The following is a 56,626-nucleotide window of genomic DNA, read 5'->3' on the forward strand; positions in this document are numbered from 1 at the left end:
CCCGAGACGACGTCCTGCGCCTTGCCCGCATCGCGCTCCGCCTCCGTTTCGCCGACGCAGACAATGGCGGTCATTCCGGCGTCGAGCACCGCGTGTGCCTTTTCCTTCACCAGCGCATCCGTTTCCCCGTGGTTGGCACGGCGTTCGCTGTGACCGACGATGGTGAAAGTGGCGCCGGCGTCCTTGGCCATTGCCGCGGAAATGTCGCCCGTATGCGCCCCGCCATCGGCTGGATGGCAATCCTGCGCTCCGATAGCGATCAGTTCCGCTTCCTTGCGCGTTGCGTGAATCAGCGTGAAGGGCGGCGCGATGGCAACCTCCACCTTGATCAGCCGCTCCGCCGCGCGATCGATAGCGCGTGCTTCGGACAGCATGGCCCGCGTGCCGTGCATCTTCCAGTTCCCGACGATGTAAGGACGAGCGCTCATCGAATTTCCCGTAAATCAAACACCTTGGAACCGGTGGCAGTCATCGGCCAGGTGAAAAGAGCCCTGCCCGCTAAAGCCCGCCATGCCGCTTGTCAAAGCCGCTTTTGCTCATTGCGGGAAAGCCATCGCGCCCTGTTGCGGCAAGGTCGCAGGCGAGATAAAGCGCGGCCTCGTCGACGACCATACGGCCAATCGGCCAAGCCAGAATTGATCCAGAGCGCATGATCCACTTATTCCGCAATTTCTTCCAGTCAAAGCTGGGCATTCCCATCACTCTGGCTTTTCTCGGCCTGATCGCAATCGCCTTTGCCGCCGGGGATATGAGCAACAGCAGTGTTTTCGGCGGTGTCGCCGGTGGCGATCGCGTTGCCGTGGTAGGAGATCGGCGTATCTCCACGGCTGATCTCAATCAGAACGTCACCAGCGCCGTACAGGAAGCACGCCAGCAGAACCCGACGATCTCGATGGAAGCATTCGTGGCGCAGGGCGGTTTTGACGAAGTGCTCGATTCCATGATCAGCCGCGCGGCGATTGCCGAATTTGCGCGGATGCTGGGCCTTCGCGCCGGGTCTCGCCTGGTCGATAGCGAGATCGTCAATTCTCCAGGCTTCCGAGGCGTGAACGGCGAATTCGATCGCGAAGCATTTCTGCTGACGCTTCGCGAGCGCGGCTTGACGGAATCCACCGTGCGTGACGATATCGCGATGAGCCTTCTCGCGCGCCAGTTGGTGGTGCCCATCACTTTCGGCGCCGGCCTGCCGGAAAGCATGGCGAAGACATATGCTGAACAGCGCAACGATACGCGCAGCGGCACTGCGGCGGTGTTCCCGGCCTCCGCTTTCGCACCCGAAGGCGATCCCAGCACAGAGCAGCTGCAAAGCTACTATCAGGAAAACCGCGCGCGCTATATTCGGCCGGAGCGGCGCACGATCCGCTACGCCTCTTTCACGGCAGAGAATCTCGGAGATCTGCCACCTGTCACCGATGCGCAGATCGCCGCGCGGTACGAGGCGGACAGCGTCCTGTATCAAGCGACCGAGCGGCGAACGCTGACCCAGCTCGTGGTCCTGACCGAAGCGGCGGCGCAGGCGGTCATCAATGAAGTGAATGCGGGCACTTCGCTGGAAGCGTCCGCGCAATCCAAGCAGCTCGATACGACGACGATCGAGAGCGTGGAGCGGCCCGATTATGGCAGCACGGCTTCGCAAGCCGTGGCCCAGGCCGCATTCCGTGCCGGTGAGGGCGACCTGGCCGGACCGGTGCGCGGATCGCTCGGCTGGTATGTCGTGCGGGTGGACAATGTGGCGCAGATCCCTGCGCGCTCGCTGGCCGAGGCGCGCGATGAAATTCGCGAGACGCTGGAAGCCGAACGCCAGCAGGAGGCGCTGCAGGAATTGACCGAGCGTCTGGATGAGCAGTTCCAGCGCGGAAGATCTCTCACCGAAGCAGCCGAAGAGCTCGACATCGAAGTGTCGACCACGCCGCCACTGCTCGCCGATGGGCGCGTATACGGTCAGCCCGGTCAAGCGCCGCCGCAGCTTGCCCGCGTCGTGGATTTCGCATTCGACCTCGATGAACGCAGTGCCCAGATCACCGATCTGGTGCCGGGCCAGGTGTTCCTCATTTTCGACGTGGACGATATCGCGCCCAGCGCCGCCGCACCGCTTGCGGAGATACGCGAGCAAGTCGTCGCCCAGTGGCGCCGCGACCAGGGCATGCAGGCCGCCGGACGTGCAGCCGCGCGTGTGCTGGAACGCGTGGAGGGTGGCGCGTCCTTCGCGCAGGCCGTCGGGGCCGAAGACGTGTCTCTCCCCGCGCCGCGCCCGCTCAATCTCTCGCGTCAGGACCTCGCCCAGCAAGGCGAAGTCACGCGCGCGACCATCCTTTTCTTCTCCATGGCCGAAGGCACGACCAAGCGCGTCGAAGTGCCCGAAGCCGATCGCTGGTTCGTCGTTCAGCTGGACGAAATCGAAACGCGCGAGCTCGCTGCCGACAGTCCCGAGGTGCAGGGCGTGATAGCGCAATTCGGCCAGATCCTGGGCGAAGAATATGTCGCGCAATTCGTTGCTGCCGCTGAAAACTCGCTCGAGGTGGAGCGGAACGAAGACGGTATCGAGGCAGTGCGCCAGCAGCTGCTCGGCACCAATCGGCGCTAAGGACGCAGAGGCGCTGGGCGCTCCGGTCAACCATCGCGAGGAAGCCCTCGCTGCGCTGGAGGCAGAGCGTAACACGCTCGTCTGGCGGCGGGTGGTGGCGGACACCGAGACACCGGTCGGCGCAGCGCTCAAGCTGATGGAGGACGGACGCGGCGATTTCCTGCTCGAGTCCGTCGAAGGCGGCGAAGTTCGCGGACGCTATTCGCTGCTGGGCCTGGACCCTGATCTGCTATTTCGCGCTACGGGCGAGCGCGCCGAGGTCAACCGCACATGGCGTCACGACCGCGAGGCTTTCGAACCGCTCGAGGGCGATGCGCTGTCGCAACTGCGCGCGCTGGCGGAAAGCTGCCGCATCGACGTGCCGCCTACGCTGCCCCCTGCCCTCGCCTGTCTCGTCGGCTATTTCGGATATGAGACGATCGGGCTCGTCGAGAAACTTCCGCGCGCACTGCAAAGCGATCTCGCCGTGCCGGACATGCTCTTCGCCCGCCCGGCGCTGGTATTAATCTTCGACCGGCTGACCGACGGACTATATATCATCGCGCCGCTCTGGGCCGAGGGCGCGAACCCGGCATCGCAGATCGAACGCGCAAGCGAGCGCATCGACGAGGCGCTGCGCAAATTGGCTGAGCGCGTGCCGGACACGGCGCGGCTCGCCGATCTGCCGGAAGCGGACTTGTCGCCAGTACTTTCGGAAAGCGATTATCGCGACATGGTGCTGCGCGCGAAGGACTATATAACCGCCGGCGACATCTTCCAGGTTGTGCTGGCGCAGCGCTTCACCTGTCCTTTTCCCTTGCCGCCGTTCGCGCTTTACCGTGCACTGCGGCGAGTAAATCCCTCGCCCTTCCTTTATTTTCTCGACATGCCGGGCTTCGCGGTCGTCGGCTCTTCGCCGGAAATCCTCGTTCGCGTAAGGGACGGCGAGGTCACCATCCGTCCCATTGCCGGCACCCGCCCGCGCGGCCTTTCCGAGAGCGAGGATCGCGCCAACGAAGCCAGCCTGCTGGCCGATGCGAAGGAGCGCGCCGAGCACCTGATGCTGCTCGACCTCGGACGCAACGATGTCGGGCGCGTGGCCAGCGAAGGCAGCGTGGAGGTGACCGACAGCTTCACCATCGAACGCTACAGCCATGTCATGCACATCGTCAGCAATGTCGTGGGCCGGTTGGCAGGCGACAAGGACGCGCTAGACGCCATGTTTGCGGGCTTTCCCGCAGGCACGGTGAGCGGCGCGCCGAAAATCCGTGCTTGCGAGATCATCGCCGAGCTCGAACCCGAAACGCGCGGCGCCTATGCCGGCGGCGTCGGCTATTTCGCGCCCGATGGCTCGGTCGACAGCTGCATCGTCCTGCGCACGGCGGTGGTGAAGGACGGCGTGATGCACGTCCAGGCGGGCGCAGGCATTGTCGCCGATAGCGATCCCGAATACGAAGCCGCCGAATGCCGCCACAAGGCTGGTGCCTTGCTCGCCGCTGCACGTGAGGCGATCGGCCTCGCAAGTGAAGCGGAGTTTGGCCAGTGAGGCGGGCGCTAGCTCTTGTCGCGTGTCTCACCCTCACCGCATGCGAACTGCATTTCGAGGGCGAACAGCCGGAAGAGTTCGTCTCGATCTGTGAACCGGTGCTATTCGAGGATACGCCGCTCACCCACTGCACCGCCGATCCGGCAGAGCACACCGTTTCCACCGATCTTTCGCCGGAAGGTGAGGATGCGCCCTATCGTAGCTTGCGCGCATTCTCGCGGCAGCCGCACGAGAACGGCGTGGTCGTGCTGGCGATGAATGCAGGCATGTATGACGGCGAAGGACAGCCTGTCGGCTATTATGTCGAAGGCGGGCGGCGGCTCATGCCGCTCAATCAGAATGACGGACCCGGCAATTTTCATCTGTTGCCGAATGGCGTGTTCTTCGGAGAGCCGGAGGGGCCGTGGCGCGTGCTCGAAACCGAGGCGTTTGCCTATGCGGTCGAGGATCGTCCCGATTTTGCAACGCAGTCCGGGCCGATGCTGGTAATCGATGGAGAGCTTCATCCCGATTTAGATCCCGATGGCGACAGCCGTAAAATCCGCAACGGTGTTGGCGTGGACGCATCGGGCCGGGCGCATTTCCTCATCAGCGAGGCGCCGGTCAGCTTCGGCAAATTTGCTCGCTATTACCGGGATGTCCTCAATGTCGATAACGCTCTGTTCCTGGACGGTAGCGTGTCGCAAATATGGGATCCGGCGCGCGAAAGACTGGACGCAGGCCCGAAGATAGGTCCGCTATTGGTGGTCCGCATGAAGGACGATGAAAAATGACGCAGTACCGGACGCTCTATCCCGATATCGAGCCATTCGAGAGCGGCATGCTCGATGTCGGCGACGGGCATTCGCTTTACTGGGAGCGTGTCGGCACGAAGGGCGCGAAACCGGCGGTGATGCTGCATGGCGGCCCCGGCGGCGGCATCGCGCCGTCGCATCGCGGGCAATGGGACCCGGAAGCTTACGATGTCCTTCTGTTCGACCAGCGCGGTTGCGGCAAATCCACGCCCTTTGCGGAGCTTGCAGCCAACGACACCTGGAAAATCGTCGCCGATATGGAACGCCTCCGCCAGATGTGCGGCTTTGAAAGCTGGCAGGTGTTCGGCGGCAGCTGGGGCGCGACGCTCGCACTCGCTTATGCGCAGGAGCATCCGAACCGGGTCACTGAGCTGATCCTTCGCGGCGTATTCCTCGCACGGGCGAAGGAACGGGACTGGCTATACCATTACGGCGCCAGCGAGGTCATGGCAGAGGCGTGGGACGAATTTACCGCGATCATCCCCGAAGCCGAGCGCGGCGATCTGGTAGCAGCGTATCACAGACGTTTGACGGGGGATGACGAAGCGGCACGGCTGCAGGCGGCGGAGGCATGGTCGATCTGGGAAGGCCATGTCGCCACCCTGTTGCCAAAGCCCGATCTCCTCGAAGATTTCGCCGATCCCGCCAAGGCCGTCCCAATGGCACGTATCGCGGCGCAATTCTTCCTCGACGATTTCTACCTGGAGGAAGGCCAGCTTCTCGATAATGCGGACAGGCTGCGCGGCATTCCCGGCATCATCGTTCAGGGTCGCCACGATATCTGCACACCGCCAACCTCCGCCTGGGCGCTCAAACAGGTGTGGCCCGAAGCCGATCTGTGGATCGTCCACGATGCAGGCCACTCCGCCGGCGAGCCGGGCATTGTCGACGGGCTGGTCCGCGCCACCGATCACTTCGCCAAAAGGTCCGCTTGATCGCGCCGCCGAGTCTGACAAAGCACCGCCCATGATCCTCGTCATCGACAATTACGACAGCTTCACTTTCAACCTCGTCCACTACCTGATGGAGCTGGGCGCAAAGGTCGAGGTCGTGCGGAACGATGCGCTTTCGGCGTCGCAGGCGCTTGCGAAGGGCGCGAAGGGCATTCTCATTTCGCCCGGCCCCTGCACGCCGAACGAGGCCGGTGTTTCCCTCGATCTTGTGGCCGCCTGTGCCGACAGCGCGACGCCATTGCTCGGCGTTTGCTTGGGCCATCAGGCGATCGGCCAGCACTTCGGCGGAACCGTTGCCCGAGGCGGGCTGATGCATGGGAAGACGAGCCCGGTGGAGCATGACGGCACGGGCGTTTTCGTCGATCTGCCCTCCCCCTTTACCGCGACGCGCTATCACTCCTTGATCGTCGAGGACATTCCCGCGTGCCTGAAGGTCAACGCCACCAGCGAAACGCCGGGGCTGGATGGCAAGAGCGTCATGGGGTTCCGGCATGAGAGCCGGCCGATCCACGGCGTGCAATTCCATCCCGAGAGCATCGCTACCGAGCATGGCCACGCTCTGCTCGCCAATTTTCTCCGCATCTGCGGCATCGACGCGAAAGTCCCGGCATGAGCGACGTTCTTCCCCCAACCGACATTCCGCTGACCGAGAAGGATGCCGAGCGCGCCTTTGGCGACATGCTCGATGGCAAGCCCAGCGAGGAGGAAATCGCCCGTTTCCTTTCCGAATTGTCCGATCGCGGCGAACGAGCGGAGGAAATCGCCGGCGCCGCCTTCGCGATGCGCAAACGCTTGATCCCCATCGAAGCGCCGGAAAACGCCATCGACGTCTGCGGCACGGGTGGTGACGGGCACCACACGCTCAATGTCAGCACCGCCGTCTCGCTCGTCGTCGCGGCATGTGGTGTCCCGGTCGCAAAACACGGCAATCGCGCGGCGAGCAGCAAAGCGGGCGCGGCGGACACGCTGGAGGCGCTGGGCCTCGACATGGACGCGGTCGGACGCACCGCCGAGAAGACACTCGCCGAAATCGGCATCTGCTTTCTCTTCGCCAAGAACCATCACCCGGCGATGGCCCGCATCCAGCCCATCCGCCAGAAACTCGCCAAGCGCACGATCTTCAACCTGATGGGTCCGCTTTCGAACCCGGCGAAGGTGCGCCGCCAGCTCATCGGCATTGCGCGACCCGCTTACGTGCCGATCTATGCCGATGCGATGGCGCGGCTCGGCACGGAGCGCACGTTCATCGTATCTGGCGATGAGGGGCTGGACGAACTCAGCCTCGACGAGGGAAACGAAGTGGCCGACGTGCGGGGACGCGAAGTGCGCATGCGCCGCGTCGATGCCGGCGATGTCGGTCTGCCGCATGCGCCGGTCGAAGCGATCCGTGGGGACGATGCGGTTCACAATGCGAAAGCTCTCGAGGCGCTGCTGATGGGTGCGCCCGGCCCATATCGCGATGCGGTGCTGTTCAATGCTGCGGGCGCGCTGCTGGTGGCGGGCGAAGTCGATTGCTGGTCCGAAGGCGTCGAGGAAGCTGCCGAAGCCATCGACAAGGGCCTCGCCAAGGCGCTGCTCGAATGCTGGATAGCGGCTGCGAAGTGAACAAGCTGGAAGAAATCTGCGCCACCAAGCGCGAGGAAGTCCGCATCCGCAAGGGCGCAAAGACGCTAAACGATCTGGACCGCATTGCTGCCGATGCTTCCGCCCCCCGCGGTTTTCGCCGCGCGCTGGAGGAAAAGGCCGAAACCGGCTTCGCTCTCATTGCCGAAATCAAGAAAGCGAGCCCCAGTAAAGGCCTGATCCGGGCCGATTTCAGACCACGCCAGCACGCAATGGCCTATTCCGATGGCGGTGCAGCCTGCCTCTCCGTGCTGACGGACGCGCTGTATTTTCAAGGCCACGAAGATTACCTGATGGATGCGCGCGCCAGCTGCGGTTTGCCGGTGCTGCGCAAGGACTTCATGATCGATCCCTGGCAAATTGCCGAAAGCCGCGCCATCGGAGCCGACGCCATTCTCATCATTGTCGCCGCGCTAGACGATGCGCTGATGATCGAGATCGAGGCTGCTGCGATGGAACGCGGTATGGATGTGCTGGTCGAGGTGCATGACGAAGCCGAGCTGGAACGTGCTGCCAGGCACCTGAAATCGCGCCTGATCGGAGTGAACAATCGGGATCTGCGCACGTTCGAAACCGATCTCGCCACCACCGAACGTCTCGCCCCGCTGGTGCCGGTAGGAACATTGCTGGTCGGCGAAAGCGGCATCGATACCCATGCCGATTGCCAGCGGCTCGCCAAGGCCGGTGTGTGCACGTTCCTGGTGGGAGAAGGCCTAATGCGTCAGGACGATATCGAGGCCGCAACGCGCGCGCTGCTTCTCGGCTAGAGTTTTCTCACAACCTTTCGGCAATTGCTGCGTTCTTTCGATGCACGGCCAATCCCGGCCCGATCCAAGGAAGGGGAATGCGATGGGTATTTTCAGCAGCATCAAGAACGCCATTTTCGGCGACGACGACAAGGACGAAAAGAAGGCCGACGCGCCCAAGGCCGCGACTTCGGGCTTCAACCGCGAAACCAAGACCGTAAGCGAAGTCGATGTGGAACAGCGCCTCGACAACATGCCCGGTTCGGACAAGCTCAACTGGCGCACATCGATCGTCGACTTGATGAAACTGGTCGGCCTCGATCCCAGCTATCAGAACCGCAAGGAACTGGCACACGAACTGGGCGACAAGGATTATTCCGGCACCGCCGAAGAGAATATCTGGCTGCACAAGCAAGTCATGAACAAGCTGGCCGAACATGGCGGCCGCGTGCCGCCCAGCCTGCGGGACTGACGCGGGACTGTCCTACCATTCGGGCTTGTGGCAAGGGTTGGAAATGACCTTCGCGTTTGCCCCCCACGCAATGGAAAAGCGCCTCCCATGCCCCTTTGGCTCGGCGGGGCGCTTTTCTGTTTCAGGACACTGTCACACCTGTCACACCCTTGCAGAAAATGCATCACATGGCTGACCTCTCGCACCTCGATGCAAGCGGCGCGGCGCACATGGTCGATGTCGGCGGGAAGCCCGAAACGGCGCGCTCCGCGACGGCGACGGGCCGGATCGTGATGCTGGCCAACACGCGGGCCGCCCTGCGCGATGGCAGCGGCCCGAAGGGCGATGTGCTCAGCGTCGCCCGGATCGCAGGGATCATGGCGGCCAAGCGCACCGGGGAGCTCATCCCGCTCTGCCACCCCCTCGCGCTCGACGCTGTGAGCGTCGACTTCGCTTTCGAGGACGATGGCCTGCGTGTGACGTCCACAGCGTCCCTGACCGGTCGCACCGGTGTCGAAATGGAGGCGCTGACGGCAGCAACCGTCGCGCTGCTCACTGTCTACGACATGGCCAAGGCGTTGGAGAAGGGCATGGTGATCGAAGGTGTCCGCCTGCTCGCCAAGACCGGCGGCAAAAGCGGCGATTGGCACGCCGGGACGTGAGCCTGCTGCCTCTCGACGATGCACAGGCGCGGCTGCTGGACATGGCTGAACCGCTCAATTCCGAGAGCATGCCGGTAAGCGAGGCGAAGGGCCGCTATCTCGCAAAGCCGCTGGTGGCACAGCGGAGCCAGCCCGCCGCAGACCTCTCCGCCATGGATGGCTATGCAGTGGCCTCGGACGACCTTTCCGGTCCTTGGCGTGTGATCGGCGAAAGCAAGGGCGGCGCCCCCTTCACGGGATCGATCGCAGTTGGTGAGGCGGTTCGCATCTCGACCGGCGCACTCATCCCGGACGGCGGCGGAGCGGTGCTGATCCAGGAAGACGCCGAGCGCTACGATGACGACCTGCGCCTTTTGGATGACGGTAAGCCTACAGATCGCTACATCCGACGGGCAGGCTTCGACTTCGAAGATGGCGACATTCTGGTCGGCCCAGGCGAACGCCTTGGCCCCGCGCAAATCGCTTTGGCTACGGCGGCGGGGCATTCGCAGGTCGAAGTCGGCAAACTGCCGTCCCTTTGCGTAATCGATGCAGGCAACGAGCTCGTTGCCGATCCCGGCATGGCAGAGACGCACCAACTGCCCGCCAGTAACGGCGTCATGCTCGCCGCAATGAGCGCTCCCTTCGTCAGCCGGTGTGAGCGCATCGGGCCGGTCGCGGACCGTATGGACGCCCTGCTCGGAGCTTTCGCCATGGCTGAAAGCGCCGATGTCATCGTGACAAGCGGCGGAGCATCTGTTGGCGATCACGATCTCGTCCGACCCGCGCTGGAAGCGTGGGGCGCCGAGATCGACTTCCGGCGCGTGGCCATGCGCCCCGGCAAACCGCTGATGGTCGCGCAGAAGGGCTACCAGATCGTGCTCGGCCTGCCGGGAAATCCGGTGTCCGCTTACGTCACAGCGTTCCTGTTCCTTCTGCCGCTTCTGAGGCGCCTCGCCGGTGCCGGATCGCCGCTTCCGCACGCGCTTCACCTGCCCACCATCGTGCCGCTACCCGGCGGCGGAACGCGAACCGAGCTGTTGCGCGGTCGCATGGAGGCCGATGGCGTGCGCGCCTTCATGCAGCGCGACAGCAGCGCGCTCCGAACGCTCGCGCGCGCCAATGCCCTGATCCGCCGCGACGTAGATGCCGATGAAGCCATGCCTGGCGATATCATAACGGTATATCCGCTCCAATATGGCGGCAACGCTTGACTTGCGCGAATCTGTTTCATAATTGTTCCTTATTCGTTCCCGAAGTGGAACATTGCGGAAGGAACCGTTCCGATGCTCACGGCTAAGCAACACGAATTGCTGCTTTTCATCCATAGGCGGCTTGAGGAAACCGGCATCTCGCCCAGTTTCGAGGAAATGAAGGAAGCGCTCGACCTGCGCAGCAAGTCGGGCGTGCACCGTCTCATTTCAGCCCTGGAAGAGCGTGGTTTCATCCGCCGCCTCGCCAACCGCGCACGTGCACTCGAGGTTGTTAAGATGCCCGAAAGCGCGGTCGGGAACGATCCCGTTGCAAAGGCCACGACGCCGCCGGCGGGGCGTCCGGGTCCGGCGAACGATGTCGTCGAAATCCCCTTGCATGGTCGGATCGCCGCAGGCGTCCCCATTGAGGCGCTCGAGGACAGTCAGACGTTACCGGTGCCCGCAGCGTTGCTGGGATCGGGTGAGCATTATGCGCTGGAAGTCTCCGGCGATTCGATGATCGAAGCCGGCATTTTCGATGGCGACTTTGCCCTCGTGAAGAAGGCGGACACGGCCCGCGATGGCGACATCGTGGTCGCGCTCGTCAATGGCGAGGAAGCCACGCTGAAATACCTGTTTCACGATGGCGGGCAGATCCGGCTCGATCCGGCGAATGCCAGCTACGATCCGCAGGTCTACGCCGATAGTCAGGTAGAAGTTCAGGGCAAGCTGGCAGGATTGCTGCGCCGCTACCATTGATCTGAAACGCGCAGGGCGGCTGCGTCAATCGCGCCGCCCGCGCCACCAGCCATGGTCGCCCTCACGCTCCACGACTGTCGTGATCTTCGGCTCGTCGAGCACGATGGAAAGGCCGCCGGTCCGCTCCAGCATGCGTCTGTCCGCTTTCAGCCAGCGTGGCTCGCAGCTTCTTGGTAGCCATCGGTCCGACACGACGATGTCGGATCGCTCGCAAGCCGCCGCAAGCGCTCTCTCCGTAACGATATCGCGACTGCGGCTCATGAGGATGTGATATTCGCGTCCGCCTCGTTTCAGCGCTATGGTGCAGAAATCGCGGCTGCATCGGGCGCCGGGCCACTCGGTCATGGGAACAGGTTCGCCTTCCACGCCGGCGAGTTCCAGCAGATTGTCTTTAGTATAATTGCTGCGCGTGTCTCTCAGGACAAGCAGTCGCTCATCCTCTCCGGTCACGCCGACATGGCGTCCATCGCTGGAGATCAGTACGTCCGGGACAGGTGTGGCGAGCAGTAGCGCCGTAGCGAATGCCGCCGGTAGCAGTCCGAGCAGGCGCGCCGGCCCTCGCCATAGTGCTAGCCAAAGCCCGCCTGTGACAAAAAGCGCGATCGTGCCGAGCGTCATCTGCGGGAAAAGCTTGACCGCCCCAGGCTGCGCAGAGGTGAAATGCGCGATAGCGACGAGCGCATCGAGCGATTGGCCAGCCAGCCACCATGCCGGCATTCCGAGCCCGACGATGTCCAAGACAAGGGCAATTGCAATCAGCGGCATCGAAACGAAAGTAACAAGTGGAATCGCGATAACGTTCGCAAGCGCACCGTAAACGCCAGCCCGATGGAAATGGTAGAGCACGATCGGCATCAGCGCGATCTCGATGACGAAGCCCGTCACCAGCAACATCGTCGTCGCGCGCGCCATCCGCACCAGCCACGGCTCGTCGCGTGGCGCCATGAAGCGCTTGACCGGCGCCGCATTGCTCAGCGCCACGATGGCGATGACCGCGCTGAAACTCATTTGAAAACTGGGGCCGACCAGGCTTTCCGGCCAGACCAGCATGACCGCCATCGCGGCCACGGCCACCATCCGCATCGACAAAGGCTCACGACCCAAAGCCAAAGCAATCAATACCAGCACCGCGCCGATGCAACTGCGGACCGTTGGCACCTCCGCACCCGTCAGCAGCGTGTAGCCGATCCCCGCCAGCGCCGCGACACCCGCCGCCAGCACTGGCAGCCGCACGCGCAGCACCAGCCACGGCCAGAGCGCAAGCAGCTTTATAGCGAGCACGTATGCAGCCGCGATCACCGCGCTTACATGCAGCCCGCTGATCGACAGCAAATGGGTCAGGCCCGCATCGCGCATTGCGTCTTCGTCGGCTTCGCTGATGGCCCCGCGGTCTCCGCTGGCGAAGGCAGCGGCGATGTTGCCTGCCGAGCCATCGAGATTGGACCGAACATGCGCGGACAGGCGCCGCTGCAATTGCGCGATAAGACCCTCATCCCCCGCTCCGCTCGATAACACCTCGATTTCCCCCTGCACGCTGCCCGTCGCGGCAAGTCCATCGAACCACGCAGTACGAGCGAAATTGTAGCCGCCCGGAAGCATAGGGGGCGCGGGCGGCATCAGGCGAACCTGCGCGCGGACGACCGAGCCCTCGGCCATGTCCGACGTCGCGTTTTCCAAGGGGACGTTCACCCGGATCTTGTGCGCAGCGCCGGTTTCGGGATCACGTACCGCCATCACAAGGCGAACCCGGTCCTGCGACGGCTGCTCGATGCGCTCCAGTACCCGACCCTCGACCGTCTCGAAAACGGGCCGCTCGATCGCTTCTGCACCGACCAGGGACGAGCGTGCCCAGATCAACCCTATCCCGAATGCGAAAAGCAGCGAGACGACGGTGATCGCCATGACCAGCGCGGTTCTGTCCACGCGGCCTTTCCAGCGTGCATAGCTTCCCAGCGAAAGTAGCATGCCGAATGCGATGCCCGCTATCCAGGATGCCGCGTCCGGCAGGACGAACCACGCGCCGATACCGGATGCGAGCGCAACAGCCATCCACGGACCGCGATCGAACCCCGCGCGGCCGAGAAACGCCTCCGCCCCGTCCGCCATGCTGGACAAAGACATACGCTTTCGCCAAGGCGTCTGCCGCACCGCAGCATCGCCCTCGTCTTCCCCCAGCGGAACCAGTGGCGGCTGCCGCGTTGCCATGTTGATAGAGGACAGGAAACGGGCGCTTATGGCAAGTTCGGATGGCGGCAATGGCGGTGAAAAGCGGCAGGTGGTGACGCGCTTTGCGCCCAGCCCGACCGGTTTTCTGCACATCGGCAATGCTCGTACCGGCCTATTCAGCTGGCTGTACGCCCGGCACGAAGGCGGCAAGGCGCTGCTTCGTATCGAAGATACGGATAAGAAACGCTCTACCCAGGAAGCGATTGACGTCATTCTCGACGGGCTCGACTGGCTTGGCCTCGAGTTCGACGAGGAGCCTGTTTTCCAGAGCGAACGCGCGGAGCGTCACGCCGAGGTCGCCATGAAACTGGTGGAGGCGGGCAAGGCCTATAAATGCTTCGCGACGCCTGAAGAACTTGCGGAGATGCGCAATGCGCAGCGTGCCGCGAAGCAACCGATGCGCTATGACGGACGCTGGCGCGATCGCGATGCCTCGGAAGCGCCGGCCGACGCTCCCTTCACCGTGCGCATTAAGACCCCCGAGGGCGGCGAAACGGTGATCGAGGATGCGGTGCAAGGCCGCGTGAAGGTCGACAATCGCGAGATCGACGATTTCATCCTGCTGCGCGCCGACGGTACACCGACTTACATGCTCGCCGTCGTGGTGGACGACATGGACATGGGCTGCACGCACATCATCCGCGGCGACGACCATCTGAACAACGCCTTTCGCCAGATACAGGTCATCGATGCCATGCAGGGTATCGAAGATGGTTGGGACAGACCGACTTACGCGCATGTGCCACTCATCCACGGGAATGATGGTGCAAAGCTGTCGAAACGACACGGCGCCATGGGGGTCGATGCCTATCGCGATGAGCTCGGAATTCTGCCCGAAGCGCTCTTCAATTATCTGCTGCGCCTCGGATGGGGGCACGGCGACCAGGAAGAATTCAGCCGCGAGGAAGCCATCGCGCTTTTCGACATCGCGGATGTCGGCAAGGGACCGAGCCGTTTCGACATGAAGAAGCTGCTCAACATGAATGGGCATTATATCCGAGCGGCAGAAGATGAGCGGCTTGCGGCTCTTACGGTGAAGCGGATCGGCCCGGATGCGGACGAGGCGCTGTTGGCCGAAGCGATGCCGGTCTTGAAAACACGGGCGCGGGATTTGAACGAATTGGCCGATGGCGCGGCATTCCTCTTCAAGCAGCGCCCGCTGGAGATGACGGAAAAAGCTGCCGGATTGCTCGATGACGAGGCGCGAAGCCGCCTTTCGTCCATCTCGAACAGATTTGCGGCGGAAACAGACTGGACAATCGAGGCGCTGGAGGCCACTCTGAAGACCTATGCGGAGGAGTTGGACCTCGGTCTCGGCAAACTCGCGCAGCCGCTTCGCGCGGCGCTTACAGGGCAAACCACATCGCCCGGAATTTTCGACGTGCTCGTCCTCCTAGGCAGGGAGGAAAGCCTCGCGCGGATCGACGCGCAGGTGGCAGCCTGACGGCGGCCCGGGCGAACAGGACCATTTGAAGGAGACCCCTCTTGGCGGACAAGCAGGCAGATTTGGCAGTCGGCGGCGACAATTTCGATTTTCCGACGCTCGAAGGCAGCTGCGGGCCGGACGTCATCGACATCCGCAAGCTCTACGGCAAGACCGGGCGCTTTACCTTCGATCCCGGCTACAAATCGACCGCCAGCTGCGAAAGCGCGCTGACATTCATCGACGGTAATGAAGGCGTCCTGCTGCATCGCGGCTATCCGATTGGCCAGCTGGCAGAGCATTCCAGCTTCATGGAAGTCAGCTATCTGCTGCTGAATGGCGAGCTTCCCGGTCAGGATGAGCTCGACGACTTCACATTCACCATCACGCGCCACACGATGCTGCACGATCAGCTGCGCCAGTTCTATCAAGGCTTCCGCCGCGACGCGCATCCGATGGCGATCATGTGCGGCGTTGTCGGTGCCTTGAGCGCGTTCTATCACGACAGCACCGACATTTCCGATCCCGAGCATCGCAAGATCAGTTCGCACCGCCTGATTGCCAAGATGCCGACAATCGCCGCCTGGGCGTACAAATACGCTGTCGGCCAGCCTTTCATGCAGCCGCAGAACGATCTGAGCTACACGGGCAATTTTCTGCGCATGACGTTCGGCGTACCCGCCGAGGAATACGAGGTCATACCGGCTGTCGAGAAAGCGATGGACCGGATCTTCATCCTCCATGCCGATCACGAACAGAACGCATCGACATCCACCGTTCGGCTTGCCGGTTCATCTGGGGCGAACCCCTTCGCCTGCATCGCAGCCGGGATTGCCTGCCTTTGGGGTCCGGCGCATGGCGGTGCGAATGAAGCGGCCCTCAACATGCTGCGAGAGATCGGTACGCCCGACAAAATTCCGCATTACATCGAGCGCGCTAAGGACAAGAACGATCCGTTCCGCCTGATGGGTTTCGGCCACCGGGTGTACAAGAATTACGATCCGCGGGCGACGGTCATGCAGAAAACCGTGCGCGAGGTGTTCGATGCGCTTCAAGTCAAGGATCCGGTGTTCGAGACCGCTTTGCAACTGGAAGAGATCGCGCTGAACGATCCGTATTTCCAGGAAAAGAAGCTGTTCCCGAACGTCGATTTCTATTCCGGCATCATTCTTTCAGCGATCGGTTTCCCGACCACCATGTTCACCGCGCTTTTCGCCCTTGCCCGCACGGTTGGCTGGGTCGCGCAGTGGAACGAGATGATTTCCGATCCCGGCCAGGTGATCGGTCGCCCACGCCAGCTCTACACGGGCCCGACGCAGCGCGATTACGTGCCCGTCGACAAGCGCTAAGGCCCGTCAGGCGCTTGGATCGGACGGTAATTCGAGCGTGAAGCGGGCACCCTGCCCCTTCGCGCTCTCGACCGTCAGACTGCCGTCCATCGCTTCGGCCAATCGGCGCGAAATGTAGAGGCCCAGGCCCGAACCGCCGTCGCCCTGACGGCCCAGACGTTCGAATTTGGCGAATGCCCGCTTTTGCTCTTCCTCGCTCAAACCCTCGCCTTCATCGGCGACGGTAATGCGAGCCTTTCCATCGACCGTCCTAGCCGCGATCGTCACGGTCGCGCCTTCGGGCGAATATCGCACGGCATTGCCGACGAGGTTCAGCAGGACCTGCAATGTGCGGCGAAACTCTCCGATCGCAGGCGCGCTTGCGCCGTCAGCCGGTGAGACAAGCGTTATGCGCCGCTCTTTCGCTCGTACACCCAATATGCCGGCTGCGCGGCGAGCGACATCGGCCAGATCGATCTGGTCGGGCGCGGGGGCGAAGTCCTGATCGTCGACGACTTCCAGCGTGGTCAGATCGTCAATCAGCGCCAACAGATGCTCGCCCGCCGAAGCTATGTCTGCCGCGTAATTGCTATATTCATCGGCCAGCGGACCGGCCAGCTGAGTGCGGATCGTTTCGGCATTCGCGATGATCCGGCTTACCGGCTTGCGCAGGACAGGCGCGATTTCGCGGCCGATGCCGGCTAGCCGCTCACGCCTCATGCCGGGTTCGTTTCGTTGATGGGCAAGCGGACGATCCGGAACAAGATAGAGTTCGAATCCGGTGCGGCCTGCCGGAAGGGGCAGAAGCTGCGCCACCCAGTCGCGATCCGATCCTTCGACCTGAATTTTCGCGCCATCCAGCAAGCGCCAGTGTAGCGGTTGCCGCTGCGCATCTCCCTCTGGTCGAGCGAAATCCGTCCACGGCTTGCCTGCTCCCGCCATCATCGCCTCGCCGAGTGCATCCAAATCGGGCGCAACCCAGTCGACCGTGATCAGGGACTGGTCATTATCGAGCCGTGCCGTCAATCCAGCCAGGTGCCTGACGAGCGCGACACGCCCATCCCTGCCCGCATCTGCGACGTCGGAGTTGTCCAGCGCGTCCCATGCGCTGATATTGATGACCGTCCCCACTTTTCCCGGAACGACTTCGGCCCACGCGCTGATCTGTTCGAGAGTGTCCTGCGCCCTGATTGCTCGAGACATGCGCTTGCCACTGGCGCGAGCTCTCCTCACGAGATCGAGCAAGGCCGGGGTGACGATCGGACCTGGTATTTCTCCACCAGCCCGCTGGTGGAACGCGGCGAGCGGCTCCTCGGCCTCGATCAAGCGATCTTGCGCATCCGTTCGCGCCCGCGCCGTGATGAGCTTCCCCTCCGACACGGCGTTAGCCAGCCTCGCCGATGTTCATGTATGCACGATCCGGGTGAAGCAAGTTGAGCTGCTCCAATGCGTCGTCGCTCGAAAGACCAGCGCTCTCCAGCAGAGCCAACAATTGCGTAGTCTGGCTATCAGCCATGGCAAATAGCACTTCTTCTCGCGAGGTATCGGTCGCAATGGCGAGCGCCGAGGCGAAGAGCGATACACCGGCATTGCGGAGATCGAGATAGGCCAATGCCTCGGTGTCTAGGGTTTCGGCGATTTCGGCCAAGATTTGCAGACGCGAAAGCGGCACTGCATCATCTTCGTCAGCGGACTCATGGCCATCGCTCGCAACCAAGTCGTAGGGTACTTCGGCTATCGCAATCGTCATCGCCCGCTGCTCTCGAACAAATTGCCGTTGGGCCAGAAGAGCATCGCTGGCGGCCGCAGCGATGTTGTCGTCAGTCATTGCCGCCCGTTCCGTCAGAAGCGGCGGCGTTTCACTATCGATATGAGATCCCTCCCGAAGTCGCTCTATGAGCTGTCCTTCGAAGGCCATGGCATGCAGGAAATCGTGAAGTCCGGCTCTCCATTCCAGTTCCGAAGCTTCGCTGATAAGTGACGCCTTCATGCCCGCCACTCTGGCGACCAGTTCGTCATTGCATAAAGAGCGGTCCGGCATTGAGGCGAGGTCGCGCACGGCAGAACGCGACGCTGCCAGCGTGGTTACGCTCGCATTCGACGCATTGATGGCGTCATCGTGCAGTTGGTCTCCTGATGTGCGACGCTCGCTCATGCGGGGTTCTTACTCGATCAGCGTTAATTCGGCGTTATCCGCGTTTTATCGCGCCGACAGCCACATTCGCCAGAAGCGCACATGCGCCGACGGCGATGATGGACGTTTCGGGTGCAATAATTGTCGAGAGCAGAGCCAGGAAGCCAGCCATGACCCCGCGATCACGAAGCGGAGCGAATGGCTGCGGCAGGCGGTCACGGTCAAGCAGTAGCAAGCTCGCAGCGAGCACCAGAGGCGGAAAAAATGTGCGATGGGCGAGACTGTCAATGACAAGAACGCCTGTAACGAAAAGCGCGATATCGCTCAGATAGCGCAGCTTGGGAAGGCGCGCGATCTTCCCGAATGGGGCGACCGCAAGGCGCGACAGGGCGAGAAAGGCTTCACCCACCGGCACACCGAGAGCGATAAGCGCAAACGCCAAGATCGGCATTTCTAACCATGCCGCTGCGACGCCGCCAGCGGTGAGCAATCCGAAGAGCGTGCCGCTAATAAATCGACTTCCACGGCGCTGCACGAGCCAGACGCCAGCTTTGGCGATCAGTTCCCGGGCCAGCCAGCGAGATGGCATTGTCGGTACCGCCGCCGGCAAATGCGTGCGGAACCAAGTCCCCTCTCGTAGTCGCGCCATTTCTCCATCGGCAATGACCGACCAGCGCCCGTCATTGAGCAGATCGTCCGCCAGGCGCGCCTCAGGCAGACGCTGCTGCAAGGCGATGCGCAAGAGCGCCGCGTGCGGGGCCGCATCCTCTGGCAACGCCGTCAGGCGGCCAAGCGCATTGCCTGGGATGGTAAGAACTCCCGCCCAGGCGCGATCAAGATCAATGCGCTCGAAACCTCCGGCGACGCCCGGTCCGGCGGATAGGATAAGAACGCGCTGCCCTTCCGCCTGGATCAGTTCGAGCCCTTGCCGCGCCTCCGGAAGTAAGTCCGGCTGCAGCACCAGAAGAGTGTCTCCGCTGCCGATCGATCCGGCAAGCGCATGCGCGCTCGTAATCGACTGATATCGCAGACCATATCGTTCCGCCGCGTGGCGCAGGGCGATCGCAGTCGGGGAGCCGCCGCCGCCAAATGCGATAATCGCCTCGCAGCCAGCCTCACGCGCGAAGAGCAGCTGGCGTTCCGCGATAGTTTTACCTGCGATTTCAGGCACGCTGCCGTCTTCCAGCACATCCAAGATAATGAGCGCGGCCCGCAATGCGTCCTCCAGGCGAAACGTCTATGCCGCGACGGTAGAGCCGCGCCATCACCCTGCCAAGCGTGACGTTCAGCCTGTCGGAATGAAGCGATCACGCAAGTTTACGAGCTTGTGGAGAACAGCCGGGTCTCCGGGCGCGCCTTCGATCGCTTCTTCGGCGAGCTTCACAAGCTCTCCGATATGGAAGCTGGCTCCGAGCCCCTTCAGCCGCTCTGCCGCGACCTGCCAGTTCGCATCGCACCGGGCGCGGCTCAACAAATCGATTTGGTTGAGCAGACTATCGGTAAATGCGGCGCGCAAATCCGCCAGTATCGCCGGATCGTCTCCGGCGGCGGCGGACAGTGCCATCTCGAAATCACCCCTCGCATAAGCCATGGCGGTCTTCGTGGCGGACAACGCGTTAAGACGGGGTTTCATGGCGATGGGCCTGTGATAATGTCCTGCCATGACACGCCGTCGCAATTTCGTGCCCTCGCAGGACGAGGCCAACGAGCCCATCGAACCCACTTTCGGCCGCGATGACGAGCACGCGGAAGAGGGTCTGGAGGAGGAAACCCTCGTCGAGACCTTTGACGAGGACGAGGTCTTTTTTGAGGAGGAGGAGCCTGTCCGACGTAGGGCGGCGTGGTTTGTGCCGACCTTGGCGGTGCTCGCGATTTCCGCGTGGTCCGCATTTTTCCTCTGGGTGCATCACGGTGACATGCTGTCCGGCGCGTCTGCGCAGCAATGGAGCCAATGGATCGCGACATGGTCGATGCCCGCTCTGCTCGTCATTGGTCTTTGGCTTTTGGCGATGCGCACCAGTCGGCGCGAAGCATCGCGGTTCAATGACGTTGCCAGGATGCTCTCGATGGAATCGGCACAGCTCGAAACGCGCCTCAAGGTCGTAAACCGCGAACTGAGCCTTGCGCGCGATTTCATCGCTTCGCAATCGCGCGATCTGGAGTCGCTCGGCCGTGTGGCGGCGGAGCGACTTTCGACCAATGCCGATCGGCTGCACGAGCTTATCCGGGACAATGGCGAGCGGGTAGAGACGCTCGGCACGGTGAGCGACAATGCCGTTTCGAATATGGAGCATCTGCGCGACCAGCTGCCTGTTCTTTCGAGCGCGGCACGGGATATGAGCAATCAGATCGGCAATGCCGGGAATGTCGCTCACAGTCAGATCGAGGCCATGGTCGATGGTTTCGACAAGCTCAATCAGTTCGGCGAAGCGGGCGAACGACATGTCGAGCGCATCGGCCAGAAGGTCACCGCCACGCTCTCTGCCTTCGATGCACAGGTCAGCGCACTCGGCGAGAGCACGCAGGCGCGCTTTGGCAAATTGCTCGAAGTCAGCGAGCGGTTCCGGACCGAGCTGGTCGACTCGGAAGAGACGGCGCTTGCCGCAATACAGGAGCGTGCCGATCAGCTCGCCGACGCGTTGGCTGCGCGCGACGCCGCCCAGCGCGAAAGCGAAGATACGGCTCTGACCGCGATGCGCGAACGGCTCGCAGTTTTGACAAGCGAAGGCGAGCAATTGCTGGCCGATATGGGAGCGGGTCGAGAGGAAGCGGTTGCCGCTTGGGAAACAGCGGTTGCCGCCCTCCAAAGCCGAATGACCGACGCGATCGCAGAAATCGCGCGAGTGGACGAAAGCTCGCTCCACAGCGCTCGCACACGCCTTGCCGCTCTGTCGCAAGAAGCGGCGCAGGTCGATGATCGAATCGCCGGCAGTCTTGCCGCCTTCGATGCCGATATGGCACGCCGGCGTGAAGACGCGATTGCTGCACAGGATGAGGAGGTCGCCGCATTCGAACAGCGGCTTGCCGGGCTCGACGGACGCTTGATCGAGCGCCGCGAGAATTACGAATCCCTCGTCGCACAGCTGACCGAGCGTAGTGAAGGGCTTGCCCATCGTGTGTCCGCAATCGACGCAGACATTCAGCGCCTTGCTGCGCAGGGCACCACGACCCGCGAAGAGCTGGACGACACGGCGGCTGTGTTTAGCGAGCGACTGGAAAGAAGCCGAGCTTTGCTGGACGACAGTAGTTCGGCGATCGCCGGGCTTACGGACGATAGTGTGCGGCTTCTCGAAATTATCCGGTCAAGCGCGGATCACTCGCAGGGCGCCCTGTCGGACGCCGTCGGCCAGGCCGAAACACGCTTGCAGAGTTTCGGCGAGGAGTCGCGCAGGCTGCACGATCTGATCGAAACCGCCAGCTCCCATGGGCAGACACTCGCCGAGCATCTTACTGTCGCCCAGGAGCGTGGGGCGGCATCGATCGGCGTCCTGCAGTCGATGGAAGAGCACTTGCTGACTGTAGCTACCGAAAGCGATCGCTTGGCCGAACGCACCGGGCGGGAATTGCGTGAAGCGCTGGATGCGCTGAGCGGCGCCAATTCCGAGGCTCTGCAATCGTTGCGGGAGGATCAGCGCGAAGTGCTCGACGAGATTGCCGGGCGCATCGCGGAGCAAAGCCGCGAGCGGGTCGCCGATGCTATCCGTGTCAATGCAGCCGAAGCTATCGCCGAACTGGAAGAGGCTGTTGCGCAAACCGTGGAGCGTGGTCGCGAGACGACGACGGCATTGCGGGAAGAACTTGCCTCGGTGAATGATCTTGCCGGCAGCCTGGAGCAGCGCGTCGCCTATGCGCGGGAGCGAGCGGAAGAGCAGGTCGACAGCGATTTCACCAAGCGCATGGCATTGATTACCGAAGCGCTCAATTCATCTTCGATCGATATCGCCAAGGCGTTCGACACCGAGGTTTCCGATACGCAATGGGCAAATTACCTGCGCGGAGATCGCGGCATTTTCACGCGCCGTGCAGTCAGGCTGCTCAACCGGCAGGAGGCGCGCAGCGTCATCGAGGTCTACGGCGAGGACTTCGAATTTCGCGAGACGGTCAATCGCTACATCCACGATTTCGAGGCAATGCTTCGGGAAGTGCTCGCGACGCGCGACGGGAACGCCATCGCGGTAACGCTGCTTTCGAGTGACATGGGCAAGCTTTACGTGGCACTCGCGCAAGCCATCGACAGGCTTCGCAGTTAGCTGGTCGGCGTTTCGTAACCAGCCGGGGTGCCGAAGATATTGATATCGTCGACCGTGATCCAGCCCTGCACGTAATTCGCTATATACACGGCACATAGCACCGCCGCGACGAACGTGGCGCGGATAGCCACTCTTCCCGGCTTGAAATTGGCTGGTGCGCTATCGGCCTGACCCGGCACTTTTTTCGCGCCGACTTCGTCCGCGGTCTGAATGCCGAATGGCAGCAGCAGGAATGCGCTCATGACCCAGAACAGCGCATAGATTGCGATGACGGACGTGATCTCCATCGGCGTCTATGATGCTCCGCAGGTAATAACGCGCGTTTGCGGCTTTTTGCCCGACCAGCGGTGCGCAGCTCGACGAGCGGCCAGCCTGGCCGCCTCGTGGATCGCCTCAGGATCGTCCCGCCTGCCTTTCCGCAGCCGGACGAGCGCCTTCACGACATCGGCCTTCGCCTCTTCCACGAAGTCCGAATAGTCCTCGTCGAGCGGCAGGCCGATACCATCGATCTGCACGCCGCCTTCTCTATCGAGGATAACGATCAGCATGCCATCGCGCGACAACCGCCGCCGCATGGTGACCGCATCGCCATTCGCCGGAACGATGATATCCCCGTCGAGCACGAGGCGGCCCGTATGGATCTCGGCGAGCTTTTCCGGCGCGCCAGGCGCGAGGCGGATGATGTCGCCATTCTTCTGCACGACATTGTGCGCAATGCCATTCGCACTGCCGAGGCGAGCCTGTTCCTGCATGTGTCGCATCTCTCCATGCACTGGGACGAGTATCTCAGGCCGCAGCCAGCCATAGAGCGCCTCGAGCTCCGGCCGCCCGGGATGTCCAGAGACATGGATTTCGCTTTGACGATCGGTCACCATGACGACGCCCCGCTCGGACAACATGTTTTGCACACGCCCAATGGAGAGCTCGTTGCCCGGAATCTGGCGGCTGGAGAAAAGGACGACGTCGCCCTCATCAAGAGAGAGTGGGTGGTTGCCCTCGGCGATCCGACTGAGCGCCGCCCGAGGTTCACCCTGCCCTCCAGTAGCAAGGATCATCACATTGCCGCGCGGCAATTGCATCGCCGCATCCCAGTTCACCGTCGGCGGAAAGTCGGCGAGGTAGCCATTGGCCTTCGCAACTTCGATGATGCGGTCCAGTGAACGCCCGGCGACGCACAATTCGCGGCCTGTCTCGCGTGCAACATCGCCCAGCGTCTGCAATCGGGCGACGTTCGACGCAAAGGTGGTAACGAGCACGCGCTTGCCCGCGTGTTTCTGCACCTCTTCCAGCAGCCCGCGATGGACTGCACCCTCGCTACCCGAAGGTACCGGGTTGAAGACGTTCGTGGAGTCGCAAACAAGCGCCAGAACGCCCTCATCGCCGATCTCCGCCAGCTCCTCCTCGGTAGCAGGCTCGCCGATGATCGGCTCGTCATCCAGCTTCCAGTCCCCGGTGTGGAAAATCCGGCCGTGCGGCGTGTCGATGAGCAGCGCATTACCCTCGGCAATCGAGTGCGCGAGGGGGATATAGGTGACGTTGAAAGCGCCGATGTCGAAGCTGCCGTGATCCTCGTCGATCACATTCAATTCAATCCGGTCCGTCAAGCCTGCCTCATCCAACTTCCGCCGGATAAGGTCTGCGGTGAAGGGCGTGGCGTAGAGCGGTACATCCAGTTCTGCCGCGAAATAGGGGATCGCGCCGATATGATCCTCATGCGCGTGCGTCAGGACGATCGCCAGCAGATCGTCAGCGCGCTCCTCGATAAACTCGGGGTCGGCGAACATCAGTTCCGTTCCCGGATACTCATTGGCGCCGAAACTCATGCCGAGATCGACCATGAGCCATTTGCCCTGACAGCCATAGAGATTGACGTTCATGCCGATCTCCCCGCTGCCGCCAAGCGCGAGGAAAAGCAGTTCGTCCTGCGGGGTGTAATCCTTTTTCATGACGCTCCTGCGCGGTCTGCCAGCAATTGCAGGCCGCGGATGGTGAGATCGGCATCGACGATATCGAAGATGTCGGTTTTCTCGTCGAACAATATGGCCAGACCGCCGGTCGCGACGACTTTCACCGGACGGCCGATCTGCGATTTCATGCGGCCAATCAGCCCTTCCATCATGGCGACATAGCCCCAGAAGACGCCGATCAGCATCTGGTCTTCGGTATTACGCCCGATGACGCTTTCGGTTTCTGGCGCGGCGATTGCAATTCTCGGTAGCTTTGCGGTTTTGCCGACCAGGGCATCCAGCGAAAGATTGATGCCGGGCGCGATAATGCCGCCCTTATATGCGCCATTGTAATCAACCGCTTCGAATTTCGTCGCCGTTCCAAAATCCACGACGATCAGGTCTCCACCCCAAAACCGGTGCGCCGCAATGCAATTGAGCGCTCGGTCCGCGCCGAGCGTATTGGGTTGCTCTACATCGATCTCGAAGTCCCAGGCGGCGTCGCCCTGCCCGGCAATCAGCGGTTCGATGCCGAAATACTTGGTCGCAAGGACGGTGAGATTGTGATCCGCGCGCGGCACGACGCTAGCGAATATGATGCGACTAACGGCGCTTCTCTCGATCCCCTCGATGGCAAGCAGTTGGAGCAGCCATGTCGCATACTCATCCCCAGTTCGGCGACCATCCGTGGCAATACGCCAGCGCGCGCGGATGTCCGCTCCATCGAAAAGAGCGAAAACGACATTGGTATTGCCCACATCGATTGCCAGCAGCATTGATCAGTCCTCCTCGCTCTCACGCCAGCCAAGCATCACGTCGCCAGCGTGTAGCACACGTTCGGCGGACCCTTGCGGTGCAATCCGCAATGCGCCGGTATGGTCGATGCCACGATAATTGCCTGATAGTCTTTCGCCAGTCGGGTCGGTGACGCGCAGCTGGTCATCGTAACGATGGCTCCGCACCGCCCACTCCAGCAGCGTGTGCGATAATGGCTGCTGGCGCCATGCCGCCAGACGTGCGGCAAAGCGGTCTTCGAGAAGGTCGAGAACCGATTCCGGTCCGTTCGCAAATTTTCCGTTTTCGTACCCGATATGCGTTGTCTTGCGCCCGAGAATCTCAGGCGAGTACGACACGTTGATACCGATCCCGACGCACACGTGATTGCCTTGCCGCTCAAGCAGGACCCCGGCAATTTTCGCCTCCCGGACAAGTACGTCGTTGGGCCATTTCAACATTACAGATGTGCGCGGGAGCAGACTTCGTTCGACCGTATCGAACACGGCAAGCCCCGCGACGAAGGCCAGTGTCGATGCCACCGCGTCGCTTGGCTTGAGATGCACCGGCGTGCTGCAGTGAAGATTGCCCTGGATGCTTTCCCATTCGCGCGCCAGACGACCACGCCCTGCCGTCTGCCGCTCCGCCATCAGCCAGAAGCCTTCGGGCGGCGGGAAATCTCCTGCCAGTCGCGCAAGCAGGTCAGCGTTGGTGCTACCCGTCTCGGATACGACTTCGCGCAAACGCGCAGCCTAGACGGGCAGCATCATCGATGCCGCCGCGCGATCAGCGATGTCGTTTAGCCACGGCGTGAGCAGGTAACCTAGCGGTGACACCAGCACGCCGCAAACCAATAGCAGCGCCCAATGAGCTTTATCGCCCTCACCCTTCACGGTGTCGGCAGGCGCATCGAAGTACATGATCTTGACGATCTTGATGTAGTAGAACGCACCGATGACACTCGCAGCGATTCCAATGGCGGCGAGCGCCAGAAGGTCGGCCTGCACGGCAGCCTGAAATACAACGAACTTGCCGTAGAAGCCCCAGAGCGGTGGAATTCCGGCAAGGCTGAACATTAGAAACGCCAAAACCAACGCAAGAGCCGGGCGCGTGGTCGAAAGGCCAGCCAGGTCGGAAATGCTTTCGAGCTGCCGCCCTTCGGCATCCCGCATCAGCAGGACAGCAACAAAGCTGCCCACCGTCATCACCGTGTAGATCGCCAGATAGACCAGAAGCGCACTCGCGCCGGTCGGGGTCGCAGCGGCAAGGCCGATGAGTATGAAGCCGACATTGTTGATCGAGGAATAGGCGAGCAGGCGCTTTACGTTCTCCTGCCCGATCGCTCCCAACGCGCCAATTACGATGGAGAGCAGCGCGGCAGCAATCACCACCTGTCGCCATGCATCGACCTGCGTGCCGAAGGCTTCCATGCTCACCCGCGCCAGCAGCGCTACGGCCGCAACTTTGGGAGCACTTGCGAAGAACATGGTCACCGGCGTCGGCGCGCCTTGATAAACGTCCGGCGTCCACATGTGGAACGGCGCGGCGCTGATCTTGAAGGCGAGACCCGCCAGCACGAAGATCAAACCGAACAACATGCCGGTGTTCATGCCGCCCGCAACCGCGGTGGCTATCCCGGCGAAATCGGTCGTGCCGGTGAAGCCGTATGTCAGGCTCATGCCGAAGAGCAGGATACCCGATGCGAGCGCACCCAGGACGAAATATTTCAAACCGGCCTCGGCCGAGCGGTCGTCATCGCGCAACATCGCTGCCAGCACGTAAGCCGCCAGCGAATTGAGTTCGAGGCCCATATACAGCGTCAGCATGTCGCTGGCCGACACCATCACGCTCATGCCCAATGTCGCGAACAGGACGAGGACCGGAAATTCCGTCTTCAGCTTGCCTATGCGTTCAAAAAAGCCCGGGGCGACCATCAGCGTTGCGATAGCGCCGCCATAGATCATTAACTTCGCGAGGCTGGCGAAGGCATCGGCGCGGAACAGGCCGTTGAAGGCCAACGTGTCCGCGCCGCCTTCGCCGCGCCAGACGATGGGTGCCGCCATCACAAAGGCTGCACCAAGCGCAGTCGCGGTTGCGATGCTGGTGACACGCGCCCACTTGTCCCCGCCATATGCCGCCAAGAGGACGAGGGCGAGACCTACCGCCGTCAGCAGCAATTCGGGCGCGGTCAGGATGAAGTCGGTCGAGATATCCATCACTCGGCGTCCTTCGCCTGCGCCAGCGCAAGCTGCGCATCACTATCGGGAGCCGCTTCGGCGAGGCGCTGATCGAGCAGCGCGATGTCGGCACGCATGGGGGCGAGGAAGCTTTCGGGATAGACACCCATCCAAAGCACCGCAGCGGCGATCGGCCCAAGAAGCAGATATTCGCGCGCCGTCAGATCCGGCATCGCCGCCGCGTCTTCGTTGACCTGCGTTCCAAAGGCCACGCGGCGGTAGAGATAAAGCATGTAGGCAGCGCCCAGAATGATACCGGTGGTGCAGACAAAGGCGACCCAGCTATTGATCTGATAGATGCCAGCCAGTGCGAGGAATTCGCCGATGAAATTGCTCGTCCCCGGAAGGCCGATGCTGGCCATGGTGAACAGCAGGAACAGCGTGGCGTAAGCGGGCATGTTGATGCTCAGCCCGCCGTAGCGCGCGATTTCACGCGTATGCAGCCGATCGTAAATCACGCCGACGCAAAGGAACAGCGCGCCCGAGACCAACCCGTGCCCGAGCATGATCATCATCGCGCCTTCCAGCCCCTGCACATTGAAGGCGAACAGGCCGACGGTAACGATGGCCATGTGCGCAACCGAGGAATAGGCGATCAGCTTCTTCATGTCGTGCTGGACGAGGGCGATCAGGCTGGTGACGACCACCGCGACCATGGAGAGGCCCCAGACCAGCCAGACGAATTGCGCGCTCGCGTCGGGGAACATCGGCAGGCTGAAACGGATGAACCCGTACCCACCCAGCTTCAGCAGCACACCGGCGAGGATGACGGACCCGGCCGTCGGTGCCTGGACGTGCGCATCGGGCAACCATGTATGGACCGGCCACATCGGCATTTTCACCGCGAAGCTGGCGAAGAATGCGAGCCACAGCCAGGTCTGCGCCCCGGCCGCGAAGTCGAATTCCATCAGGTACGGGATGTACGTGGTCTGCGCCGCATTCGCCATCCACAGCATGGCGATCAGCATCAGCACGGAGCCAAGCAGCGTGTAGAGAAAGAACTTGTAACTCGCATAGATGCGATTGTCGCCGCCCCATACGCCGATGATCAGATACATCGGGATGAGTCCGGCTTCGAAGAAGATGTAGAACAGGAACAGGTCCTGAGCAGCGAAAACGCCGATCATCAGCACTTCCATGAGCAGGAAGGCGGCCATGTATTCACCGACGCGCTTGTTGATCGCACTCCAGCTCGCACCGATGCAGATCGGCATGAGGAACACGCTGAGCATGATCAGCATGAGCGCAATGCCATCGATCCCAAGAGCATAGGCAAAGCCAGCGAAGATGTCGTGGTATTCCTGGAACTGCCACTGCGCGCCACCGATGTCGTAAGTCAGCCAAAGCACCACGCCGAGCGCGAGATTGACCAGCGTGGCGACCAGCGCGACCATACGGGCCGGCGCGGCATCGAGGAACAGGCATACGATGGCTGCGACGAAAGGCACCGCCAGCATGACGGACAGGATCGGGAAGCCATCCATCAGAACAGGACCCATGTGACGGCGGCGACAAGACCGATAAGCATGATCAGGGCGTAACTTGTAAGGTAGCCGGACTGGAAACGCTTCGCGAGGCCGCTACCCTGCAGCACGACCCATGCCGCGCCATTCGGCCCGAAGCGGTCGATCGTGCCCTCGTCGCCGCGTTTCCAGAAAAAGCGGCCGAGCCAGAAGGCGGGCTTCACGAAGATCGCGTTGTAGAGCTCGTCGAAGAGCCATTTGCGATGCACGAATGTGTAGATCGGGCCGAGCTGCTTGACGGTCTCGCCTGGCACACTCGTGTTGCGGATGTAGGCATACCAGGCACCGATGAAGCCGATCACCATCACGATGAGTGCGGCGTATTTCACCAGATAGGGCACCTCGGTCATCGCCTGCATCAATGCCGGATCGAACGCGAGGGAATCGTTCCAGAACGCTGCTTCCTTGAGGAAGGCGTCATGGAAGATCTGCCCGGCGAAGATCGCGCCGATGCTGAGTACGCCGAGCGGCACGAGCATCGTCCACGGGCTTTCATGTGGGTGGTAGCCGCCCGTGCCTTCGGCATGGCTCGCGGCGGGGACCGCATGGTCGTGCAACTCGCCTGCGTCTTCCTGGCGTGGCGGATTGTGCTCGTCCGGCTCGTCATGGCCGTGATGCACGGCGTGCTGGATATGCTCGCTCTCGGCCCAGCGCGGCTTGCCCCAGAACGTGAGGAACATCAGGCGCCAGCTGTAGAAGCTCGTTAGAAGAGCCGCCACCGTCCCGAGCCAGAAGGCCGAATCCGCGAAGGGCGTGCCTGCAGCATAAGCGACCTCAAGGATCGCATCCTTCGACCAGAACCCCGCAAAACCGGCCTGCAGGTGATAGATGCCGACCCCGGTAATGGCCAGCGTACCGATCAGCATCGCCCAGAAAGTGACCGGAATCTCTTTCCGCAGCCCGCCATAATAGCGCATGTCCTGCTCATGATGCATGGCGTGGATGACACTGCCGGCACCGAGGAACAGCAGCGCCTTAAAGAAGGCGTGTGTGAATAGGTGGAACATCGCCGCGCCATACGCCCCGACGCCAGCAGCGAAGAACATGTAGCCGAGCTGCGAGCAGGTCGAATAGGCGATAACGCGCTTGATGTCCCACTGCGTCGTCCCAATGGTCGCGGCAAAGAAGCAAGTAGCAGCTCCGATCACGGTCACGAAGGTCAGCGCAGCCGGTGCGGCCTCGAACATGGGTGACAGGCGGCAGATCATGAAAACGCCCGCGGTCACCATCGTGGCAGCGTGGATCAGCGCGGATACGGGCGTCGGCCCTTCCATCGCGTCGGGCAGCCAGGTGTGCAGGCCAAGCTGCGCGGACTTGCCCATCGCGCCGACGAACAGCAACAGGCACAGCACCGTCATCGTATCGGCGCGCATGCCGAGGAAGCCGATCGTGCTCGCCCCTTCCATCGCTGGCGCCATTTCCAGTATTTCAGGAATGCTCGTCGTGTTGAACACCAGAAAAGTGCCGAAAATGCCGAGCATGAAGCCAAGGTCGCCCACGCGGTTCACCACGAAAGCCTTGATCGCGGCGGCGTTGGCGCTCGGCTTGCGGAACCAGAAGCCGATCAGGAGGTAGCTGGCAAGGCCGACGCCTTCCCACCCGAAGAACATCTGGACGAGGTTGTCCGCCGTCACCAGCATCAGCATGGCGAAGGTGAAAAGCGAGAGGTAGGCGAAGAAGCGGCTCTGATCCGGGTCCTCGTCCATATAGCCCCAGCTATAGAGGTGGACGAGCGCGGAGACGGTGTTGATCACCACCAGCATAACGGCAGTAAGCGTATCGACCCGCAGCGCCCAGTCGAAGGTCATGTCGCCCGACTGCACCCATTTGAGGACGGGGACGACAGTGGCTTCGGCATCTCCACCGAGGAAGCTCAGGAAGATCTGCCAGCTCAGGGCCGCAGCCAAGAAGAGCGTGCCCGTGGTCAGCACCTTGGCGGCGAAATGCCCGATGACACGCCCGCCCAGCCCGGCGACAATGGCCGCCAGCAAGGGTGCGAAAACGATGATGAGGATGGAGGTTTCCAAGGGTCAGCCCTTCATCCGGTTGACATCGTCCACCGCGATCGTGCCGCGCGAACGGAAATAGATGACGAGAATGGCAAGCCCGATGGCCGCCTCGCCCGCCGCGACGGTCAGGACGAACATCGCGAAAACCTGTCCGGTAAGATCGCCAAGAAAGGCGCTGAACGCCACCAGATTGATATTCACAGCCAGCAGGATGAGCTCGATCGCCATCAGCACAACGATGATGTTCTTGCGGTTGAGAAAGATGCCCAGCACGCCCAGCACGAACAGGATGGAGCTGACGATAACATAATGCTCGATGCCGATCATATCTCGACCCCCTGGCCCACGGTCGGCTGCTTCATCACGGTCGCATCTTCGGGACGACGATTGACCTGCTTGCCGATATTCTGCTGCCCCCGCTCGGAGCGCTTGCCGCGGTGGGTCAGCACGATCGCACCGATCATGGCGACGAGCAGTATAAGGCCGGCGATCTCGAACAGCAGCACGTAGGGGCCGTAGATCAGCGCGCCGAGGCTCTCGGTGTTGCTCGCCCCGGCCATCGGCGCGGCATCGCCGAGCGGCGTGCCGAGCGTGAGCGAACCGGCGCGGTAGGCGCCGATGCCCAAGACCAGCTCCGCCAGCAAGACGGCCGCAATGGCTACCCCGAGCGGCGCGTTCTTCATGAAACCGGCGCGCAATTCGGCGAAATCGATGTTGAGCATCATCACGACGAACAGGAACAGCACCGCAACAGCGCCGACATAGACGACGATCAGCAGCATCGCGAGGAACTCCGCCCCGACAAGCACCATCAGCCCCGCCGCGTTGAAGAAGGCGAGGATGAGCCATAGTACGGAATGCACCGGGTTGCGCGCAAAGATCGTCATCGCCCCGCTGGCGATAACGAATGCAGCAAACATGTAGAATGCAAAGACGGTCAAAGCTGGCCCCTCAGTCCGGCCGTGTGGAGTCGTGCGGCGCGGTTAGCGGTAGGGCGCGTCGGCTTCAAGGTTCGCGGCGATGGCGCGTTCCCACTTGTCCCCGTTCGCCAGCAATTTCGCCTTGTCGTAGAGCAGTTCCTCGCGCGTTTCGGTCGCGTATTCGAAGTTCGGCCCCTCGACCACGGCATCGACCGGGCACGCTTCCTGGCAGAAGCCGCAATAGATGCACTTGGTCATGTCGATGTCGTAGCGCGTCGTGCGGCGGCTGCCGTCGGAACGCGGCTCGCTCTCGATGGTGATGGCCTGCGCCGGGCAAACCGCCTCGCACAGCTTGCACGCGATGCAGCGCTCCTCGCCATTGGGATAGCGCCGCAGCGCATGCTCACCGCGAAAGCGAGGGCTGAGCGGGTTCTTCTCGTGCGGGTAGTTGATCGTCACCTTCGGCTTGAAGAAATATTTCAGCGTGAGGGCATGCGCCTTCACGAATTCCCAGAGGGTGAACGATTTGATGAGTTGGGCGGCGGTCATTTTGGATTCCCTGCCGGACCATTTTCGGATCCGTTGATGCGGCATGTGCCGCTGGAAGTTTCTGTAAAGACATTCGAACCGTCAGACATCGTTTCGGCCCAGCCAATCCGAATATCATAAGCAAGAATGTCTTGTGACAATCGTGCGATCATAAAGCGCGTTTCGGATTCCTGCGATATGCCAATGAGCCATTCCGGCTCCGACGTCGTCTCTCCTGCGAAAAGCAAGGGTGGCTCTGGTGCGATGCCGCTTTGAAGACTGGTCGCAAGTTCATCTGGTATAGGAGCATTGAATGTCGGTACCACCCCTTCCGGCGCAGGCGTGCCGTCAGGCATGGAGGCCAAAGCGCAAAAAAGTATTGCAGCGGTAGCGACCAGCATCACCCATACCTCGTGAACATCAGCCAGCCCGAGATCACGACCACGAACAGCAGGCTCATCGGCAGGAAGACTTTCCAGCCAAGCCGCATGAGCTGATCGTAGCGGTAGCGCGGCACGGTCGCCATCACCCAGCTGAACATGAAGAAGAAGAAGAACGTCTTCAGAAGGAACCAGACGATGCCCGGTACCCAATACAGGAATTCGACCTCGATGGGCGGCAGCCACCCACCAAAGAACAGCAGCGTGTTGAGCGCGCACATAAGCAGGATGTTCGCATATTCGCCGAGCCAGAACAGCGCGAAGCTCATCGAACTGTATTCGGTCTGATACCCGGCAACGAGCTCGCTTTCCGCTTCCGTCAGGTCAAACGGCACGCGCTGCGTTTCCGCCAGCGAGCTGATGAAGAACAGCACCCACATCGGAAATAGCAGCAGGTTGAACCAGTATCCGTTGACGAAGCCCAGCCCGTGTCCGCGCTGCCCCTCGACGATCTCGACCAAGTTGAACGTGTCTGCATAGAGCACTACGCAGACCAGAATGAAGCCGATCGAGACTTCGTAGGAAATCATCTGAGCAGCGGCGCGCATTGCACTGAAAAACGGGTATTTCGAGTTGCTCGCCCACCCCGCCATGGTGATGCCGTAAACCGACAGGCTGCTGATCGCGAGAATGTACAGCAGGCCAACATTGATATCCGCCAGCACGACGCCCGCATCGAAAGGAATCACCGCCCAGGCGAGTAACGCCACGGTGAAGGTCATGATCGGCGCGAGGAGGAAGATGACCTTGTTGGAGGCGCTCGGAATGATGGTTTCCTGCAGGAACACCTTCAGCCCGTCGGCGAAGCTCTGCAGCAGACCGAAGGGCCCGACCACATTCGGCCCGCGCCGCAGATTGATCGCGGCCCACACCTTGCGGTCCACGTAAATCACCATCGCCACCGACAGCATCAGTGGCAGCGCGATCAGCAGGATGCCGGAAACGGACGCCGTGAACAGCGCCCAGCCATAGCTCATGCCGAGGTCCATGAAGAATTCGGTCATCAGTCGCCTCCCCCGCAATCACCCTCGCCATAGCTTCCACCGACGGCGCTTGACGAGCCGGCATCGGGCCCTCGACCTATGCGGTCCATGAATGACGGTGCGAAGGTCGCCAAGGCCAGCAGGACAATAAGCAGAGCGGCCGCACTTCCGAAAAGAACTAGCGCACTCACTCCGCCGCCTCCTTCAGCTCTTCGCCATGGATCAGTTCATCCGAGCATCGCTGCATCACCACGCTTGCGCGGGCGATGGGGTTGGTGAGGTAGAAATCCCGGATCGGGTATGCCGAGATCACTCCGCCTTTCCCGCTCGCCGCAACGCTGGTGGGCAGCGTGCCGTAATCGGCGATCACACCATCCTCGCCAAGCGCTGGCACTTCGCTGACCATCGCGGTGCGCAATTCGCTGAAGCTGTCGAAGCCAACCGAAACGCCGAGCGCATCGGCCAGCGCGCGCAGGATCGTCCAATCCTCTCGCGCGTCACCGGGGGCAAAGATCGCCTTGTCGGCCATCTGCACGCGGCCTTCGGTGTTGACGTAGGTGCCGGGTTTTTCGGTGTAGGCGCTGGCGGGCAGGATCACGTCCGCCGCATGCGCACCCTTGTCGCCGTGATGGCCAATATAGACCTTGAGCGATCCGTCGAACTGGCTCCAGTCGACCTCATCCGCGCCTAGCGCCAGCACGACCTTCGGCCGCGCTTTCGCCACTTCGGCGATACCGCCCTTCTGCGCGAAACCGAGCATCAGCGCGCCCATGCGCGCTGCGGAGAAATGAAGGACGTTGAAGCCGTTCCAGCCCTCGCGCACAAGATTGAATTCGCTCGCGAATTTCAGTGCCGCGCCATGCGCGCCCGCTGCGAGACCCGCGCCGCCGAGAATGATTGCTGGTCGCTCGGCCGACTTGAAAGCGTCGGAGACATGGCCAGGCAGATTGCCCAGTACGCTCGTATCATTGCCGAGGAATTCCGCGGGATAGGTGGTTTCCCACTCCGGCCCGACCACAAACACCTTCGCGCCGCGCTTCACGGCCTTGCGCAGGCGGACATTGATCAACGGTGCTTCCCAGCGGATGTGGCTGCCCACGATCAGCACCGCGTCGGCCTCCTCGATCCCGGCGAATGTGCTGTTGAAATTGACCGCGGCGAGCTTCGAGCAGTCGTAATCCATGCCCGTCTGGCGGCTCTCGATCAGATCGGACCCGCTCGCCTTCAGCAGCGCTTTGGCCCCGAACATCGTTTCGCAATCGACCATGTCGCCCGCGATCGCCGCGATGCTGGCGCCCGGCTTCTCCTTGGCTATGCGCTTGAACGCCTCGTCCCAGCTCGCTGCTTCCAGCTTGCCCTTGCGACGAATGAAGACCTTGTCGAGCCGGCGACGCGTCAGGCCATCGACCTGATAGCGGGTCTTGTCGGAGATCCATTCCTCATTCACATCGTCGTTGATGCGCGGGAGGACGCGGAGTACTTCGCGGCCACGACTGTCGATGCGAATATTCGCGCCGACCGCGTCGGACACGTCAATGCCCATCGTCTTTTTCAGCTCCCACGGACGGCTTTCATAGGCATAGGGCCCACTCGTGAGCGCGCCGACCGGGCACAGATCGATCACATTGGCGGACAGCTCGTGCTTGGCGGCCTGTTCCAGATAGGTCGTGATCTGCATGTCCTCGCCGCGATAGAGCGCGCCGATTTCGTCCACGCCCGCGATCTCTTCCGAAAAACGGACACAGCGCGTGCAGTGAATGCAGCGGGTCATGATCGTCTTGATCAGCGGGCCCATGAACTTCTCGGTCACCGCTCGCTTGTTCTCGTGATAGCGGCTCGCACCCCGGCCATACATCATGGCCTGGTCCTGCAGGTCGCACTCTCCGCCCTGATCGCAGATCGGGCAATCGAGAGGATGGTTGATGAGGAGAAACTCCATCACGCCTTCGCGCGCGGTCTTAACCATCTCGGTATCGGTGCGGATTTCCTGCCCCTCGGTCGCCGGAAGGGCGCAGGACGCCTGCGGCTTTGGCGGACCAGGCTTCACTTCGACCAGGCACATGCGGCAATTGCCGGCGATGCTCAACCGCTCGTGATAGCAGAAACGCGGGATCTCCTTGCCGGCAAGCTCGCAGGCCTGCAGCACGGTCGCGCCGTCGGGGACTTCGATTTCGGAGCCGTCTACGGTGACTTTAGGCATCGGTCTCACTTTCTACCGGCGCATTATCCTGCGCCGCGAGAATTCGGTAACCTGCGGTGGCGAGCATTGCGCGCATCGCAATAGGGCTCGCCTCGATCGCCGTGCCATCGCGCGTGCAGATGTCCTGCACCGGCGCGATCTGTGCGAGCGCGGTAACTTCTTCGTCCGAAGCAGGCTCTGTCGCAAACAGGTCAGCCACCAGATTGGGCGCGCCGCGCGCAATGCAATTGGCGACCTGATCGGTGTAGGAGTAGGTCTGCGCCTGCTCGCCGATAACGGCCATCGACAGGCGCAATACCAGCGGTTCTTCCGAAGCGCGCTCCATTGCCTGCTCGGCGAGACCGCCGGCGAAAGGCAGGCCGCCAAGCTCGATACGGCGATAGGCACGCGGCATGGCGCGGAAGCACCGCTCGCTGATCCGCCGCTCACCCATGTCCTGCATCAGCCTGCGATATTCGTCGGAGCGGTAATCCATCGTCAGCAGGCGGTTTACATCCTGCGGAAACTCGTCCGCCATGCACGCCGTCCACGCCTCGACGGCAAGCCGTTGCATCCGCTCGTTACGCTCTTCCTGCGCGTCTGCGGGAGCGCTTGTCATGAGGCTCGCCATGGAGACGATTACGAGGACAAATATGCGCATCATTCCGCCGCCTCCTGCAGGCCACCTTCGCGCTCGGCAATCCGGCGTTCGAGTTCGGGGCGGAAGTGTTTCAGCAGGCCCTGGATCGGCCATGCTGCGGCATCGCCGAGTGCGCAGATCGTGTGGCCCTCGACCTGCTTGGTGACCTGGTAGAGCATGTCGATTTCCTGCGGACTGCTTTCGCCGGTGCGCAGGCGCTCCATCACGCGCCACATCCAGCCCGTGCCTTCGCGGCAGGGCGTGCACTGGCCGCAGCTTTCGTGCTTGTAGAAATAGCTGATGCGGCTGATTGCGCGCACGATGTCGGTGGACTTGTCCATCACGATCACCGCCGCCGTGCCGAGGCCGGAGCCAAGTTCCTTCAGTCCGTCGAAATCCATCGGCGCGTCCATGATCTGCTCGGCGGGAACCAGCGGAACGGAAGAACCGCCCGGGATCACCGCCAGCAGATTGTCCCACCCCCCGGTGATGCCGCCCGCATGCTTCTCGATCAGGTCGCGGAAGGGGATGCTCATTTCCTCCTCCACCACGCAGGGCTTTTCGACATGGCCGCTGATCTGGAAAAGCTTGGTGCCCTTGTTCCCCTCGCGCCCGAAGGAGCTGAACCAGCTCGCACCGCGCCGCAGGATCGTCGGCACCACGGCAATGCTTTCGACATTGTTGACCGTGGTCGGACAGCCATAAAGGCCCGCGCCCGCCGGGAAAGGGGGCTTCAGGCGCGGCTGGCCCTTCTTGCCTTCCAGGCTTTCGATCATCGCGGTTTCTTCACCGCAGATATAGGCGCCCGCACCGCGGTGCATGAACACATCGAAATCGTAGCCGGAACCGCTGGCATTCTTGCCGATCAGCCCGGCGTCATACGCCTCGTCGATGGCGGACTGTAGCGTTTCCGCCTCGCGGATATATTCGCCGCGAATGTAAATATAGGCCGCCCTCGCCCGCATGGCGAAACCGGCGACGAGCGCACCCTCGATCAGCTTGTGCGGATCGTGACGAATGATCTCGCGGTCCTTGCAGGAACCAGGCTCGGATTCGTCGGCATTGATGACGAGGAAGCTCGGGCGACCGTCTTTGCTTTCCCTCGGCATGAAGGACCATTTCATGCCGGTCGGGAAGCCCGCACCGCCGCGCCCGCGTAGACCGGATGCCTTGATTTCTTCGATGATCGAGTCGTTGCCACGCGCGATCAACGCTTTGGTATCATCCCAATCGCCACGCTTCTGCGCCGCCTTCAGGTCCCAGTCCTGGAAGCCGTAGAGATTGGTAAAAATGCGATCCTTGTCAGCGAGCATTGTCGTCGCGTCCCTTTCTAAATGCGACCGGCGCGCAGGACAGGGTAATCAGACCTTGGATCGCGAAAATCCCCCACATCTCACCGTGCGCAGCCTGCGCGAGCGCGTATCCCAGAATACCGCCACCAAGCACGAGGCTTACGTAGCCAACTTTTCGATAAGCACTCGGAGTAAATTCGCTCCACATGTGGGCTTTTGCTCTGGACTGCTCTATCATGCGACCATACCCCCGAACACCCAGATTGCCGCGCCCGCCAGAAGCGCGATCAGAACAACGGTCTTCACCATGCCCTTCAGCACCTTCCAGGCGATGATGACGAGCACCAGCGCGATGATGATGGGCAGCCACTGCTCCATCACCATTCGCCCCGATAATCGTGATTGGCGTCGACCATTTCCTTCAGCGTCGTCGGTCCGCCAGCGGGTTCGCTGGTGTGGCGGCCCGGCTCCTGAGTGCCAGCCTTCGGATTTTCACCGGCGGCCAACGCATCGAGAATGGCGTCCAGACGCTCGGACGTCAGGTCTTCGTAATTGTCATCATTGATCTGGACCATCGGCGCGGTAGCGCAATTGCCCATGCATTCGACCTCGGTCAGCGTCCAAAGGCCATCGCCGGAGACCTTGCCCGTCGCCATGCCGCGCTTGCGGCAGGTTTCGAACAGATCATCCGATCCGCGCAGCATGCACGGCGTGGTGCCGCAGACCTGCACGTGGAATTTCCCGACCGGCACGAGGTTGTACATCATGTAGAAGGTCGCGACTTCGAGCACGCGGATCACCGGCATGTCGAGATATTCGGCGACATATTCGATCACCGGCAGCGGCAGCCAGCCTTGCGTGTCCGTCTCCTCGCCGACCTGACGCTGGGCAAGGTCGAGCAGCGGCATCACCGCGCTCTTCTGGCGACCCTCGGGATACTTCGCGATATGCCAGTCGGCCTTCTCGCGGTTCGCATCCGTGAAAGTCCAGCCACCCCACCGCTTGCGCAGTTCGGGTGTATCAGGGGCGATATGTCTACCGGCCATTTATCGTGTCCTTGCCAGCATTGTAATCTGTCTTGAGGCGTTCGAAGCGCGGGCGCAAATAGCTCCACCACGCGGTGTTGTAGACAATAGTCCAGATCAACATGACCTGCTTCGTCAGGAAGGGAATGTCGGGCAGCGTGATCCAGCCCGCGTAGACCGCGATGGTGAGCCACACCCAGACGAAGCCGAGTCCGGCGATTAGCCATCCGTATTTCTCGGCGAAAGGTGCCCAGCGCGCATAGAGCGCGGTCTCGCGCGCGGTGGACGCGCCAAGCTCATCCGCGCGGTCGAGCAGCCTCTGCCGCTCCTTGGGGCTGAGCTCATTCACCATGCGCCGCCATCCGTCGTTCGAAATAGCGGCCCACGTAGAGGCCGATCACCGCAGCGAAGGCGGTGGAGAGAATGTCTTTGAGTGGTGCTTCGCCGTGGAAGACCGCCAGATAGGCTGCCACCGCCGATGCGAAGGCGGCAAAGGCGGCGACGAGGATGAAGAGTTCTCGGAGGAACATTCTAGACCGCACCTCCGTCCTGACCCGCTCGACCATAAGCAATCCGTCGAGCGACCAAAATTGCTGCCACAATTCCAACGGACGGTGTCAGTGCTGCGAAGAACAGAACGCCTAGCAGTGGCAGTGCCGCACTAGTGGACCAACCGATCGCAAGGCTTCCGATAATGCTCAAGTGAGCGGTGCATAGCGCCGCAAAGATCGCGGCCAGCCGTATGCCAAGCAGACTACGAACACCCGCGCGAGAAAGCGTCAGATGAACAAAGATAGCGGCCGACACTGACGGCAGCACGACAAGGATAAGGTCAGGCAAGCTAATCACCGGTCACACTCCCCGAACACCACGTCGATTGCGCCGAGGATGGCGGTCGCGTCAGGCAGCATATGGCCCTTGCACATCATGTCCATCGCCTGGAGGTGGCTGAAGGCCGTCGGGCGGATCTTGCAGCGATAAGGTTTGTTCGATCCGTCGCTCACCAGATAGACGCCGAATTCGCCCTTCGGGCTTTCGGTCGCGACGTACACCTCACCCGCAGGCACGTGGAAGCCTTCGGTGTAGAGCTTGAAGTGATGGATCAGCGCTTCCATCGACTGCTTCATCTCGGCACGCTTGGGCGGTGCGACCTTGCGGTCTTCCGTCGCGATCGGGCCTTCGGGCATCTGCGCGATGCACTGCTTGATGATCTTCGCGCTTTCGTAAACTTCCTTCACGCGGACCATGAAACGGTCATAGCAATCGGAATTGGTGCCGACGGGAATGTCGAATTCCATCCGGTCATATACATCGTAGGGCTGCGATTTGCGCAGATCCCACGGAATGCCGGCAGCGCGGATCATCGGGCCGGAAAAGCCCCAGGCGATGGCGTCTTCCTTGCTCACATGCGCGATATCGACATTGCGCTGCTTGAAGATGCGGTTGTCGGTCACGAGGCTCATCGCGTCGCCGAAGAGTTCGGGCAGACGGCTGTCGATCCAGTCGCCAATATCGGTGATGAGCTTCAGCGGCACGTCCTGATGCACGCCGCCGGGTCGCAGATAGGCGTGGTGCATTCGCGCGCCCGACATGCGCTCGAAGAAATTCATGCAGTCTTCGCGGATTTCAAAGACCCACAGGTTCGGCGTCATCGCGCCCACATCCATCACATGCGCGCCGATATTGAGCATGTGGTTGCAGATGCGGGTGAGCTCCGCGAACATCACGCGCAGATATTGCGCGCGTTCCGGCACCTCGACATTGAGCAGCTTCTCGATCGCGAGGATATAGCTGTATTCCTGCGCCAGCGGGCTGCAGTAATCGAGCCGGTCGAAATAGGGCAGCGCCTGCAGATAGGTCTTGTATTCGATCAGCTTTTCGGTGCCGCGATGCAGCAGGCCGACATGCGGATCGACCCGCTCGACGATCTCGCCGTCGAGTTCCATAACCATGCGGAGCACACCGTGTGCCGCGGGATGCTGCGGACCGAAATTGATGGTGTAGTTGGAAATCTCCTCGCCGTCCGTGGTCGGCGATTGCTCCAGTGTCAGTCCGCTCATACGCCGCACATCCACGTTCCGGGGCCGTAGGACACTTCGTTCGCGCCATCCTTGCGGACAAGCAGCGTCGCTTCGTAACCCATGGTTTCCGCATCGGCTTCGGTGCCGGCCGAAGCACGCTCGATCTGCACGGTGTATTCGCCATCGGTCATGGTCGGCCCGGCGGAGATCGCATCGGGGCCGCCAAGCTCGCTGCCTGCCAACACCCTGTCGCGGCCCGCGACCTGAATCACACCCGTACCACGCGCGCGATCCTGCGCGGGAGAGCCCGCCAGCAGCAGCGTCTTATCATCCATGGTAAAGGCACAGGCACCCATCGTGTCGCCAAGATCGACCTGCTGGAGATCGCCGAGATCTTCAAGAGCAGGCACCGCCGCATCCACTCCGACGGCGCGTTCATTGGCGATATTGTCGACCGCGACGCCGAATTCCTCCGGCGCTTCCTCGACTGCTTCATCGGTGATGTCGCTGTCGTCGACATCGGTGCTGTCGGCGCAGGCAGACAGAGCGAGCGCCGGGGCTGCCAGCAGAGCGGTCATGGAAAATTGGCGCATCAGTCTTCGTCCTTTTCCGGCTCGGTCGCAGCCTTGGTGTCGCGCGTGCCGCCCTTGCGCTTTTCGCGATCGGGGCGGTCCTCTGTCGGTTCGGGAGCCTTGGTCCGCTCCTCGCCGCTCTCTTCCTCGGCCGGAGCACCCGCGCTGACCCTTTCAGCGGCCTTGGCGTCCGTTTTCGGACCCGCACCGGTGTCTTTTGGGCCTTCAGTAACCTTCGGGTCGTCAATGGGCGGCACGTCCGCCTTTTCGTCGCCCGGCAGCACGTAATCCGCGCCTTCCCACGGAGAGGTGAAGTCGAAGCTGCGGAAATCCTGCGCCAGTTCGACCGGCTCGTACACCACGCGCTTCTCTTCCTCGGAATAGCGCAGCTCGGTATAGCCGGTAAGCGGGAAATCCTTGCGGAAGGGATGTCCTTCAAAGCCGTAATCGGTGAGAATGCGTCGCAGATCTGTATTGCCGTCGAACGTCACCCCGAACAGGTCGAAAACTTCGCGCTCGAGCCATCCTGCATTTGGCCAAAGTGTCGTGACAGTGGGCACCGGCGTCGTCTCGTCGGTTGAGACTTTGGCCATGATCCGATGGTTCTTCGTCAAGCTGAGGAGCATGTAGACAACTTCGAAACGCTCCTCGCGCCCCGGATAGTCGACCCCGGCGATTTCCATCAGCTGCTGGTAATCGTGATCGTCGCGCAAAGTGCGAAGGACATCCTCGATGCTGCCGCGCTCTACTACGATGCTGATCTCGCCATGCTCTTCCTGCGAACCGAGCACATGCTCGCCGAGCGCCTGCGTCAATGCATCGCGTACGCCTTCATTCGAAGCGAATTTCGGACAGGAATGGAGGACGGTCATTCTGCGAACTCCAGAGAATTGAAAAACCGGATCGTCTCCGCAGGTAGGCTTCCACCGGCGCTATCCGCGTAAGCGCCTTCGATATTAATGGTCATCAGCACCAGAATTTCGCCGGGCGCGAGTTCCACCAATTGCGCAGTCATCGGATCTGGCGCCGACGAATTCCAGCCTCTGACAGAGCGAAGTCCTTCAACGACAAATTCCTCCGTGGCCACCGTGCCCGCGTCGGCCCGTAGCTCGGCGAGCATACTCTCGAAGGTCTCGCCGGATTTCTCGTTCAGGCCCAATCCATTGGTGGTAATTGCCGCACCGAACCCCTGCTCGCCAATGCGGCAAAGAATGCCCGTCGTGCCCTTATCGGACCGCCGCTCGATTTCATCGTCAGTGCAAGGGGTCTCAACCGTCAGCGCATCAGTGCCAGTGACGGAAATCTTGTGCCACACTGCTTCTTCGCTCTGCGCGGATGCCGACACCGGGGTGCTGCAAGCCATCGCGCCGAGCGCAATTATGACTGAACGTGCCAAGTTCACCGCTCGATCGTCCCGCTGCGGCGGATTTTGCGCTGGAGCTGCATCACGCCATAAAGCAGCGCTTCGGCAGTAGGAGGGCAGCCGGGGATGTAGATGTCGACCGGCACGATGCGATCGCAGCCGCGCACCACGGAGTAGCTGTAATGATAATAGCCGCCGCCATTGGCGCAGCTGCCCATCGAAATCACGTATTTCGGGTCCGACATCTGGTCGTAGACGCGGCGCAGCGCCGGAGCCATCTTGTTGCACAGCGTGCCGGCCACGATCATCACGTCGGACTGACGCGGGCTGGCGCGCGGGGCGACGCCGAAACGCTCCATATCGTAACGCGGCATGTTGACGTGGATCATCTCGACCGCGCAGCAGGCCAGGCCGAAGGTCATCCACCACAGCGAACCGGTGCGCGCCCACTGAAACAGGTCTTCGGTGCTGGTGACGAGGAAGCCCTTGTCATTCACCTCGGTCTGCATGGCGTTGAAATATTCCGCGTCCGGCGCCTTCAGCTCGCCGCCCTTCGCGGTCGGTGCATTGGCGAGGCGACGTTTGCGCGAGTCCGCAACGCCGTCCTGATAAGGCGGGTAAAGCGCGGGTTCGGGCTTGTCGGTCACTCCCATTCCAGAGCTCCCTTCTTCCATTCGTAAGCGAAGCCGACCGCGAGGATGAAGAGGAACACCATCATGGCGGTCCAGCCTGCCCAGCCCGTCACATCCAGGCTGACGGCCCAGGGAAACAGGAAAGCGGCTTCGAGGTCGAAAATGATGAACAGGATCGCCACCAGATAAAAGCGCACATCGAACTGGCTGCGCGGCGCTTCGAATGCGGGAAAGCCGCATTCATACTCGGTCAGCTTGTTCTCCGAGGGGTTGTGACTTCCGGTTAGGCGCGAAACGCCCATCGGAAGGAACACGAAAGCCGCCGACAGCAGAAGCGCAATGCCCAGAAAGAGCATGATCGGCAGATATTCGACAAGGTATGATGTGCTGACAGCCAAAACGGACTCGCAAATAGCGGTGGGGTTCGCGGCGCATCTAGGCCACCGGCTATGCCGATGCAAGGCGGCACAAGGGCCTAAAAGGCTCTATTCCGCCATTTTTCGTTCGGCTATTTGCGCGCAAGCATCTTCAAGATCGTGCGCGCCCTGTCGCCATAGGGTGGCTTCAGTCCGGCGAGCCCTGCCACATCGAGCTTAGGCTGCGTGTAGACGCTGCGCGCATGGCTGAATTCGCGGAAACCTTCAGGCCCGTGATAGCTGCCAATGCCGCTCGGCCCGATGCCGCCGAAGGGCAGATCTTCGGTCGAGACGTGGAAGATCACATCGTTCACCGTCACACCGCCTGAGATCGTGCGAGACAAGACTCGCTCCCGCTCGCCTTCGTCGCTGCCGAAATAATAAAGGCCGAGCGGACGATCCCGCCCATTGATGCCGTCTATGGCTTCATCGATGCTGGAATACGTGAGAATAGGCAGGACAGGGCCGAAGATTTCCTCCCGCATTGCCTGCATGTCGTCGGTGGGGTTGCGGATCACGGTAAGCGGCATCTTGCGCTGATTGCCGTGCGAGAAATCTTCTCCGGCGGGATTGATCTCGATCACCTCCCCACCCTTCTCGCGCGCATCCTCGACCATACTGGTCAGCCGCGCAAACTGATCGTCATTGATGACGGTCGCGTAGTCGGAATTGTCTCGCAGCGTGGGAAACTGGTCCATCACGCCAAGCTCGAGCGCGGCGATGACACCGTCTTCCATGTCTTCGGGCACCAGCAGATAATCCGGCGCGAGGCAGATCTGGCCTGCATTCATCATCTTGCCCGTCACGATGCGCGAACCCGCGCGTTCAAGATCGGCGCTGCGTCCGATAACGGTGGGCGACTTGCCGCCAAGCTCCAGAGTGACCGGGACCAGATTGTCCGCAGCCGCCTGCATTACCTTGCGGCCGGTCGCGGTCGAGCCGGTGAAGACGAGGTGATCGAACGACAGCGAGGAAAAGGCTTGCGCCACATCGACGCCGCCGGTCGCAACAGCCACCTCTTCGGAAGCGAAATATCTTCCGACCAGATCGGCGATCAGCGCGCTGGTTTGCGGCGTGAACTCGCTCGGCTTCAGCATGGCGCGATTGCCTGCGGCGAGCACTTGCGCCAGCGGCCCGAAGGCGAGGTTCACCGGAAAATTCCACGGACTGATGATGCCGATCACACCCTTCGGCTCATATCGCACCTCTGCCTTACCGCCGAGCAGACCCAGCGGAAACTGCACGGAGCGCCCATCGGGCCGGGACCAGTGCGCGATCTTGTCGCGACAGTACTTGGCGAAGCGGATGGACACCAGCACATCGGTCAACATGCTCTGCACGGTCGAACGATTGCCGTAATCGGCATTCATCGCATCGCACAGCGCCTGATCGTTGTCCGCGAGCAACGCGATTACCCGATCCAGTCGATCCCTCCGGGCAGAGAGCGGTTCGGGCCGAGCTTCGACGAACGCTTTGCGTTGCGCTTCCAGCATCGGCTTGAGCTGTTTCGGATCGGTCGTATCATCGGGCATATCGCTATCGTCTTTCGTGACGTGGTGCATTCGTATCACCAACGGAGCAGGTTTGCTTTCGTTGCAACGCAGCACTAAATGCTCCGCATAACACGACCCCAATCGAAAGGCCGATTTCCCATGCCCGCATTCAACGAAAGCGATCCCATTGTAATCCTCTCCTACGCTCGCACGCCAATGGGAAGCATGCAGGGCGCGCTGGCCGATGTAGCCGCGACCGATCTTGGCGCAGCGGCGGTGAAGGCCGCGGTCGAACGCGCCGGTGTCGCCGGTGAGGATGTGGACCGTGTCTACATGGGCTGTGTGCTTCCCGCAGGCCTCGGCCAGGCCCCCGCCCGCCAGGCCGCTCTTCTCGCGGGGCTACCGCAGAGCGCACAGGCCACAACCGTGAACAAGGTTTGTGGCAGCGGCATGCAGACCGTCATCATGGGTGCGGAAGCGCTTGCCACGGGCAGTGTCGACACCGTGATTGCAGGCGGCATGGAAAGCATGACCAACGCGCCGTATCTGCTCAAGAAGCACCGCAGCGGCGCGCGCATCGGGCACGACAAGGCCTATGACCACATGTTCCTGGACGGGTTGGAAGATGCCTATGAAGAAGGCCGTGCGATGGGCACGTTTGCGCAGGAGATGGCGGACAAGTACCAGCTGACCCGCGAGGAGATGGACGATTACTCGATCGCCTCGCTCGAACGCGCGAACAAGGCGATCGCTAGCGGTGCTTTCGCGGACGAAGTGGTCCCCGTTACGTACACCACCCGCAAGGGCGAAGTTACCATCGACACGGACGAAGCGCCAAGCCGAGGCAATCCGGACAAGATTCCGCAGCTGCGCCCCGCTTTCGCCAAGGACGGCACGATCACCGCGGCGACCTCCAGTTCCATCTCGGACGGCGCCGCTGCGGTCGTGCTGTCACGGCACAGTGTCGCCGAGGCGAAGGGCCACACGCCCGTCGCCAAGATCGTCGGACTGACCGCCCACGCGCAGGCGCCCGAAGAGTTTACCATCGCCCCTGTCGGCGCGATCCAGAAACTTCTCGAAAAGACCGGCTGGAGCGTGGACGATGTCGATCTGTGGGAAGTGAACGAGGCGTTCGCCTGCGTCGCCATGTTCGCCATGCGCGACATCGGCATCCCGCACGACAAGATCAACGTGAATGGCGGTGGCACGGCGCTTGGCCACCCGATCGGTGCCAGCGGCACGCGCATCATCGTCACCCTGCTCAATGCGCTGAAGCAACAGGGCAAGACACGCGGCATCGCCAGCCTTTGCATCGGCGGCGGCGAGGCAACGGCGGTGGCGGTCGAACTCGTCTGACCGGACCCTTCGCCCTCGACGCTCGTTGCAGAGCAGGCACCACCATCCCAATGAGGGGAGTAAGATATGAAGACACTGATCGCACTTGCCGGAGCTTTCGCTCTTGCCGCCTGCGGAGGCAGCGAGCCGGAAGAGCCCATCGGCCCGGATATCGCCGAAGCACCCGTTGCCGAGGCGGAACTGCAATATGCCGGCGTGTATGAAGGCGAGGACGAGAACGGTGTGCCCTGGCGCACCGAGCTCAATGAGGACGGCACCTTCACCGACATGGAAGGGGGCGAAGTGATCCGCACCGGCACCTGGAGCGAAGAGGACATTCGCGGCACCTGCTTCGTTGAAGAAGGCGTCGAAGGCGAGGACTGTTACCAGATGGGCGAAGTCCAGGAGGACGGCACCGTCGAAGTCACCGGCCCCGATGGAGCAAGCTTCACGATGAACAAGACCAGCTGATCGCGGCTGTTTTGCAATCGAAAAGGGCGGCCCGGTGGGTCGCCCTTTTTCGTATCAGGGGTCGCCTTCCCCCCAAAGGCGATCCGCCTCTACCCAGCCGACGTGGCCATCGACGTCGAGTTCGCACCACTCATTTTCGCACGGCCCAAGCGCACCGATGACGCCGGGCTCGAGATTCCATCGCAGAGGCGAGGCGTATGTCGGCTCGGCCCGCATGGGCGCTTCGCCCTCACCCGTAACGATCGCGGTACGCCGCTGACTGAGCAGAGCCGAAAAGATCCAACCCTCCGTCCCATCGGGTTCCTGCACCAGGCGCCATCCCTGATGGAAGCGGATGACCTTCACCGGCAATCCCTGCCGCTGATAAACCCACTCGATAGGAAATTGCTCGCCAGCGCCGGCACGCATATTCACTTCCTCGGCCGCGATGCTCGCCCAGTAGGGCAACTCCCGATCCTGCGCCTGCACGGATGGGGCGATCGCGATCAGCAAAAGGGCAGCAAGAATTCGGTGAAGCATGTGCCACTATGTAGCGCGCGCGAATGAGTCGCGGCAACAGTTTCGGGCGAGCTTGCCCGAAATGGCGTTTGCGGTCAGAAAGTTTCCCTGACGCCTGCGCTGCTCGCGGGAATTGAGGGGTATTTCGTGTTTCGCAAGATCGTGACTGGCATGGGAGTGGCAATCGCCGCCGCGCCGCAAACCGCCGCCGCGCAGGAGTTGACGAACATTGCGCAGAACGATCCGGGCGATACGGCCTGGGTCCTCACCGCGAGCGCGCTTGTGATGCTAATGACGCTGCCGGGCCTCGCATTGTTCTATGGCGGGCTGGTGCGGGCGAAGAACGTGCTGTCCGTCGCGCTACAGGTCGCCGCAGTGGCTGGCATCGCATCTGTGTTGTGGGTGATGGTCGGCTACACGCTCGCCTTCGGCAACACGACCGGCGGTTTCATCGGCGATGGCAGCCGCTGGATGCTGATCGATCTCGATATATTGCGCGAAGGCATGACGCTGCCGGAAAGCAGCTTCGCCCTGTTCCAGATGACATTCGCGGCGATCGCTCCCGCGCTGATGGTCGGCGCGTGGGTAGACCGCGCCCGCTTCGGCTGGGTGCTGGTATTTTGCGGACTGTGGGGCCTCCTCGTCTACGCGCCGGTCGCGCATTGGATCTGGGGCGGCGGATGGCTGGGGCAGCTCGGCGTGGTCGATTTCGCTGGTGGTTTGGTCGTCCATACGACCGCCGGCGTGTCGGCACTCGTCGTTGCGTTGCTGCTCGGCAAGCGGCAGGGTTTCCCCGGACCGGCACTGCTTCCTCATGCTCCCGGACTGACTATGCTGGGCGCGATGCTGCTGTGGGTCGGCTGGTTCGGCTTCAACGGCGGCAGTGCCCTTACAGCGACGGACGATGCCTCCACCGCGATCATCAATACCCACGTCGCCGCAGCCTCTGCCGCGCTGGTCTGGTTGCTGGTCGAGAAAGCCAAGTTTGGCAAGCCTACCAGCGTGGGCTTCGCCACTGGCGCCATCGCTGGCCTCGCGACCGTCACACCCGCTGCCGGGTATATCGCACCGGGCGCGGCCATTGTGCTGGGCATCGCGGCGGCATTGGTCTGCTATTGTGCCGTGATGTTGGTGAAGATGAAGCTGGCAATCGACGACTCGCTGGACGTGTTCGCCGTGCATGGCATTGGCGGAATGCTCGGCACAATCCTTCTCGGCGTGTTCATCTGGCAGGGTTTCGGTGGAACCGGCTACGCTGCCGCGGGCGACATTCCGATGGCGATCGGGGTGCAGGCACTCGGCATCGGCGTGGTTGCGCTTTACAGCATGTTTGTTACCGCGATGCTCGCAGTGGGTGTCAGCCTATTCATCCCCATGCGGGTGAGCGAGGACGATGAGCTTCAGGGTCTCGACCTTGCCAGCCACGGCGAGCGCGGCTGGAATTTCGATTAGGTCGTGACTGACGAAGCCGACCTCAGCGTCAGGCGCGGCTGCATGGCGGACTTTTCCACACTGCCTCGCGCCATCCGGCTATTGTGCGAGCCGCGGGGACGGTCGACGCGGACCGAACTGGCACTCATCGTTCTGGTGGCGAATCTTATTGCCATCATCACCGTGCTGCCTGCATCATTCGTCCTGCCGATTGCATGGGAAGATCGGATCTGGTTCGGACTGTATTCGTGTGTTGCCCTGGTCCTCCCGGCGGCGGCCGCGCGGCGATTTCACGACATGGCAAAAACGGGCTGGCTTGCCCTTCCCTTGGTTGCGCTTCTCGCCATCGGACTTTGGGATGCGTGGCTCGATGTAACGCAGGTCTCCTTCGCGGCGAGCGATCTGTTTTACAACGAACCGATGCTGGAATTCTTGTTCAACGTGACCTGTCTTGGCTACGTCGTCGCGCTGATGTTGCCGCCGCGTGATCCCGGTAATCCATACGGCCCCAACCCGCGACCGCCGGAAAAGACGATCTAGCGGTGCTCGGCATCAACTTCGGCAATCTTTGCAATAATCTCCTCGATGCAAGCGCGGCTGGTACCGATGGTGAAGTGCGGCACATCTATCCGCAGGCGGTAATCGCTTTCGCCCTCACGACCCCGCGCGCATTCCGGCGCGACGATCCCGTCTACGGCGGACCAGATGGCGATGGTCGGCACGGGCGGCTTGGCCTCCAGGTTCTCGGCGAAGGGCGGATTGTCCACCGTATGGTCGTTCAGCGCCTCGTAAACGCGCCAGGCATTGTTCGCATGGCGATCACCGGAAAACGGGCTGGCGACGGTCACGACCATGCTGAGGTGCTTAGACACGCGTTGGGCGAGCACGCGTGCATACAGACCGCCAAGGCTCCACCCGACCAACAATACCAGCTTGCCGCTCATCACGTGCAGATGCGCGATCCGCGCCTCAAGCCGCTTCAGCTTCGCCGGGTCCGCGCCGGTATTGATGCCCATGCCCCACCCCTCCGGCACGAAGCCGCGCGCCTTCAGCGTCCGGCGCAGCAGAGTGGTCGAAATATCGCCGGTGGTCAGGCCCGGTATGACGATCGCCGGTCGGCCATCACCGATTTGCGGCCCTTTGCGCGGCGAGCGCAGCGGATTGAGCAATACGCGCGGCAGCGACAGCCCCTCCCGCAAGGTCCGCCGGAAGGGCGGCGGGACGGGTCTGTCCACCAGTATCAGTCCCCCGCCAGAATGCGGTCGACCAATTGCTTCACCGTCGGCGTGAAATTGTTCGAGTAGAACGGGTCGGTCTTGAAGCGATACGCCGCGTGGCCGGCAAAGGCGAGGTTCTGGTCCACCGGGCCGCCATGGGCGATGTCCTGCAATGTCTTCTGAATGCAGAAGCTGCGCGGGTCGGCAAGGCGGCCGGTCGTGTAGTCGTCATGGTCCTTCCAGGACGAAAATGCGCAATGCGACAGGCATCCCATGCAATCGGCCTGGTCCTTGCGGATTTCGTCACGCTTGTCTGGCGTGACGAAAACGACCGTGCTGTCCGGCGTCTTGAGCGCAACGGTGTGGCCCTCCTCGGTCCATTTGTGCGCTTTCTGGCGATCTTCCGGGGTGACCCAGAAATTCTTGCCCTTTACGCCCACATCGAGTTGCGCGCTGTGCTCGCCCTCCTCGGACTTGGTGAAAGCGATCTGTCGTTCTGAGCGATAGATGAGGTCGTACAGGAACGGGTTCTTCACCGCGCTGGAATAAAAGCCGGTGGGGCTGAACTTGTGCAGCAGCACGTCGCCCTCTTCCAGCGTGCGCAGCATGTCCTTCCATTCCTGCGGGATCGGGCTCTCTTCGGTCAGCAGCGGCCGCGTGCCGTACTGAAATGCGATCTGGCCGAGCTCGGGATTGTCGATCCAGTTTTCCCATTCGCGCAGATACCAGACCCCGCCCGCCATGATTATCGGCACGTCCTCGGCAACGCCTTCCTTGCGCATCGTATCGCGCAAGGCTGCCACGCGCGGATAGGGATCTTCCGGCTTTTTCGGGTCTTCGGCATTTGACAGCCCGTTATGCCCGCCCGCCAGCCATGGGTCTTCGTAGACCACCGCGGCCATCAATTCGGACACTTTGTGGTAGCTACGCTTCCACAGGGCGCGAAAAGCGCGGGCAGAGCTGATGATGGGCAGATAATTGACCTGATATCGCGCCGCGATTTCGGCCAGCTTGTAGGGCATCCCCGCCCCGCAGGTCACGCCGGTCACGAGACCCCTGGTTCGCTCCAGCACCCCTTCGAGCACTTGCTGCGCGCCGCCCATTTCCCACAGCACGTTGATGTTGATCGCACCGTTGCCGCCGGCGATGTCGTGCGCCTTCTGGACCTGCGCCGTGGCGCCGTCGATCGCATACTGGATCAGCTGCTCGTGCCGCTCCTTGCGGGTCAGCGCGTCGTATACCTGAGGGACGATCTTGCCCTCGGCATCGTAGCTGTCGGCGTTCACCGCGCTGACCGTACCGATACCGCCCGCCGCCGCCCACGCGCCGGAGCTGGCGTGGTTGGTCGCCGAAACGCCCTTCCCGCCTTCGATCAGCGGCCACACTTCATTGCCGCCATACATGATGGGTTTAAGACCCTTGAATGCCATTTGCGCCCTCTGCGATGCCGTCATCGGTGACGGTCAATTCGTTGTAATCCTCGCCCGGCTGCACGCAGGGCTCTATATCGCGAGGCTCGGGACGTTCGCCCGCCACCTCGAATTGTGCATAATATCCAGCGATTTGCGGCTTGCGCACGAATTCCACGAGGCGATAGCCCACCCGCTCGAATTCGCAAAACAGCAAATTGGGATCGATGCCGTGCTGGTCCGCCGGGCGATCGACATCGACGACGATCACCTGCCCGCCTTCGCGAAGCGCCGGGCGCATGCGCCAGATAAACGCATAGGGTTCGGTAATCTCGTGATACATATGGACCATGAAGATCCGGTCGAAGCTGTTTTCCGGCAGATCGGGATCGTCGACATCGCCTTTGGTGACAAAGACATTGTCGAGCCGTTCTCGCTCGACCCGGCTGCCCAAGCGGCGCAGCGCGCCATCATCGATGTCCTGCGCCAGCACGCGCCCCTCGGCGCCGACCCGCTCGGCCAGGCGAACCGTGTAATAGCCTTCGCCCGCGCCGATATCGGCAACGGTCATCCCCTCGGTGATCGCGGCCTGATCCATCACCGTCTGCGCTTCGCGGCGGTCGTCGCGGATCTGCTCGGTGGAAAAGGCGTTGGAGCCGGTTTCCGAGACGGGACGATAGGGGCGCGGGAAATCGCGGCTCGTGGGCGGACGGTTGTCCTCGGCCGTATCGCATGCCGTCACCGCCAGGCAGGCAGCCAGACCGGTCAGCAGCTTAGGGAGAGAGCCTCTCTTCATCACCTCCGGCCTCTAGCGAGCAAGGTGCGTCAAGGCAAAGGCCGTTCGCGGCCTGTCCCCTTGTCGCAGGGCAAGCGGCGGCGCATACAGTACGAAACCGGGGAGAGAGCCATGAAGATCGCCGCCTATTCTATTGGGCTTGCCGCCATTTGCATGGGCATGCCGGCAGCCGCGCAGGATGCTACCATTTCGTGGGACGAATGGGGGGTGCCGCATATCGCGGCTGAGAGCCACGTGGATGCCGCCTATGCGCAAGGCTGGGCACAGGCACGCGGACGTCCCGATCAATTGGTGGAGCTGCTGGTGCAGGCGCGCGGCACCGCAGCAAGCCTGTGGGGACCGGATTACGTTCAGAACGACACCATCATCTGGACCAGCGGCCTGCCTGCCGCACTTCCGGGCTTGATGGCCGCGCTGGAGCCGGAAGAACGCGCGCGTATCGACGCTTACGTTGACGGCATCAATGCGTTTTTCAGCGCCTACCCGCAGGCTTTGACCGAGAGCCGCAAACGCGGTCTGCCGATCACCGCCGAGGACGTGGTCGCCCACTCACAATCCACGCTTTACCTGACTTTCGTCGCCGGGCGTGAATTATTCAGGGCGTCGCGGTTGCAGCAGGCGGATGTCGGGGAGCGGGGATCGAACGGCTGGGCCATCGCTCCTTCTCGCTCCGCCAGCGGCAATTCCCTCCTGCTGATGAATCCGCATCTGCCGTGGGACGGCGTCTTCACCTGGTTTGAAACGCATGTGATGGCCGAGAATACGAACATCTACGGCGTTGCTCTGCTCGGCCAGCCGCAGGCGACGATTTTGTTCAACCACGATTTGGGCTGGACGCACACGGTCAATACGCTGGACAATGCCGACACCTATGCCGTGGAACTGACGCCTGGCGGCGGGTATATTTTCGATGGGGCCGAGCGTGCCTTCAATGTAACATCGCATACTCTAGACATAGCCATGCCCGACGGCTCGATGGCGGAGCGCGCGATACCGATCCTACGGACCGTTCACGGGCCGGTCGTCGCCCGATCCGGCACGCAGGCGTTCGCCCTGCGCATCGCAGGCTTCGGAGATCCGGATTATGCGAACACCTTCGCGCAATATTCCGCGATGGCCGAGGCGAACAATCGCACGACGTTCGAAGCCGCCCTTGCCCGCCTGCAGAATCCGATGTTCAACACGATTTATGCGGATGGCTCGGGCGACATTCTTTACGTGTCGGGCGGCCTGCACCCAGTCAGGGAAAAAGGCGATGCGGCCTTCTGGAGCGGCGTGATCGACGGCGGTGACGCCAGCACCTTGTGGACCGGCTACCACCCCTATGAAAGCCTTCTGCGCATCGCAGATCCCGCTTCCGGCTTTGTCCAGAATTCCAACGAACCGGGTTTTACCGCAACCTATCCCATCGCCCTCGATCCCGCCGACTACCCGGCGGATTTCGTACAGCCCAGCATGCAGGCGAGGCCGCAGCATGGCCTTCAGATGCTGCTGGCCGACCAGTCGATCACCTTTCAGGAGATGGTCGATTACGCTCATGACACCAGGCTGACGCTGGCGGACAATATTCTCGACGACTTGCTGGCCGCCGCTCGCGTCGACGGGCGGCCAGAGGCATTGCGCGCCGCAGATGTGCTGGCCGCGTGGGATCGATCGACCAATGCAGAGAGTCGCGGTGCCGCGCTTTTCACCTTGTGGGCCGCATCATTCTTGCAATCGGGCGATTTCGCTTACGAAGAGCGCTGGAATATCGCCGAGCCGCAAAGGTGGAGCAATGGGCTCTCCGATGCGGCGGCGATTGCTGCCGTCGATCAGCTCGTCGCGACCGTCGAACGCGCCGACGCAGCGAATATTCCGCTGGACCTGCCTTGGGGGACGGTCGCGCGGGTGCCCGATGGCGAAGGCGGTACCCTGCGGTCCGATCTCGGGCTTGGCCAGCTCGGCGCCTTCCGCACCGGGAATTTCAATTTCCGCAGCGATGCGCTGGTGCCGGACTTCAATGGCGGCACCGGATGGCTCGCCGTCGTCGAATTTGATGACACGCCTCGCGCAAAGGCGCTTCTGCCTTACGGCAATTTCGAGAATCGGCCGGAAGCGATCGTCAACCAGCTTCCTCTTTTTTCGGAGGGTGAGCTGCGAGAGGTATACTTCACACCGGACGCCGTCCGCGCCGCCGCCGTCTACGCGGAAACATTGGAGCGGGACTAAGCCCTACTCGACGTCCTCGACATCGACCTTCTCGCCGGTCACGCGCTGGGCGAGCGCGGCAGCGATGAAATCGTCGAGATCGCCGTCGAGGACATCGTCCGGCGTGGGCGACTGCACGCCGGTGCGCAGGTCCTTCACCATCTGATATGGCTGGAGGACATAGCTGCGGATCTGGTGACCCCACCCGATTTCGGTCTTCTCCGCATATTCCCCGGCAGCCGCCGCCTCACGCTCCTGCATCTCGCGCTCGAAAAGCCGCGCTTTCAGCATGTTCATCGCGGTCGCGCGGTTTTTGTGCTGGCTGCGATCGTTTTGGCTGGCGACCACAATGCCTGTCGGTTGATGGGTGATACGGACGGCGGAATCGGTTGTGTTAACGTGCTGCCCGCCCGCACCGGACGCGCGATAGGTATCGACTTTCAAGTCCGAGGGATCAATCTCGATATCGATCTCGTCGTCGATCACGGGATAGACCCAAACACTGGAAAAGCTTGTGTGTCGCCGCGCCGAGGAGTCGTAGGGGCTGATGCGGACGAGGCGGTGTACGCCGCTTTCGGTCTTTGCATAACCATAGGCGTTCTCGCCCTTTATCAGGAGGGTAGCCGACTTAATCCCCGCCTGCTCGCCTGCCGCATATTCGACGGTCTCGACTTTGAAACCGCGGCGTTCGGCCCAGCGCACATACATGCGCATGAGCATTTCGGCCCAGTCCTGGCTCTCGGTTCCGCCCGCGCCCGCATTGATCTGGAGATAGGTGTCGTTCCCGTCGGCCTCACCGCCGAGAAGAGCCTGCACCTTGTCGCGGTCCGCCCGGATGGCGAGTTTTTCCAGACTGGACAGCCCTTCGCCGACCACGTCGTCGTCACCTTCGGCATCGCCCAATTCGACGAATTCGACCGCGTCGGACATTTCGGAGGAGATTTCGTTCACGGTCTCCACCGCATCCTTAAGCTGTTTGTGCTCGCGGCTGATCGCCTGCGCCTGCTTCGGGTCATTCCACAGGTCCGGGTCTTGCACACGCGCTTCTAGCTCGTCGAGGCGGCGCAGCGCATGCTCCCAATCGAGCGATTTCTTGACCAGCGCCAGCGCGGCCTGGATACGGTCGATATGGGCCTGCCCTTCGGCACGCATGCTGCTTCTCCAGACAATTGAAGGGCGCGACTAGCCGAGCGCGCGGGTCAGCGAAAGCCCCGTCATCGCGTAGCCAGTCGAGCCGGTCAGTAGATGCCGCCCTGTTCTTCGGCGAAATCTTCCGGCTCGGTTTCCTCCGCCTGGCTTCGGCGGCTGGAGACGGCGGGTCCGCGTTCGCGGCGGCGGAGCTGGGCCAGAATGACTTCGCGCATGGCGTCGATCTCGTCCTGGCGCTGGCTGCGGCGCGGTTCGGTATCGGGCTTGAACGCTTCCCAGATCACCGCGGCGGTGGGCTCGCCCGTGGGCCAGCCATCGAACACGCGGCGGCCGGTGCGGCGATCGATGCGGACCATGCGCACGCCATCGGGCGCGATGAATGGCCTGCCGCTGAAGCGGTCCTTCACCTGCTCGGCAAAGCTCTTGAAAATGGGTGCGGCGGTGTTCCCGCCCTGGATATAACCGCCCATATTGCGCGGCTGATCGAAGCCGAGATACGTGCCCGCCACG

At 62.1% G+C, this 56,626-nt stretch carries 57 protein-coding genes (2 of these 57 running past the window's edge); 19 read left to right on the forward strand and 38 right to left on the reverse strand.

Annotated features, from left to right (window positions below):
* Positions 1-428, reverse strand: the 5' portion of a protein-coding gene (gene tpiA, locus D6201_RS03470; RefSeq protein WP_120047538.1) for a triose-phosphate isomerase. Its footprint begins 328 nt before the window's first position; only the first 428 of its 756 coding nucleotides appear in the window; the start codon lies at positions 426-428; the stop codon falls past the left edge of the window.
* A gap of 221 nt (positions 429-649) precedes the next feature.
* Between tpiA and D6201_RS03480 the strand changes: the two genes are divergently transcribed.
* The 11 genes from D6201_RS03480 to lexA all read left to right on the forward strand — a co-directional run bounded on the left by D6201_RS03480 (position 650) and on the right by lexA (position 11,269).
* On the forward strand, positions 650-2,584 hold the full coding sequence (locus tag D6201_RS03480) for a SurA N-terminal domain-containing protein (protein WP_133303930.1): 1,935 nt from the start codon (positions 650-652) through the stop codon (positions 2,582-2,584).
* A gap of 136 nt (positions 2,585-2,720) precedes the next feature.
* A complete protein-coding gene (locus tag D6201_RS03485; RefSeq protein WP_422664714.1) occupies positions 2,721-4,109 on the forward strand; it encodes an anthranilate synthase component I family protein in 1,389 nt (462 codons plus the stop codon).
* Entirely contained in the window at positions 4,106-4,882 is a 777-nt protein-coding gene (locus D6201_RS03490) for a phosphodiester glycosidase family protein (RefSeq protein ID WP_120047544.1), read from the forward strand. The genes D6201_RS03485 and D6201_RS03490 overlap by 4 nt, the downstream gene beginning before the upstream one ends.
* Positions 4,879-5,838 (forward strand): prolyl aminopeptidase, encoded by a 960-nt coding sequence (gene pip, locus D6201_RS03495; protein WP_120047545.1) that lies wholly within the window; start codon positions 4,879-4,881, stop codon positions 5,836-5,838. The genes D6201_RS03490 and pip overlap by 4 nt, the downstream gene beginning before the upstream one ends.
* A 31-nt stretch (positions 5,839-5,869) precedes the next feature.
* Complete coding sequence (locus D6201_RS03500) at positions 5,870-6,469, forward strand: anthranilate synthase component II (protein WP_120047547.1); 600 nt, start codon at positions 5,870-5,872, stop codon at positions 6,467-6,469.
* A complete protein-coding gene (gene trpD / locus D6201_RS03505) occupies positions 6,466-7,461 on the forward strand; it encodes an anthranilate phosphoribosyltransferase (RefSeq protein ID WP_120047549.1) in 996 nt (331 codons plus the stop codon). The genes D6201_RS03500 and trpD overlap by 4 nt, the downstream gene beginning before the upstream one ends.
* Positions 7,437-8,246: an indole-3-glycerol phosphate synthase TrpC gene (gene trpC / locus D6201_RS03510; protein ID WP_120049172.1), complete on the forward strand. Its 810-nt coding sequence runs from the start codon at positions 7,437-7,439 to the stop codon at positions 8,244-8,246. The genes trpD and trpC overlap by 25 nt, the downstream gene beginning before the upstream one ends.
* A gap of 82 nt (positions 8,247-8,328) precedes the next feature.
* Positions 8,329-8,697 carry a DUF3597 domain-containing protein gene (locus D6201_RS03515; protein ID WP_120047551.1) on the forward strand — a complete coding sequence of 123 codons (369 nt, stop codon included), beginning with the start codon at positions 8,329-8,331 and terminating at the stop codon, positions 8,695-8,697.
* 167 nt (positions 8,698-8,864) lie between these two features.
* Positions 8,865-9,338 carry a cyclic pyranopterin monophosphate synthase MoaC gene (gene moaC, locus D6201_RS03520; protein WP_120047553.1) on the forward strand — a complete coding sequence of 158 codons (474 nt, stop codon included), beginning with the start codon at positions 8,865-8,867 and terminating at the stop codon, positions 9,336-9,338.
* The gene (locus D6201_RS03525) at positions 9,335-10,531 is read left to right on the forward strand and encodes a molybdopterin molybdotransferase MoeA (RefSeq protein WP_242447409.1); all 1,197 of its coding nucleotides are present in this window, start codon (positions 9,335-9,337) and stop codon (positions 10,529-10,531) included. The genes moaC and D6201_RS03525 overlap by 4 nt, the downstream gene beginning before the upstream one ends.
* Positions 10,532-10,603: 72 nt before the next feature.
* Positions 10,604-11,269 carry a transcriptional repressor LexA gene (gene lexA / locus D6201_RS03530; RefSeq protein ID WP_120047555.1) on the forward strand — a complete coding sequence of 222 codons (666 nt, stop codon included), beginning with the start codon at positions 10,604-10,606 and terminating at the stop codon, positions 11,267-11,269.
* Between the two features lie 24 nt (positions 11,270-11,293).
* Here the strand turns inward: lexA and D6201_RS03535 are convergent, their stop codons facing one another.
* Positions 11,294-13,474, reverse strand: coding sequence for a ComEC/Rec2 family competence protein (locus tag D6201_RS03535; RefSeq protein WP_120047557.1), 2,181 nt, complete (start codon positions 13,472-13,474; stop codon positions 11,294-11,296).
* Between the two features lie 28 nt (positions 13,475-13,502).
* Between D6201_RS03535 and gltX the strand changes: the two genes are divergently transcribed.
* Positions 13,503-14,939: a glutamate--tRNA ligase gene (gene gltX, locus D6201_RS03540; RefSeq protein ID WP_120047559.1), complete on the forward strand. Its 1,437-nt coding sequence runs from the start codon at positions 13,503-13,505 to the stop codon at positions 14,937-14,939.
* Between the two features lie 41 nt (positions 14,940-14,980).
* Positions 14,981-16,267, forward strand: a complete 1,287-nt coding sequence (locus D6201_RS03545) for a citrate synthase (RefSeq protein WP_120047561.1) — start codon at positions 14,981-14,983, stop codon at positions 16,265-16,267.
* 6 nt (positions 16,268-16,273) lie between these two features.
* On the opposite strand, the gene D6201_RS03550 is transcribed toward D6201_RS03545, so the two are convergent.
* From D6201_RS03550 to D6201_RS03565, 4 genes are all read right to left on the reverse strand, one after another.
* A complete protein-coding gene (locus D6201_RS03550; RefSeq protein ID WP_120047563.1) occupies positions 16,274-17,626 on the reverse strand; it encodes a sensor histidine kinase in 1,353 nt (450 codons plus the stop codon).
* A gap of 4 nt (positions 17,627-17,630) precedes the next feature.
* Positions 17,631-18,401, reverse strand: a complete 771-nt coding sequence (locus D6201_RS03555; RefSeq protein ID WP_120047566.1) for a hypothetical protein — start codon at positions 18,399-18,401, stop codon at positions 17,631-17,633.
* Positions 18,402-18,435: 34 nt separating this feature from the next.
* The gene (locus tag D6201_RS03560) at positions 18,436-19,596 is read right to left on the reverse strand and encodes a hypothetical protein (protein ID WP_133303931.1); all 1,161 of its coding nucleotides are present in this window, start codon (positions 19,594-19,596) and stop codon (positions 18,436-18,438) included.
* A gap of 69 nt (positions 19,597-19,665) precedes the next feature.
* A complete protein-coding gene (locus D6201_RS03565) occupies positions 19,666-19,971 on the reverse strand; it encodes an Hpt domain-containing protein (RefSeq protein ID WP_120049174.1) in 306 nt (101 codons plus the stop codon).
* A gap of 70 nt (positions 19,972-20,041) precedes the next feature.
* Here D6201_RS03565 and D6201_RS03570 point away from each other — a divergent pair, with 70 nt between their 5' ends.
* On the forward strand, positions 20,042-22,630 hold the full coding sequence (locus D6201_RS03570; RefSeq protein WP_120047570.1) for an ATPase: 2,589 nt from the start codon (positions 20,042-20,044) through the stop codon (positions 22,628-22,630).
* Here the strand turns inward: D6201_RS03570 and D6201_RS03575 are convergent.
* The 26 genes from D6201_RS03575 to D6201_RS03695 form a co-directional block, all read right to left on the reverse strand.
* Entirely contained in the window at positions 22,627-22,917 is a 291-nt protein-coding gene (locus D6201_RS03575) for a DUF1467 family protein (protein ID WP_120047572.1), read from the reverse strand. The two genes, D6201_RS03570 and D6201_RS03575, sit on opposite strands and share 4 nt — an antisense overlap.
* A 6-nt stretch (positions 22,918-22,923) precedes the next feature.
* Positions 22,924-24,576, reverse strand: a complete 1,653-nt coding sequence (locus tag D6201_RS03580) for a ribonuclease J (protein ID WP_120047574.1) — start codon at positions 24,574-24,576, stop codon at positions 22,924-22,926.
* A complete protein-coding gene (locus tag D6201_RS03585; protein ID WP_120047576.1) occupies positions 24,573-25,352 on the reverse strand; it encodes a type III pantothenate kinase in 780 nt (259 codons plus the stop codon). The genes D6201_RS03580 and D6201_RS03585 overlap by 4 nt, the downstream gene beginning before the upstream one ends.
* Positions 25,353-25,355: 3 nt before the next feature.
* A complete protein-coding gene (locus D6201_RS03590; RefSeq protein WP_120047577.1) occupies positions 25,356-26,093 on the reverse strand; it encodes a biotin--[acetyl-CoA-carboxylase] ligase in 738 nt (245 codons plus the stop codon).
* 9 nt (positions 26,094-26,102) lie between these two features.
* Positions 26,103-27,566 carry an NADH-quinone oxidoreductase subunit NuoN gene (gene nuoN / locus D6201_RS03595; protein WP_120047578.1) on the reverse strand — a complete coding sequence of 488 codons (1,464 nt, stop codon included), beginning with the start codon at positions 27,564-27,566 and terminating at the stop codon, positions 26,103-26,105.
* Positions 27,566-29,071: an NADH-quinone oxidoreductase subunit M gene (locus tag D6201_RS03600; protein WP_120047579.1), complete on the reverse strand. Its 1,506-nt coding sequence runs from the start codon at positions 29,069-29,071 to the stop codon at positions 27,566-27,568. Before D6201_RS03600 ends, nuoN begins: the two co-directional genes overlap by 1 nt.
* A complete protein-coding gene (gene nuoL, locus D6201_RS03605) occupies positions 29,071-31,137 on the reverse strand; it encodes an NADH-quinone oxidoreductase subunit L (RefSeq protein WP_120047580.1) in 2,067 nt (688 codons plus the stop codon). The genes D6201_RS03600 and nuoL overlap by 1 nt, the downstream gene beginning before the upstream one ends.
* A gap of 3 nt (positions 31,138-31,140) precedes the next feature.
* On the reverse strand, positions 31,141-31,446 hold the full coding sequence (gene nuoK / locus D6201_RS03610) for an NADH-quinone oxidoreductase subunit NuoK (protein ID WP_120047581.1): 306 nt from the start codon (positions 31,444-31,446) through the stop codon (positions 31,141-31,143).
* Positions 31,443-32,060, reverse strand: a complete 618-nt coding sequence (locus D6201_RS03615) for an NADH-quinone oxidoreductase subunit J (RefSeq protein WP_277949474.1) — start codon at positions 32,058-32,060, stop codon at positions 31,443-31,445. The genes nuoK and D6201_RS03615 overlap by 4 nt, the downstream gene beginning before the upstream one ends.
* Before the next feature lie 42 nt (positions 32,061-32,102).
* On the reverse strand, positions 32,103-32,588 hold the full coding sequence (gene nuoI / locus D6201_RS03620) for an NADH-quinone oxidoreductase subunit NuoI (RefSeq protein WP_120047583.1): 486 nt from the start codon (positions 32,586-32,588) through the stop codon (positions 32,103-32,105).
* Positions 32,585-32,968, reverse strand: a complete 384-nt coding sequence (locus tag D6201_RS12815; RefSeq protein WP_133303932.1) for a hypothetical protein — start codon at positions 32,966-32,968, stop codon at positions 32,585-32,587. The genes nuoI and D6201_RS12815 overlap by 4 nt, the downstream gene beginning before the upstream one ends.
* Entirely contained in the window at positions 32,968-34,011 is a 1,044-nt protein-coding gene (gene nuoH / locus D6201_RS03630) for an NADH-quinone oxidoreductase subunit NuoH (RefSeq protein WP_120047585.1), read from the reverse strand. The genes D6201_RS12815 and nuoH overlap by 1 nt, the downstream gene beginning before the upstream one ends.
* A gap of 166 nt (positions 34,012-34,177) precedes the next feature.
* Positions 34,178-36,190, reverse strand: a complete 2,013-nt coding sequence (nuoG, locus tag D6201_RS03635; protein ID WP_120047586.1) for an NADH-quinone oxidoreductase subunit NuoG — start codon at positions 36,188-36,190, stop codon at positions 34,178-34,180.
* Positions 36,183-36,833 (reverse strand): hypothetical protein, encoded by a 651-nt coding sequence (locus D6201_RS03640; RefSeq protein ID WP_120047587.1) that lies wholly within the window; start codon positions 36,831-36,833, stop codon positions 36,183-36,185. Before D6201_RS03640 ends, nuoG begins: the two co-directional genes overlap by 8 nt.
* Positions 36,830-38,122 carry an NADH-quinone oxidoreductase subunit NuoF gene (nuoF, locus tag D6201_RS03645; RefSeq protein WP_120047588.1) on the reverse strand — a complete coding sequence of 431 codons (1,293 nt, stop codon included), beginning with the start codon at positions 38,120-38,122 and terminating at the stop codon, positions 36,830-36,832. The genes D6201_RS03640 and nuoF overlap by 4 nt, the downstream gene beginning before the upstream one ends.
* A gap of 213 nt (positions 38,123-38,335) precedes the next feature.
* Entirely contained in the window at positions 38,336-38,479 is a 144-nt protein-coding gene (locus D6201_RS12915) for a hypothetical protein (protein WP_165853487.1), read from the reverse strand.
* Positions 38,479-39,147: an NADH-quinone oxidoreductase subunit NuoE gene (nuoE, locus tag D6201_RS03650; RefSeq protein WP_120047589.1), complete on the reverse strand. Its 669-nt coding sequence runs from the start codon at positions 39,145-39,147 to the stop codon at positions 38,479-38,481. The genes D6201_RS12915 and nuoE overlap by 1 nt, the downstream gene beginning before the upstream one ends.
* Positions 39,137-39,478, reverse strand: coding sequence for a hypothetical protein (locus D6201_RS03655; RefSeq protein ID WP_120047590.1), 342 nt, complete (start codon positions 39,476-39,478; stop codon positions 39,137-39,139). Before D6201_RS03655 ends, nuoE begins: the two co-directional genes overlap by 11 nt.
* Complete coding sequence (locus D6201_RS03660) at positions 39,468-39,656, reverse strand: hypothetical protein (protein WP_120047591.1); 189 nt, start codon at positions 39,654-39,656, stop codon at positions 39,468-39,470. The genes D6201_RS03655 and D6201_RS03660 overlap by 11 nt, the downstream gene beginning before the upstream one ends.
* Before the next feature lie 315 nt (positions 39,657-39,971).
* A complete protein-coding gene (locus D6201_RS03665; RefSeq protein ID WP_120049175.1) occupies positions 39,972-41,186 on the reverse strand; it encodes an NADH-quinone oxidoreductase subunit D in 1,215 nt (404 codons plus the stop codon).
* Positions 41,183-41,740, reverse strand: a complete 558-nt coding sequence (locus D6201_RS03670; RefSeq protein WP_133303933.1) for a hypothetical protein — start codon at positions 41,738-41,740, stop codon at positions 41,183-41,185. The genes D6201_RS03665 and D6201_RS03670 overlap by 4 nt, the downstream gene beginning before the upstream one ends.
* Positions 41,740-42,591 (reverse strand): NADH-quinone oxidoreductase subunit C, encoded by an 852-nt coding sequence (locus tag D6201_RS03675; RefSeq protein ID WP_120047593.1) that lies wholly within the window; start codon positions 42,589-42,591, stop codon positions 41,740-41,742. The genes D6201_RS03670 and D6201_RS03675 overlap by 1 nt, the downstream gene beginning before the upstream one ends.
* Entirely contained in the window at positions 42,588-43,121 is a 534-nt protein-coding gene (locus D6201_RS03680) for a hypothetical protein (RefSeq protein WP_133303934.1), read from the reverse strand. The genes D6201_RS03675 and D6201_RS03680 overlap by 4 nt, the downstream gene beginning before the upstream one ends.
* Positions 43,118-43,591, reverse strand: a complete 474-nt coding sequence (locus D6201_RS03685; protein WP_047003496.1) for a NuoB/complex I 20 kDa subunit family protein — start codon at positions 43,589-43,591, stop codon at positions 43,118-43,120. The genes D6201_RS03680 and D6201_RS03685 overlap by 4 nt, the downstream gene beginning before the upstream one ends.
* A gap of 134 nt (positions 43,592-43,725) precedes the next feature.
* Positions 43,726-44,070, reverse strand: a complete 345-nt coding sequence (locus tag D6201_RS03690; RefSeq protein ID WP_120049177.1) for an NADH-quinone oxidoreductase subunit A — start codon at positions 44,068-44,070, stop codon at positions 43,726-43,728.
* A 152-nt stretch (positions 44,071-44,222) separates the two neighbouring features.
* Positions 44,223-45,692: a coniferyl aldehyde dehydrogenase gene (locus D6201_RS03695; protein WP_242447410.1), complete on the reverse strand. Its 1,470-nt coding sequence runs from the start codon at positions 45,690-45,692 to the stop codon at positions 44,223-44,225.
* Between the two features lie 90 nt (positions 45,693-45,782).
* Here D6201_RS03695 and D6201_RS03700 point away from each other — a divergent pair, with 90 nt between their 5' ends.
* Together D6201_RS03700 and D6201_RS03705 are read left to right on the forward strand one after the other, a co-directional pair.
* The gene (locus D6201_RS03700) at positions 45,783-46,979 is read left to right on the forward strand and encodes a thiolase family protein (RefSeq protein WP_120047595.1); all 1,197 of its coding nucleotides are present in this window, start codon (positions 45,783-45,785) and stop codon (positions 46,977-46,979) included.
* Positions 46,980-47,045: 66 nt separating this feature from the next.
* A complete protein-coding gene (locus D6201_RS03705; protein ID WP_120047596.1) occupies positions 47,046-47,429 on the forward strand; it encodes a hypothetical protein in 384 nt (127 codons plus the stop codon).
* 54 nt (positions 47,430-47,483) lie between these two features.
* Here D6201_RS03705 and D6201_RS03710 read toward each other — a convergent pair whose 3' ends face one another.
* Positions 47,484-47,948, reverse strand: coding sequence for an SH3 domain-containing protein (locus D6201_RS03710; RefSeq protein WP_120047597.1), 465 nt, complete (start codon positions 47,946-47,948; stop codon positions 47,484-47,486).
* Between the two features lie 150 nt (positions 47,949-48,098).
* Between D6201_RS03710 and D6201_RS03715 the strand changes: the two genes are divergently transcribed.
* Entirely contained in the window at positions 48,099-49,379 is a 1,281-nt protein-coding gene (locus D6201_RS03715) for an ammonium transporter (RefSeq protein ID WP_120047598.1), read from the forward strand.
* Positions 49,380-49,382: 3 nt separating this feature from the next.
* Complete coding sequence (locus D6201_RS03720) at positions 49,383-49,898, forward strand: DUF805 domain-containing protein (RefSeq protein WP_120047599.1); 516 nt, start codon at positions 49,383-49,385, stop codon at positions 49,896-49,898.
* Here D6201_RS03720 and D6201_RS03725 read toward each other — a convergent pair.
* From D6201_RS03725 to D6201_RS03735, 3 genes are read right to left on the reverse strand one after another with little or no spacing between them, the layout of a single operon-like run.
* Positions 49,895-50,593: an alpha/beta fold hydrolase gene (locus D6201_RS03725; protein ID WP_133303935.1), complete on the reverse strand. Its 699-nt coding sequence runs from the start codon at positions 50,591-50,593 to the stop codon at positions 49,895-49,897. The two genes, D6201_RS03720 and D6201_RS03725, sit on opposite strands and share 4 nt — an antisense overlap.
* A 5-nt stretch (positions 50,594-50,598) precedes the next feature.
* Complete coding sequence (locus tag D6201_RS03730; protein ID WP_120047601.1) at positions 50,599-52,005, reverse strand: NAD(P)H-dependent flavin oxidoreductase; 1,407 nt, start codon at positions 52,003-52,005, stop codon at positions 50,599-50,601.
* Positions 51,986-52,780: a class I SAM-dependent methyltransferase gene (locus D6201_RS03735; RefSeq protein ID WP_120047602.1), complete on the reverse strand. Its 795-nt coding sequence runs from the start codon at positions 52,778-52,780 to the stop codon at positions 51,986-51,988. Before D6201_RS03735 ends, D6201_RS03730 begins: the two co-directional genes overlap by 20 nt.
* Positions 52,781-52,891: 111 nt before the next feature.
* Between D6201_RS03735 and D6201_RS03740 the strand changes: the two genes are divergently transcribed.
* Positions 52,892-54,988, forward strand: coding sequence for a penicillin acylase family protein (locus D6201_RS03740; RefSeq protein WP_120047603.1), 2,097 nt, complete (start codon positions 52,892-52,894; stop codon positions 54,986-54,988).
* A gap of 3 nt (positions 54,989-54,991) precedes the next feature.
* On the opposite strand, the gene prfB is transcribed toward D6201_RS03740, so the two are convergent.
* On the reverse strand, positions 54,992-56,119 hold the full coding sequence (gene prfB, locus D6201_RS03745; protein ID WP_120047604.1) for a peptide chain release factor 2: 1,128 nt from the start codon (positions 56,117-56,119) through the stop codon (positions 54,992-54,994).
* Between the two features lie 86 nt (positions 56,120-56,205).
* Positions 56,206-56,626, reverse strand: the end of a protein-coding gene (locus D6201_RS03750) for a penicillin-binding protein 1A (RefSeq protein WP_120047605.1). It continues 2,129 nt past the right edge of the window; the window shows 421 of its 2,550 coding nt (coding positions 2,130-2,550); its start codon lies off the right edge, out of view — the gene reads right to left on this strand; its stop codon occupies positions 56,206-56,208.

Origin of the sequence: Aurantiacibacter aquimixticola, assembly GCF_003605475.1 — a bacterium.
GTDB lineage: Bacteria > Pseudomonadota > Alphaproteobacteria > Sphingomonadales > Sphingomonadaceae > Alteraurantiacibacter > Alteraurantiacibacter aquimixticola_B.

What these genes read in the sequence shown, in the direction of transcription:
- D6201_RS03655 (WP_120047590.1), bottom strand. Translation starts at nt 39,478, where the DNA reads ATGGTGAATGAGCTCAGCCCCAAGGAGCGGCAGAGGCTGCTCGACCGC.
- nuoE (WP_120047589.1), bottom strand. Translation starts at nt 39,147, where the DNA reads ATGGCCGGTAGACATATCGCCCCTGATACACCCGAACTGCGCAAGCGG.
- D6201_RS03715 (WP_120047598.1), top strand. Translation starts at nt 48,099, where the DNA reads ATGGGAGTGGCAATCGCCGCCGCGCCGCAAACCGCCGCCGCGCAGGAG.
- D6201_RS03690 (WP_120049177.1), bottom strand. Translation starts at nt 44,070, where the DNA reads ATGCTCTTTCTGGGCATTGCGCTTCTGCTGTCGGCGGCTTTCGTGTTC.
- trpC (WP_120049172.1), top strand. Translation starts at nt 7,437, where the DNA reads ATGCTGGATAGCGGCTGCGAAGTGAACAAGCTGGAAGAAATCTGCGCC.
- nuoF (WP_120047588.1), bottom strand. Translation starts at nt 38,122, where the DNA reads ATGCTCGCTGACAAGGATCGCATTTTTACCAATCTCTACGGCTTCCAG.
- D6201_RS03640 (WP_120047587.1), bottom strand. Translation starts at nt 36,833, where the DNA reads ATGATGCGCATATTTGTCCTCGTAATCGTCTCCATGGCGAGCCTCATG.
- lexA (WP_120047555.1), top strand. Translation starts at nt 10,604, where the DNA reads ATGCTCACGGCTAAGCAACACGAATTGCTGCTTTTCATCCATAGGCGG.
- moaC (WP_120047553.1), top strand. Translation starts at nt 8,865, where the DNA reads ATGGCTGACCTCTCGCACCTCGATGCAAGCGGCGCGGCGCACATGGTC.
- D6201_RS12815 (WP_133303932.1), bottom strand. Translation starts at nt 32,968, where the DNA reads ATGCTGGTCGCTACCGCTGCAATACTTTTTTGCGCTTTGGCCTCCATG.
- prfB (WP_120047604.1), bottom strand. Translation starts at nt 56,119, where the DNA reads ATGCGTGCCGAAGGGCAGGCCCATATCGACCGTATCCAGGCCGCGCTG.
- D6201_RS03485 (WP_422664714.1), top strand. Translation starts at nt 2,721, where the DNA reads ATGGAGGACGGACGCGGCGATTTCCTGCTCGAGTCCGTCGAAGGCGGC.
- trpD (WP_120047549.1), top strand. Translation starts at nt 6,466, where the DNA reads ATGAGCGACGTTCTTCCCCCAACCGACATTCCGCTGACCGAGAAGGAT.
- D6201_RS03600 (WP_120047579.1), bottom strand. Translation starts at nt 29,071, where the DNA reads ATGGATGGCTTCCCGATCCTGTCCGTCATGCTGGCGGTGCCTTTCGTC.
- D6201_RS03695 (WP_242447410.1), bottom strand. Translation starts at nt 45,692, where the DNA reads ATGCACCACGTCACGAAAGACGATAGCGATATGCCCGATGATACGACC.
- D6201_RS03565 (WP_120049174.1), bottom strand. Translation starts at nt 19,971, where the DNA reads ATGGCTTATGCGAGGGGTGATTTCGAGATGGCACTGTCCGCCGCCGCC.
- nuoH (WP_120047585.1), bottom strand. Translation starts at nt 34,011, where the DNA reads ATGACCGAATTCTTCATGGACCTCGGCATGAGCTATGGCTGGGCGCTG.
- nuoN (WP_120047578.1), bottom strand. Translation starts at nt 27,566, where the DNA reads ATGGATATCTCGACCGACTTCATCCTGACCGCGCCCGAATTGCTGCTG.
- D6201_RS12915 (WP_165853487.1), bottom strand. Translation starts at nt 38,479, where the DNA reads ATGGAGCAGTGGCTGCCCATCATCATCGCGCTGGTGCTCGTCATCATC.
- D6201_RS03735 (WP_120047602.1), bottom strand. Translation starts at nt 52,780, where the DNA reads ATGAAGAGAGGCTCTCTCCCTAAGCTGCTGACCGGTCTGGCTGCCTGC.
- gltX (WP_120047559.1), top strand. Translation starts at nt 13,503, where the DNA reads ATGGCAAGTTCGGATGGCGGCAATGGCGGTGAAAAGCGGCAGGTGGTG.
- D6201_RS03660 (WP_120047591.1), bottom strand. Translation starts at nt 39,656, where the DNA reads ATGTTCCTCCGAGAACTCTTCATCCTCGTCGCCGCCTTTGCCGCCTTC.
- nuoK (WP_120047581.1), bottom strand. Translation starts at nt 31,446, where the DNA reads ATGATCGGCATCGAGCATTATGTTATCGTCAGCTCCATCCTGTTCGTG.
- D6201_RS03665 (WP_120049175.1), bottom strand. Translation starts at nt 41,186, where the DNA reads ATGAGCGGACTGACACTGGAGCAATCGCCGACCACGGACGGCGAGGAG.
- D6201_RS03730 (WP_120047601.1), bottom strand. Translation starts at nt 52,005, where the DNA reads ATGGCATTCAAGGGTCTTAAACCCATCATGTATGGCGGCAATGAAGTG.
- pip (WP_120047545.1), top strand. Translation starts at nt 4,879, where the DNA reads ATGACGCAGTACCGGACGCTCTATCCCGATATCGAGCCATTCGAGAGC.
- nuoG (WP_120047586.1), bottom strand. Translation starts at nt 36,190, where the DNA reads ATGCCTAAAGTCACCGTAGACGGCTCCGAAATCGAAGTCCCCGACGGC.
- D6201_RS03515 (WP_120047551.1), top strand. Translation starts at nt 8,329, where the DNA reads ATGGGTATTTTCAGCAGCATCAAGAACGCCATTTTCGGCGACGACGAC.
- D6201_RS03570 (WP_120047570.1), top strand. Translation starts at nt 20,042, where the DNA reads ATGACACGCCGTCGCAATTTCGTGCCCTCGCAGGACGAGGCCAACGAG.
- D6201_RS03580 (WP_120047574.1), bottom strand. Translation starts at nt 24,576, where the DNA reads ATGAAAAAGGATTACACCCCGCAGGACGAACTGCTTTTCCTCGCGCTT.
- D6201_RS03480 (WP_133303930.1), top strand. Translation starts at nt 650, where the DNA reads ATGATCCACTTATTCCGCAATTTCTTCCAGTCAAAGCTGGGCATTCCC.
- D6201_RS03500 (WP_120047547.1), top strand. Translation starts at nt 5,870, where the DNA reads ATGATCCTCGTCATCGACAATTACGACAGCTTCACTTTCAACCTCGTC.
- D6201_RS03685 (WP_047003496.1), bottom strand. Translation starts at nt 43,591, where the DNA reads ATGCAGACCGAGGTGAATGACAAGGGCTTCCTCGTCACCAGCACCGAA.
- D6201_RS03535 (WP_120047557.1), bottom strand. Translation starts at nt 13,474, where the DNA reads ATGGCAACGCGGCAGCCGCCACTGGTTCCGCTGGGGGAAGACGAGGGC.
- D6201_RS03575 (WP_120047572.1), bottom strand. Translation starts at nt 22,917, where the DNA reads ATGGAGATCACGTCCGTCATCGCAATCTATGCGCTGTTCTGGGTCATG.
- D6201_RS03670 (WP_133303933.1), bottom strand. Translation starts at nt 41,740, where the DNA reads ATGCGCCAATTTTCCATGACCGCTCTGCTGGCAGCCCCGGCGCTCGCT.
- nuoI (WP_120047583.1), bottom strand. Translation starts at nt 32,588, where the DNA reads ATGACCGCCGCCCAACTCATCAAATCGTTCACCCTCTGGGAATTCGTG.
- D6201_RS03555 (WP_120047566.1), bottom strand. Translation starts at nt 18,401, where the DNA reads ATGAGCGAGCGTCGCACATCAGGAGACCAACTGCACGATGACGCCATC.
- D6201_RS03675 (WP_120047593.1), bottom strand. Translation starts at nt 42,591, where the DNA reads ATGACCGTCCTCCATTCCTGTCCGAAATTCGCTTCGAATGAAGGCGTA.
- D6201_RS03705 (WP_120047596.1), top strand. Translation starts at nt 47,046, where the DNA reads ATGAAGACACTGATCGCACTTGCCGGAGCTTTCGCTCTTGCCGCCTGC.
- D6201_RS03700 (WP_120047595.1), top strand. Translation starts at nt 45,783, where the DNA reads ATGCCCGCATTCAACGAAAGCGATCCCATTGTAATCCTCTCCTACGCT.
- D6201_RS03585 (WP_120047576.1), bottom strand. Translation starts at nt 25,352, where the DNA reads ATGCTGCTGGCAATCGATGTGGGCAATACCAATGTCGTTTTCGCTCTT.
- D6201_RS03710 (WP_120047597.1), bottom strand. Translation starts at nt 47,948, where the DNA reads ATGCTTCACCGAATTCTTGCTGCCCTTTTGCTGATCGCGATCGCCCCA.
- D6201_RS03740 (WP_120047603.1), top strand. Translation starts at nt 52,892, where the DNA reads ATGAAGATCGCCGCCTATTCTATTGGGCTTGCCGCCATTTGCATGGGC.